General features: G+C 38.0%; 64 protein-coding genes and 1 riboswitch (2 of these 65 running past the window's edge). Of the genes, 62 read left to right on the forward strand and 2 right to left on the reverse strand.

The annotated features are described in order from the left end of the window. The 8 genes from BMZ31_RS08100 to BMZ31_RS08135 form a co-directional block, all read left to right on the forward strand. Positions 1 to 292, forward strand: partial view of a cytochrome c biogenesis protein ResB gene (locus BMZ31_RS08100; RefSeq protein ID WP_090831218.1) — the final stretch only. The gene continues 1,373 nt to the left of window position 1, outside the view; the window shows 292 of its 1,665 coding nt (coding positions 1,374–1,665); its start codon lies off the left edge, out of view; it ends in the stop codon at positions 290 to 292. Continuing rightward, positions 273 to 1,460: a c-type cytochrome biogenesis protein CcsB gene (gene ccsB / locus BMZ31_RS08105; RefSeq protein ID WP_090831219.1), complete on the forward strand. Its 1,188-nt coding sequence runs from the start codon at positions 273 to 275 to the stop codon at positions 1,458 to 1,460. The genes BMZ31_RS08100 and ccsB overlap by 20 nt, the downstream gene beginning before the upstream one ends. 64 nt (positions 1,461 to 1,524) lie before the next feature. Next, positions 1,525 to 2,274 (forward strand): response regulator transcription factor, encoded by a 750-nt coding sequence (locus BMZ31_RS08110; RefSeq protein WP_175478031.1) that lies wholly within the window; start codon positions 1,525 to 1,527, stop codon positions 2,272 to 2,274. Then, positions 2,271 to 4,043 (forward strand): ATP-binding protein, encoded by a 1,773-nt coding sequence (locus BMZ31_RS08115; protein ID WP_090831221.1) that lies wholly within the window; start codon positions 2,271 to 2,273, stop codon positions 4,041 to 4,043. Before BMZ31_RS08110 ends, BMZ31_RS08115 begins: the two co-directional genes overlap by 4 nt. A 591-nt stretch (positions 4,044 to 4,634) precedes the next feature. Then, the gene (gene sigX / locus BMZ31_RS08120; protein WP_090831222.1) at positions 4,635 to 5,186 is read left to right on the forward strand and encodes an RNA polymerase sigma factor SigX; all 552 of its coding nucleotides are present in this window, start codon (positions 4,635 to 4,637) and stop codon (positions 5,184 to 5,186) included. Continuing rightward, complete coding sequence (locus tag BMZ31_RS08125; RefSeq protein ID WP_090831223.1) at positions 5,161 to 6,330, forward strand: GerMN domain-containing protein; 1,170 nt, start codon at positions 5,161 to 5,163, stop codon at positions 6,328 to 6,330. The genes sigX and BMZ31_RS08125 overlap by 26 nt, the downstream gene beginning before the upstream one ends. Before the next feature lie 196 nt (positions 6,331 to 6,526). After that, positions 6,527 to 7,480 carry a M23 family metallopeptidase gene (locus BMZ31_RS08130; RefSeq protein WP_090831224.1) on the forward strand — a complete coding sequence of 318 codons (954 nt, stop codon included), beginning with the start codon at positions 6,527 to 6,529 and terminating at the stop codon, positions 7,478 to 7,480. A gap of 145 nt (positions 7,481 to 7,625) precedes the next feature. After that, positions 7,626 to 7,760: riboswitch (FMN riboswitch) on the forward strand. Positions 7,761 to 7,918: 158 nt separating this feature from the next. Continuing rightward, complete coding sequence (locus tag BMZ31_RS08135) at positions 7,919 to 8,497, forward strand: ECF transporter S component (RefSeq protein WP_090831225.1); 579 nt, start codon at positions 7,919 to 7,921, stop codon at positions 8,495 to 8,497. A 41-nt stretch (positions 8,498 to 8,538) separates the two neighbouring features. Here the strand turns inward: BMZ31_RS08135 and BMZ31_RS08140 are convergent, their stop codons facing one another. Continuing rightward, positions 8,539 to 8,787 (reverse strand): ferredoxin, encoded by a 249-nt coding sequence (locus tag BMZ31_RS08140; RefSeq protein ID WP_090831226.1) that lies wholly within the window; start codon positions 8,785 to 8,787, stop codon positions 8,539 to 8,541. 269 nt (positions 8,788 to 9,056) lie between these two features. Between BMZ31_RS08140 and BMZ31_RS08145 the strand changes: the two genes are divergently transcribed. From BMZ31_RS08145 to fni, 23 genes are all read left to right on the forward strand, one after another. Next, a complete protein-coding gene (locus tag BMZ31_RS08145) occupies positions 9,057 to 10,121 on the forward strand; it encodes a YpbB family protein (RefSeq protein ID WP_254778666.1) in 1,065 nt (354 codons plus the stop codon). Further along, entirely contained in the window at positions 10,112 to 11,614 is a 1,503-nt protein-coding gene (locus tag BMZ31_RS08150; RefSeq protein WP_090831227.1) for a RecQ family ATP-dependent DNA helicase, read from the forward strand. The genes BMZ31_RS08145 and BMZ31_RS08150 overlap by 10 nt, the downstream gene beginning before the upstream one ends. A 6-nt stretch (positions 11,615 to 11,620) precedes the next feature. Then, complete coding sequence (locus BMZ31_RS08155) at positions 11,621 to 12,226, forward strand: CPBP family intramembrane glutamic endopeptidase (protein WP_368086632.1); 606 nt, start codon at positions 11,621 to 11,623, stop codon at positions 12,224 to 12,226. Continuing rightward, positions 12,223 to 12,906 (forward strand): LysM peptidoglycan-binding domain-containing protein, encoded by a 684-nt coding sequence (locus tag BMZ31_RS08160; RefSeq protein ID WP_090831228.1) that lies wholly within the window; start codon positions 12,223 to 12,225, stop codon positions 12,904 to 12,906. The genes BMZ31_RS08155 and BMZ31_RS08160 overlap by 4 nt, the downstream gene beginning before the upstream one ends. A 77-nt stretch (positions 12,907 to 12,983) precedes the next feature. Beyond that, a complete protein-coding gene (locus tag BMZ31_RS08165; RefSeq protein WP_368086633.1) occupies positions 12,984 to 13,445 on the forward strand; it encodes a DUF2663 family protein in 462 nt (153 codons plus the stop codon). 157 nt (positions 13,446 to 13,602) lie between these two features. After that, positions 13,603 to 14,238 (forward strand): CBS domain-containing protein, encoded by a 636-nt coding sequence (locus tag BMZ31_RS08170; protein ID WP_090831230.1) that lies wholly within the window; start codon positions 13,603 to 13,605, stop codon positions 14,236 to 14,238. Between the two features lie 62 nt (positions 14,239 to 14,300). Next, on the forward strand, positions 14,301 to 14,666 hold the full coding sequence (locus BMZ31_RS08175; protein ID WP_090831231.1) for a hypothetical protein: 366 nt from the start codon (positions 14,301 to 14,303) through the stop codon (positions 14,664 to 14,666). Between the two features lie 21 nt (positions 14,667 to 14,687). Beyond that, positions 14,688 to 15,461, forward strand: a complete 774-nt coding sequence (locus BMZ31_RS08180) for a metallophosphoesterase (RefSeq protein ID WP_090831232.1) — start codon at positions 14,688 to 14,690, stop codon at positions 15,459 to 15,461. Between the two features lie 80 nt (positions 15,462 to 15,541). Then, complete coding sequence (locus tag BMZ31_RS08185; RefSeq protein WP_090831233.1) at positions 15,542 to 16,441, forward strand: MerR family transcriptional regulator; 900 nt, start codon at positions 15,542 to 15,544, stop codon at positions 16,439 to 16,441. Positions 16,442 to 16,518: 77 nt separating this feature from the next. Next, on the forward strand, positions 16,519 to 17,100 hold the full coding sequence (locus BMZ31_RS08190) for an adaptor protein MecA (RefSeq protein ID WP_090831234.1): 582 nt from the start codon (positions 16,519 to 16,521) through the stop codon (positions 17,098 to 17,100). Between the two features lie 226 nt (positions 17,101 to 17,326). Next, positions 17,327 to 18,604, forward strand: a complete 1,278-nt coding sequence (locus BMZ31_RS08195) for a Glu/Leu/Phe/Val family dehydrogenase (protein ID WP_090831235.1) — start codon at positions 17,327 to 17,329, stop codon at positions 18,602 to 18,604. 377 nt (positions 18,605 to 18,981) lie between these two features. Next, on the forward strand, positions 18,982 to 19,941 hold the full coding sequence (locus tag BMZ31_RS08200) for a YpdA family putative bacillithiol disulfide reductase (protein WP_090831236.1): 960 nt from the start codon (positions 18,982 to 18,984) through the stop codon (positions 19,939 to 19,941). A 44-nt stretch (positions 19,942 to 19,985) separates the two neighbouring features. Further along, a complete protein-coding gene (locus BMZ31_RS08205) occupies positions 19,986 to 20,942 on the forward strand; it encodes an asparaginase (RefSeq protein ID WP_090831237.1) in 957 nt (318 codons plus the stop codon). 90 nt (positions 20,943 to 21,032) lie between these two features. Then, positions 21,033 to 21,713, forward strand: a complete 681-nt coding sequence (gene prsW, locus BMZ31_RS08210) for a glutamic-type intramembrane protease PrsW (protein ID WP_090831238.1) — start codon at positions 21,033 to 21,035, stop codon at positions 21,711 to 21,713. Positions 21,714 to 22,000: 287 nt separating this feature from the next. Continuing rightward, positions 22,001 to 22,972: a spore cortex-lytic enzyme gene (gene sleB / locus BMZ31_RS08215; RefSeq protein ID WP_090831239.1), complete on the forward strand. Its 972-nt coding sequence runs from the start codon at positions 22,001 to 22,003 to the stop codon at positions 22,970 to 22,972. Positions 22,973 to 22,986: 14 nt separating this feature from the next. Next, a complete protein-coding gene (ypeB, locus tag BMZ31_RS08220; protein WP_090831240.1) occupies positions 22,987 to 24,339 on the forward strand; it encodes a germination protein YpeB in 1,353 nt (450 codons plus the stop codon). A gap of 106 nt (positions 24,340 to 24,445) precedes the next feature. Then, a complete protein-coding gene (locus BMZ31_RS08225) occupies positions 24,446 to 25,099 on the forward strand; it encodes a flagellar brake protein (protein WP_090831241.1) in 654 nt (217 codons plus the stop codon). A gap of 77 nt (positions 25,100 to 25,176) precedes the next feature. Then, on the forward strand, positions 25,177 to 25,350 hold the full coding sequence (locus BMZ31_RS08230) for a YpfB family protein (RefSeq protein WP_254778703.1): 174 nt from the start codon (positions 25,177 to 25,179) through the stop codon (positions 25,348 to 25,350). Then, positions 25,337 to 25,525: a hypothetical protein gene (locus tag BMZ31_RS08235; protein ID WP_090831243.1), complete on the forward strand. Its 189-nt coding sequence runs from the start codon at positions 25,337 to 25,339 to the stop codon at positions 25,523 to 25,525. The genes BMZ31_RS08230 and BMZ31_RS08235 overlap by 14 nt, the downstream gene beginning before the upstream one ends. After that, a complete protein-coding gene (cmk, locus tag BMZ31_RS08240; protein ID WP_090831244.1) occupies positions 25,522 to 26,196 on the forward strand; it encodes a (d)CMP kinase in 675 nt (224 codons plus the stop codon). Before BMZ31_RS08235 ends, cmk begins: the two co-directional genes overlap by 4 nt. A 2-nt stretch (positions 26,197 to 26,198) precedes the next feature. Then, the gene (locus BMZ31_RS08245; protein ID WP_090831245.1) at positions 26,199 to 26,780 is read left to right on the forward strand and encodes a lysophospholipid acyltransferase family protein; all 582 of its coding nucleotides are present in this window, start codon (positions 26,199 to 26,201) and stop codon (positions 26,778 to 26,780) included. A 161-nt stretch (positions 26,781 to 26,941) separates the two neighbouring features. Further along, entirely contained in the window at positions 26,942 to 28,078 is a 1,137-nt protein-coding gene (gene rpsA, locus BMZ31_RS08250) for a 30S ribosomal protein S1 (RefSeq protein ID WP_090831246.1), read from the forward strand. A 12-nt stretch (positions 28,079 to 28,090) separates the two neighbouring features. Further along, positions 28,091 to 29,140, forward strand: a complete 1,050-nt coding sequence (gene fni, locus BMZ31_RS08255) for a type 2 isopentenyl-diphosphate Delta-isomerase (RefSeq protein ID WP_090831247.1) — start codon at positions 28,091 to 28,093, stop codon at positions 29,138 to 29,140. A gap of 37 nt (positions 29,141 to 29,177) precedes the next feature. Here fni and BMZ31_RS08260 read toward each other — a convergent pair whose 3' ends face one another. Further along, positions 29,178 to 29,324: a YpzI family protein gene (locus BMZ31_RS08260; protein ID WP_090831248.1), complete on the reverse strand. Its 147-nt coding sequence runs from the start codon at positions 29,322 to 29,324 to the stop codon at positions 29,178 to 29,180. 710 nt (positions 29,325 to 30,034) lie between these two features. Here BMZ31_RS08260 and BMZ31_RS08270 point away from each other — a divergent pair. The 31 genes from BMZ31_RS08270 to BMZ31_RS08420 all read left to right on the forward strand — a co-directional run. Further along, positions 30,035 to 30,931: a YIEGIA family protein gene (locus tag BMZ31_RS08270; RefSeq protein WP_090831250.1), complete on the forward strand. Its 897-nt coding sequence runs from the start codon at positions 30,035 to 30,037 to the stop codon at positions 30,929 to 30,931. Continuing rightward, positions 30,928 to 31,113 (forward strand): capping complex subunit for YIEGIA, encoded by a 186-nt coding sequence (locus BMZ31_RS08275; RefSeq protein WP_090831251.1) that lies wholly within the window; start codon positions 30,928 to 30,930, stop codon positions 31,111 to 31,113. Before BMZ31_RS08270 ends, BMZ31_RS08275 begins: the two co-directional genes overlap by 4 nt. A gap of 381 nt (positions 31,114 to 31,494) precedes the next feature. Continuing rightward, a complete protein-coding gene (gene der, locus BMZ31_RS08280; RefSeq protein WP_090831252.1) occupies positions 31,495 to 32,805 on the forward strand; it encodes a ribosome biogenesis GTPase Der in 1,311 nt (436 codons plus the stop codon). Between the two features lie 18 nt (positions 32,806 to 32,823). Continuing rightward, on the forward strand, positions 32,824 to 33,876 hold the full coding sequence (locus tag BMZ31_RS08285) for an NAD(P)H-dependent glycerol-3-phosphate dehydrogenase (RefSeq protein ID WP_090831253.1): 1,053 nt from the start codon (positions 32,824 to 32,826) through the stop codon (positions 33,874 to 33,876). 398 nt (positions 33,877 to 34,274) lie between these two features. Next, positions 34,275 to 34,472, forward strand: a complete 198-nt coding sequence (locus tag BMZ31_RS08290) for a DUF2768 domain-containing protein (RefSeq protein WP_090831254.1) — start codon at positions 34,275 to 34,277, stop codon at positions 34,470 to 34,472. A 56-nt stretch (positions 34,473 to 34,528) separates the two neighbouring features. Then, positions 34,529 to 35,215 (forward strand): hypothetical protein, encoded by a 687-nt coding sequence (locus BMZ31_RS08295; protein ID WP_254778667.1) that lies wholly within the window; start codon positions 34,529 to 34,531, stop codon positions 35,213 to 35,215. 233 nt (positions 35,216 to 35,448) lie between these two features. Further along, the gene (spoIVA, locus tag BMZ31_RS08300; protein ID WP_090831256.1) at positions 35,449 to 36,927 is read left to right on the forward strand and encodes a stage IV sporulation protein A; all 1,479 of its coding nucleotides are present in this window, start codon (positions 35,449 to 35,451) and stop codon (positions 36,925 to 36,927) included. A 405-nt stretch (positions 36,928 to 37,332) separates the two neighbouring features. Beyond that, complete coding sequence (locus BMZ31_RS08305) at positions 37,333 to 37,605, forward strand: HU family DNA-binding protein (RefSeq protein ID WP_007084878.1); 273 nt, start codon at positions 37,333 to 37,335, stop codon at positions 37,603 to 37,605. 185 nt (positions 37,606 to 37,790) lie between these two features. Beyond that, positions 37,791 to 38,357, forward strand: a complete 567-nt coding sequence (gene folE / locus BMZ31_RS08310) for a GTP cyclohydrolase I FolE (RefSeq protein ID WP_090831258.1) — start codon at positions 37,791 to 37,793, stop codon at positions 38,355 to 38,357. A gap of 41 nt (positions 38,358 to 38,398) precedes the next feature. Further along, positions 38,399 to 38,635: a trp RNA-binding attenuation protein MtrB gene (gene mtrB / locus BMZ31_RS08315; protein ID WP_090831259.1), complete on the forward strand. Its 237-nt coding sequence runs from the start codon at positions 38,399 to 38,401 to the stop codon at positions 38,633 to 38,635. Between the two features lie 218 nt (positions 38,636 to 38,853). Then, a complete protein-coding gene (locus BMZ31_RS08320; RefSeq protein ID WP_254778705.1) occupies positions 38,854 to 39,696 on the forward strand; it encodes a heptaprenyl diphosphate synthase component 1 in 843 nt (280 codons plus the stop codon). Positions 39,697 to 39,701: 5 nt separating this feature from the next. After that, positions 39,702 to 40,403, forward strand: coding sequence for a demethylmenaquinone methyltransferase (locus BMZ31_RS08325; protein ID WP_090831261.1), 702 nt, complete (start codon positions 39,702 to 39,704; stop codon positions 40,401 to 40,403). Between the two features lie 41 nt (positions 40,404 to 40,444). After that, entirely contained in the window at positions 40,445 to 41,407 is a 963-nt protein-coding gene (gene hepT / locus BMZ31_RS08330; RefSeq protein ID WP_090831262.1) for a heptaprenyl diphosphate synthase component II, read from the forward strand. Positions 41,408 to 41,537: 130 nt separating this feature from the next. Continuing rightward, complete coding sequence (ndk, locus tag BMZ31_RS08335; protein WP_090831263.1) at positions 41,538 to 41,984, forward strand: nucleoside-diphosphate kinase; 447 nt, start codon at positions 41,538 to 41,540, stop codon at positions 41,982 to 41,984. Positions 41,985 to 42,151: 167 nt separating this feature from the next. Next, complete coding sequence (locus BMZ31_RS08340; RefSeq protein WP_090831264.1) at positions 42,152 to 42,925, forward strand: CheR family methyltransferase; 774 nt, start codon at positions 42,152 to 42,154, stop codon at positions 42,923 to 42,925. Positions 42,926 to 43,342: 417 nt separating this feature from the next. After that, a complete protein-coding gene (gene aroC / locus BMZ31_RS08345) occupies positions 43,343 to 44,515 on the forward strand; it encodes a chorismate synthase (RefSeq protein WP_090831265.1) in 1,173 nt (390 codons plus the stop codon). Further along, positions 44,515 to 45,597 carry a 3-dehydroquinate synthase gene (gene aroB / locus BMZ31_RS08350; protein ID WP_090831266.1) on the forward strand — a complete coding sequence of 361 codons (1,083 nt, stop codon included), beginning with the start codon at positions 44,515 to 44,517 and terminating at the stop codon, positions 45,595 to 45,597. Before aroC ends, aroB begins: the two co-directional genes overlap by 1 nt. Then, on the forward strand, positions 45,594 to 45,959 hold the full coding sequence (gene aroH, locus BMZ31_RS08355; RefSeq protein WP_090831267.1) for a chorismate mutase: 366 nt from the start codon (positions 45,594 to 45,596) through the stop codon (positions 45,957 to 45,959). Before aroB ends, aroH begins: the two co-directional genes overlap by 4 nt. A gap of 84 nt (positions 45,960 to 46,043) precedes the next feature. Continuing rightward, on the forward strand, positions 46,044 to 47,156 hold the full coding sequence (gene hisC, locus BMZ31_RS08360) for a histidinol-phosphate transaminase (RefSeq protein ID WP_090831268.1): 1,113 nt from the start codon (positions 46,044 to 46,046) through the stop codon (positions 47,154 to 47,156). Between the two features lie 86 nt (positions 47,157 to 47,242). Further along, positions 47,243 to 48,349: a prephenate dehydrogenase gene (locus BMZ31_RS08365; protein ID WP_090831269.1), complete on the forward strand. Its 1,107-nt coding sequence runs from the start codon at positions 47,243 to 47,245 to the stop codon at positions 48,347 to 48,349. A 31-nt stretch (positions 48,350 to 48,380) separates the two neighbouring features. Continuing rightward, the gene (gene aroA, locus BMZ31_RS08370) at positions 48,381 to 49,670 is read left to right on the forward strand and encodes a 3-phosphoshikimate 1-carboxyvinyltransferase (protein WP_090831399.1); all 1,290 of its coding nucleotides are present in this window, start codon (positions 48,381 to 48,383) and stop codon (positions 49,668 to 49,670) included. Positions 49,671 to 49,886: 216 nt separating this feature from the next. Then, entirely contained in the window at positions 49,887 to 50,729 is an 843-nt protein-coding gene (locus BMZ31_RS08375; protein WP_139205922.1) for a hypothetical protein, read from the forward strand. Between the two features lie 33 nt (positions 50,730 to 50,762). Further along, positions 50,763 to 52,022 carry a tetratricopeptide repeat protein gene (locus tag BMZ31_RS08380; RefSeq protein WP_090831271.1) on the forward strand — a complete coding sequence of 420 codons (1,260 nt, stop codon included), beginning with the start codon at positions 50,763 to 50,765 and terminating at the stop codon, positions 52,020 to 52,022. Between the two features lie 50 nt (positions 52,023 to 52,072). Next, on the forward strand, positions 52,073 to 52,639 hold the full coding sequence (locus tag BMZ31_RS08385) for a ReoY family proteolytic degradation factor (protein ID WP_090831272.1): 567 nt from the start codon (positions 52,073 to 52,075) through the stop codon (positions 52,637 to 52,639). A 70-nt stretch (positions 52,640 to 52,709) separates the two neighbouring features. Further along, positions 52,710 to 53,174 carry a YpiF family protein gene (locus tag BMZ31_RS08390; RefSeq protein ID WP_090831273.1) on the forward strand — a complete coding sequence of 155 codons (465 nt, stop codon included), beginning with the start codon at positions 52,710 to 52,712 and terminating at the stop codon, positions 53,172 to 53,174. Positions 53,175 to 53,323: 149 nt separating this feature from the next. Next, on the forward strand, positions 53,324 to 53,830 hold the full coding sequence (locus tag BMZ31_RS08395) for a QcrA and Rieske domain-containing protein (RefSeq protein ID WP_090831274.1): 507 nt from the start codon (positions 53,324 to 53,326) through the stop codon (positions 53,828 to 53,830). 3 nt (positions 53,831 to 53,833) lie between these two features. Continuing rightward, entirely contained in the window at positions 53,834 to 54,508 is a 675-nt protein-coding gene (qcrB, locus tag BMZ31_RS08400; RefSeq protein ID WP_090831275.1) for a menaquinol-cytochrome c reductase cytochrome b subunit, read from the forward strand. A 61-nt stretch (positions 54,509 to 54,569) separates the two neighbouring features. Further along, positions 54,570 to 55,337: a menaquinol-cytochrome c reductase cytochrome b/c subunit gene (locus BMZ31_RS08405; protein ID WP_090831276.1), complete on the forward strand. Its 768-nt coding sequence runs from the start codon at positions 54,570 to 54,572 to the stop codon at positions 55,335 to 55,337. Between the two features lie 134 nt (positions 55,338 to 55,471). After that, on the forward strand, positions 55,472 to 56,068 hold the full coding sequence (locus BMZ31_RS08410; protein WP_090831277.1) for a lipoprotein heptaprenylglyceryl N-acetyltransferase LhaT: 597 nt from the start codon (positions 55,472 to 55,474) through the stop codon (positions 56,066 to 56,068). Positions 56,069 to 56,143: 75 nt separating this feature from the next. After that, positions 56,144 to 56,932: a sporulation protein YpjB gene (gene ypjB / locus BMZ31_RS08415; RefSeq protein ID WP_254778668.1), complete on the forward strand. Its 789-nt coding sequence runs from the start codon at positions 56,144 to 56,146 to the stop codon at positions 56,930 to 56,932. Between the two features lie 87 nt (positions 56,933 to 57,019). Next, a protein-coding gene (locus BMZ31_RS08420) for a zinc metallopeptidase (protein WP_090831278.1) crosses the window boundary here: on the forward strand, positions 57,020 to 57,671 show its 5' portion. It continues 26 nt past the right edge of the window; the window shows 652 of its 678 coding nt (coding positions 1–652); it begins with the start codon at positions 57,020 to 57,022; its stop codon lies off the right edge, out of view.

Genomic DNA, 57,671 nt, shown 5'->3' on the forward strand with positions numbered 1-57,671 from the left:
TGTCGCAGCTCTAACGGTGAGAGTTGACAAGACTTTATGGATCATCGGTTTAGGTGGCCTAGTCTTTATGATTGGAGTCATCCAGGGTATGTATTGGAATCACCGAAGAATCTGGGTTCAGAGAAAAGGTGATCAAATCATGATCGCTGCTCATACGAACAAGAACTGGTATGGGCTTAAGCGAGATATTGAGTTTGTATTGGCAGGCACGAATATGATTATGCCTAACGATCAGGTTCAAAATGCAAAGATGGACAAGGGGGATACCGAAGATGGTAGCCATAAGCAGTAATTTATTATTTACGGCATTTATCTTATATTTAGTTGCTATTCTGTTATTTGGGGGAGCGATTAGGTCAAAAAAAGATCTAGATGCAAAAAAAGGATCGAATAAATGGGGGAAGTTGGCGATCGTCGTCACGGTCATTGGTTTTATTGCGCAAGTAGGGTATTTTATTACCCGTTGGATTGCAGCAGGCCACGCTCCTGTTAGTAATTTATTCGAGTTTACAACATTCTTTGGAATGGCAATGGTAGGAGCATTTATTGTCATTTACGCAATTTATAGAACACCATTACTTGGGCTATTCACCTTGCCAGTAGCTGTTTTAGTCATCGCTTATGCAAGCATGTTTCCAAGGGACATTTCTCCTTTGATTCCTGCATTACAGAGTTATTGGCTTCATATTCATGTAACAACCGCAGCACTTGGAGAAGCTATTCTGTCAATCAGTTTTGCGGCTGGATTGATCTATTTGGTGAAAATGGTTGATCAAACAAAAGCGAGCAAACGTACATTTTGGCTTGAAGTTGTAATGTTCGGACTTATTACTACTTTAGGTTTTGTTGTTATTTCCAGTATTTTTTCAGGTATTGACTATAATGCAAAATTTGAATGGGTTGAAAAGAACGGTAATAAGGCAGATATGGAATTCAAGATGCCAGCACTTACTGGACCTAATGAAGGGGTTCTGTTAACAGATGGAAGCTTTGAACCACTTTTTGAAGTTCCCGCTTTCATCAATGCTAAGAAATTAAATACAGTTATATGGTCTCTCATGACAGGACTTGTCCTATATGGTTTACTCAGAGTGATTTTAAGGAAGAGAATAGCAGCAACTTTGAAACCTCTGGTGAAAAATATAAACCTTGATTTAGTAGATGAAATAAGTTATCGATCTGTATTGATTGGTTTCCCAGTATTCACACTTGGGGCACTCATTTTTGCAATGATTTGGGCACAAGTTGCCTGGACGCGATTCTGGGGCTGGGATCCTAAAGAGGTATGGGCTTTAATCACATGGTTATTCTATGCAGCATTCTTACATCTTCGCCTCTCTAAAGGTTGGCATGGAGAAAAGTCAGCATGGTTAGCAGTACTCGGCTTTGTCATTATCATGTTTAACCTAGTAGCAGTTAACTTAGTTATTGCAGGGTTACACTCATACGCAGGATCTTAAGATTAATAAGCTATAATTTAATAGCCTTCACTTTTTAAAGTGAAGGCTATTTTAAAAAATAAAAATGAAAACTGATAAATTGCTTGGAGGGAATTGTGTGGAGAAGGAAGTAAGGATATTAGTTGTTGATGATGAGGAAAGAATCCGACGTTTATTGAAAATGTACTTGGAGAGAGAAGAGTTCATGATTGATGAAGCTGAAGACGGAAACGAAGCTCTTGCGAAAGCGCTCTCGAATGATTATGATGTCATCCTTCTTGATTTAATGATGCCCGGTAAAGATGGCATTGAAGTATGCCGTGAGTTAAGAGAGAAAAAAGCAACTCCTGTTATCATGTTAACAGCAAAAGGCGAAGAGGTTAACCGAGTACAGGGATTTGAAGTTGGAACAGATGATTATATCATTAAACCTTTTAGTCCAAGAGAAGTTGTCTTGCGTGTAAAAGCCTTGTTAAGAAGATCTTCGCAGACAAGTTATTTACAAACAGAAACCACTTCTAAAGATGTTATTGTTTTCCCTCATCTAACAATTGATAATGATGCCCATCGAGTAACGGCAGATGGGAAAGAAGTCGGTCTAACTCCGAAAGAATATGAATTGTTATATTTTCTTGCGAAATCTCCAGATAAAGTTTTCGACCGTGAACAACTTTTGAAAGAAGTTTGGCACTATGAATTCTTTGGTGATTTAAGAACAGTTGATACCCATGTAAAACGTCTTCGTGAAAAATTAAATAAGGTTTCTGAACAGGCTGCAAGAATGATTGTAACAGTCTGGGGAGTTGGTTATAAGTTTGAGGTCATAAATGAATGATTTTTCTAAGGAGTGTAGTTGGTAAGCTCTGGATAACGATTCTTTTGCTCGTTTCCTTTATCCTTTTTATCTTAACTGTATTGTTGTTACAGTTCTTTGAAAACAATAACAATGATGAAACGAATAAACAGCTTACTGAAACAGCAATGAAAATCGCACATGTCCTTGAAAAGCATGAAGGAGCAGAATTACCGGTAGGATTAGAAATATCATGGGAAATCATAGATAATGTAACTAAAGTTGTCATTATTCATGATCAGGATGTTTACTATTCGCCGAACACGAATGCTTCAAATCAATTATCGGTTAAACAAATTAAAGAAGATCGTGAACTATCAAAGGTTTTAAATGAAGAGAAACAAGTGAAGAAAATCTCTAACCTTTCTGAAAAGGAAACAGCAAGACATTGGATCATTGGCGTTCCGTTCGGAAGGGGGAATGATCACACAGGTGCAGTATTTGTTTATCAATCTTTGGAAGTCATGAAAGTAACGACTAGGTCGACCACTAAATTTATATTGCTTGTAGCTGGTGTTGCGATCATACTCACGACCATCTTTGCATTTTTCTTATCGACTCGCATCACAGCTCCATTAAGAAAAATGCGCGAAGCTGCTTTTGAAGTCGCAAGAGGAAAATTTGATACTAAGGTACCAATCCTCACCAATGATGAAATTGGTGAACTAGCAACTGCTTTTAATCAAATGGGAAAACAGCTTCAATTTAATATGAATGCGCTTAGTCAAGAAAAGGAACAATTGGCAAGTATCCTAAGCAGTATGGCAGATGGTGTTATTACTTTCAATCGCGATGGGACAATATTGATTTCCAATCCGCCTGCTGAACGTTTTCTTCAGTATTGGTATTATGCAAATGGAGAAATGAGTGATAATCCTGAAGCTGTTCCTTCAAAGGTAATGGACTTATTTCAACTGGCTGTCAGTACCGAAAAAGAACAGGTGGGAGAGGTTTCCCTTCATGGTCGATATTGGGTTGTCATAGTAAGCCCGCTTTACAGCAGCAGGTTTATCCGTGGCGCAGTAGCGGTTGTAAGGGATATGACAGAAGAACGGCAACTTGATGCGCTGAGAAAAGACTTTATAGCAAACGTATCCCACGAGTTGCGAACGCCAATTTCGATGATGCAAGGGTACAGCGAAGCAATTGTAGATGGTATCGCTGAAACCGATGAAGAAAAAAGAGAAATGGCTCAAGTAATATATGATGAATCATTGAGAATGGGAAGACTTGTAAATGAGTTGCTTGACTTGGCACGGATGGAAGCTGGACATATCGCATTAACCAAAGAGGAAATGGATGTTCCAAATTATATTCATAGAATCATTAGGAAATTTCAAGGTCTTGCTAGAGACAATGAAATCACGATTAGTGCAGGTGTAAATAAAGAGGAATTTCAATTAAGTTTTGATCCTGATCGAATCGAACAAGTTCTCACAAATCTAATTGACAATGCGATAAGACATACTCCAAAAGACGGTCACGTAAACGTGATTGTTAAAGACTTGGATAAAGGAACGCTTTTCGAGGTTCAGGATTCTGGTTCTGGAATACCAGAGGAAGATGTACCATTCGTATTTGAACGCTTCTATAAAGCGGATAAAGCAAGAACGCGAGGACGTGCCGGAACAGGACTTGGACTTGCAATTGCTAAAAATATCGTGGATGCTCATCATGGGCATATTACGGTGCAAAGTAAGCTTGGTCAAGGTACGACATTTTCCTTCTTCTTACCTCGAAAATCGGAATAATTTCAATAAAAATGACGACTGTTCTTGATTCACAAGGAACATTCATTAAATTTTCTCCTCCGATTCTTCTTGAAGAAAGTTTTAACCATGCTATTCTGAAGGCTAACCGATTGAAAGACTCACTCAAAAATAGTGGGTCTTTTTTTATATTCTAGGCACTGTTTTGCTTACCTGTTGATTTCCGCTCCAGGATGCTCGCTTTCCGCGTTACGAATTATGAAAAGCCCTAATTCCGGCTTTTTCATGGACAAATTCGTCTTGGGTGTGGCGGTGAGCCTCCTCGGCTCATATGCGCCTGTGGGGTCTCACCTGTCCCGCAAATCCCGCAGGACATTGAATGGCTTCCTCGAAAGGACCCACGCACGAAATTATGCGATAGCATAATTGAGGAATTTCGAGGAGTTTCTCACCTTCCGCTCCAATCAACAAATTGCAGAATCAACATTGTACTTTAACAGAGCAAAATTCTATAAACTAGTACTGGGGGATTTCTATAAAATATCTTCCATTTACAGGCAAAAAAGACTATATTTATAAGTGAAACTTTTTTGAAAAATTTGCGCCTATATATATGAACGGGGAGGGAATGTGATGGACTCCGTTTTCGATGAACTCTATCATAAATATCATCATGACGTTTTCCAGTTTCTTTTTTACATGGTAAAGAACAAGGAACAAGCGGAAGATCTTGTTCAGGAAGTTTATATAAGAGTGATGAAGTCGTACGATCGATTTGAAGGAAAAAGTAGTGAAAAAACATGGCTTTTTTCCATTGCAAGAAATGTAGCCATAGATTTTTTTCGAAAGCAAAAAGGTTGGAAACAGAGACTGATAGAAAAATTTGATTTGACCGCTCAGCATGTAAAAGACGTTTCCCTTATTCCTGAGGAAGTTGCCATTCAAAGAGATGAAATAAAACATATTTATGAGTGCCTCGACAAATGCTCACTGGATCAAAAATCAGTTATTTTGTTGCGTTATGTTCACGATATGTCAATTTCCGAAACTGCTGAATCATTGGGCTGGACTGAAAGTAAGGTGAAAACCACCCAACATAGGGCTTTGAAAGTTCTGAAGAAACACATGGAGAACAGGATAGGGAAGGAGGAAATCGATAGTGAAAAAGTCAGAGTGGAGCGATAAACAACTCGAGAACCTTCTTAGACAGATGCCTAATATCAAAGATCATCGCGATCCTCGTGACATCTATCAAAATATTTCTTCAAAACTAAATAATGAGAAGAGAAGATCCTGGTTGATGCCGGGGGTAGCAACTGTTGCAGCCGCGCTAGTGTTTCTTATGATTATACCAGGGATCTGGTCACAGCAAGATTCCATGCAAGAAATGTCTCTCGATAAAGCGGCTCCGGAGCATCTGGAACAATCTCCGCAACAAGACTCTCAGGGTGGGGCGGTAGAGAAAAAAGCCGCTGATCAGTTACAAGACACCCACTCACTTAACAAAATGGATATGATAGACCTAAGAACCGCTCTTTACTCAAATGAAGTTGGAAACAATCAAGTTCTAACATACTGGGTACCTGATACACAGGCGACTTTTTTGGTACCTATATCGATTTTGTCTGAACAAGACGAAAATGCCAATTGGATAGACTCGTTCAACAAGCATATGGAAAACCTTAACGAAGAAGCATGGGGATTGTCAGATTACTACCCCTTAAAAGGTGACTTATCCTTAGATTCTCCCACTACCGCGATATTTAATGTAGCTGCTGATCATCCGTATGCACAAGGATCAAATAATGAATTAGGTATGGTTGAAATCTTAATTCGAAATTTGGCTTCCAATAGTCAAGTAGAAAAAATTCAATTCAAGACTAATGGAACACTTGGGATATCTACAGGGAATGACCAATTTAAAGAGAAGCAAGTGGTTTTCACAGGAAAGAAAGCTTATTTCCTTTATAGGCCAGACGCAGACAAAATGCCATTACTGGTTCCTTCCGAAGATTCCTTTAGTGACATCAAGCAAGCATTCGAGGCAATGAAACAGAATTTAGCAGATAAGCAACGAGTGAAATCGATTCCTGAGACTGTTCAATATGAACTTACTCAAGAGGGGGATCAATTGACTGTTAATTTTCTTGATGGATCAGTGTTTGCAGACTCCGATGAATCTCTGTCTCTGATGGTAGAAGCAATGATGTTAACTGCGAAAGATTTTGGGATTAAAGCTGTAAAATTTAATAATATGCCTGTATTCGAGCTTTCTGGTATGGACTTTTCACAAGTATTAGAAGTTCCTGTTGCCCCAAATAAAAGATAGCAATAGTTGTTAATCAAGGAGTCAATCCAAATGGGATTGGCTCTTTGTCTTATTTTAAATCAATTTTTTTGCATAAAAACTGAAAAATTATCACATTAATAACAAGGTGCTTACGGTCCCATTTTTTCTCAGTGTTCTATTATCCCGAGGAAAGACATACAGTGAAAAAGTGAGGACAAGTTTAAGGAGGAAAATGATGCGAGATTACATAAAAAGAGTGCTGATTGCCATCATTATGGCACTTTGTGTGAGTTTGTTGTTTTTGGGAGGTAAGCATCCTCAGGCCGCTGAAATGAATCTAAATGAACTGACTGCCCATTGGATTTGGCCTTCGGACGGGGTCATTACTGATACTTTTGGGACAAGGCATGGTCAACATAAAGGGATGGATATTGCTGGGGAAGTAAACACACCTATACATACAGTTGATAGTGGAATTGTTATGAAGTCTTATTTCAGTCAAACATACGGGAATGTCGTATTTGTAAAGCATCCCAATAATCTAGAAACTGTATATGCCCACTTGAGCGAAAGATTGGTAAAGGAAGGGCAAAAAGTAAAGCAGGGCGACCTAATTGGCAAGATGGGGAATACGGGACAGTCATCTGGTGTTCATTTGCATTTGGAAGTACATGTATCAGAATGGACCTATGAAAAGGAAAATGCACTTGATCCGATAATGGTTTTAGGTGAAGTAGATTTAGGCACACCTGTACAAGCGTTTGCCAAGAAAAATAGTGATCCTGCCGTTGTCACCATTAGTCCTGCAAAGTCTGGTGAGGAAAATATAATCACTTCTTCAGTTAAAAAAGAACAAAAACTAGAGAGTAAGAATGATGAAAGACACAACGGAACAACTCAACATACTGTTCAAAGTGGTGAAACTTTATGGTCAATTGCAAACAAGTACGGAGTATCTCTGGACACGCTTAAGAAAATAAACAACCTTTCAAGCGATGTCATTAAGAATAATCAAAAATTGACGATAGCCTCTACATTTGTACAAAAGCATGTTGTTAAGAATGGTGAAAGTCTTACCTCTATTTCGCGGAAGTACAGGGTTAGTATAAATGAAATTAGAATTACGAATAGCTTAAATTCGGACATCATTTTTCCTGATCAAATCTTAACTATTAAGAAGAAGGAATAGGGAATTTGATTACTAATACACAAATGTCAAGAGCTGAAGCAAATTTTTGCTTTGGCTTTCTCCATATCCTGTTAAAAGGCAATAAAGTTATTTTTCTTCACAAGGGGATATTTTTTATATATAATGGATAGGTAACTAAATATTGATCTATCTTCGGGGCAGGGTGAAATTCCCGATCGGCGGTAATGAGATTAGTCTCTAAGCCCGCGAGCCTGTGTTTTGGGCAGGATTTGGTGCGATTCCAAAGCCGACAGTATAGTCTGGATGGGAGAAGGTGGAGGTTCTGCAGACGTTCAAAAATGCTAGGTTTGAACGTTTATTGCGCATGCCTTTGTTTAATTCTCCTCAAGTCTTTGATTTGAGGATTTTATTTTGCATGGGTTTGTGTTTGCTGAACCTTTCTTCTTAACGTGGTGGATCACAAAAGGAGAGAGGAACATGAAGAAAATGAATGTAAGAACGATGGTATCAATTGGAATGCTGAGTAGCATAGCGTATGTATTAATGCTATTGAATTTTCCGCTTCCGCCATTTCCAAACTTTTTGATGATTGATTTTAGCGATCTTCCAGCTTTGGTCGCAACATTAGTTTTTGGTCCGTTAGCAGGCATTTTGGTCGAGTTATTTAAGAATGTGCTTGATTATATGATGACGGGCAGTGCCACAGGTGTACCAGTTGGGAATATTGCTAATTTTGTTGCAGGGATACTTTTTATCCTACCAACCTATTATATCTATCAAAAGTTGAAAACTAAAAAAGGGATGTCACTTGCACTAGCAGCAGGAACGATCTTCATGGGTGTTCTTATGAGCGTCCTAAACTACTATGTATTCTTGCCAGCCTACACATTTTTCCTGAATGCGCCTGCAATGTCTGGTCCAGAAACACGCCAATTCGTTGTGAATGCAATCTTACCATTTAATGTTGTAAAAGGCTTAATTATTTCAGTGATTTTCATGGCCATATTTGCTAAGATGCAAACATGGATTAATAAACAAACCGTAATAAAAGCATAAAAAATAAACCCCCTTCGATAAGAAGGGGGTTTTGTTAATGACTATTCAAACTTTAATGCATCTCCATCGAATGGATTGTCTGCTACTTTAATTGAATCAGTTGGGCAGCCTTCGAAAGCGTCCATCATATCATCTACTAATACGTCAGGAATTTCTACGATACCTGCGTTATCGTCAAGTGTTACGAATGCAATGCCTTCATCATCGTAATCGTAAATGTCTGGAGCAGCAGCACCACAAGCGCCACATGCGATACAAGTTTCTTTGTCAACAATTGTGTATTTAGCCATGAAAAAACCTCCCATATAAATAGACAAAACATTTATCGTTTCCACGTATAAGGAATGGAAACGTATTCCTCAACCTCTATTGTAAAACTCAAACTTCAACTTTTCAATAGTAAATGTATTGAGAATGCTTATCACAGTAAGCTCCTCTATGAGTGGTATTACAAAAATCAACAGATTTCAACAAAGGATAAGTAGTTTCATGGTAAAATAATAGAAGAATAAGTAAAGATGTTTAAGATTAAAATGTTCAATAAAAAGTGGGTAGGCAGGTGACAATTGAATTGGACTTTTTAGATATGCTAATCATAAATTGCTTAAGAAACCTTAAAGGTGAGAGGTCGATTAACGCCATCTTTCATCTCTTAAAAGGAAAAAAATCATCACAGACAATTCAAGATGCTCATCTGTTTGGACTTACAAGCTTATTTCAAACTTCAGAAGTTATTACGAAAGCGGAAATTCAGGATGTGATTGGAAGGCTTGAAAAGAAAGGTTGGGTTACCTCCATTTCTAAGGAACATTATGTGATAACTCCTGTGGGGGAAATAGAACTTCAGAAGATTCTTAGTATTAGGCCATTACCTATTCACTTGAATGGTTGGAAATACCACCATATTACGAATGTATTTTGGGAGCGTTTATCACTTTTGGTTCAAGTTGTTTCAAATCTTATTTACCATGAACAGCATTATTTTCCAGTACAAAGAAAAAGGGATATCCACCTTTGGTTAAAGGATTTATTAAAGTCCAATAAGGATGATCGGGATTTAATTGGTGAGACCTTGTATAATGAACTTTCTACAAGTTTAAATAAAGATGAAAGAATCATCCCTCAAGCTCTTGTCATACGATTAACAGGGTATAAATCAATCGGATTAACTCTCGGGCAAGCTGCTGAAAAGCTTGGCATGGATATTACCCATTATCATCTTGAATTTCTGAATGTTATCCATTATTTGATTCAAGAGGTAGAAAATCATAGAATAAAATATCCGTTATTATCGTCCCTTATTGATACGAAAAAGGTAACATTGACCTTATCAACTCAAAAAACATATGACATGCTTAATGCAGGATATTCAATAACTCAGATTGCAAAATTCAGACGTTTGAAGTTAAGTACAATAGAGGACCATGTCGTTGAAATAGCTCTAAACGTAAAGGACTTTTCAATCGATTCTTTTGTTGATGAAGAATTACAAATTTCGATTCAAAAAGTGGCTGAAAGTATATCAAGCAAGCAGTTAAGATACATACGTGAAAAATTAGCCCATGCCAGTTATTTTGAAATACGGTTGGCGTTGGCAAAGTCTGGTGAGCGACAATGGAATTAGAAATTTCCCTTAAAAAATACTTTGGATATTCCTCTTTCAGAAACGGACAAAAAGAAGTAATTGAATCGATCTTAAAAGGAAAACACACGTCGGCCATGTTGCCGACTGGAACAGGGAAATCCCTGTGCTATCAACTGCCAGGCTACATAATGGATGGGAGTGTTCTCATTGTTTCTCCCCTGCTTTCTTTGATGCAAGATCAAGTGGATCAAATGAAGTTGTTTGGAGAGAAACGAGTAATTGCTTTAAATTCATTTTTAACTTATTCAGAGAGAAGATATGCCTTTGAACATCTTAAAGAGTTTAAATTCATTTTTATTTCCCCTGAAATGTTAGCTTTAGATTATGTTACTGAAAAGCTTAAACAATTAAAATTGGCTTTGTTTGTAGTAGATGAAGCTCATTGCATTTCACAGTGGGGTTATGATTTTCGTCCAGACTATTCCAAATTAGGTGATATTCGTAGCAACCTCGGAAACCCATTAACACTGGCATTAACAGCAACTGCAACAAAGGAAGTGCGTCAAGACATTCTTCGTTCCTTAAGAATAGATGATGCACATCAAATAGTATCAACTGTAGACCGGCGGAACATTGCGCTCTATGTCGAGAAGCTAGACAACCATCGAGAAAAATTGGAGAGATTGTTTGAATGTGTATCGACATTAAAGAGGCCAGGTATTGTTTATTTTTCAAGTAAAAAGATGGCCATGCAGGCAGCGGAAATGTTCAAAGACAGAGGGATTACAAAGGCAGATTACTATCATGGAGGTATGGATCAAGAGCAAAGAATCCTTGTGCAACAACAGTTCTTACATGGTCAGCTAGATGTTGTATGTGCAACAAGTGCTTTCGGAATGGGTATTAATAAGGACAATGTCCGTTTTATCATTCACTTCCATATGCCCTTACAACTCGAATCCTATTTGCAGGAAATCGGGAGGGCAGGTCGAGATGGCGCTGAAAGTATTGCGATTTTACTACATGCTGTTGGAGACGAACAATTGCCTCTTCAACTTGCTGAAGGTGAATTGCCTTCTGAATCGCAATTGGACTGGCTTGGAGTTTGGTTTAAGGATAAAAATGTCCCAGTAATTAAACTACATGACTTTGAAGATGAAGTAAGAGCAACCTGTGGATTAACAGAAATTCAATGGCGTTTTATTTGTGATTTCCTCTTGAACAGAAGCAAGGTCTATATGCCTATTCCGATAATGATTGAGGAACTCAAAAAAGTGGTTGAATCACGATTAACACTAAAAAAACAAAATATTTTTACTGTCAAAGAATGGCTGGAGAATCATGCTTGCAGACGTCAATTTATCTTAGAATATTTTGAAGAAACCATGGACACTCATCCGGAAAAATGTTGTGATCTCTGTGGTATTAACCTTAATGACTATTATGGACAATGTGTAATTGAAGAAGACGACCAAGAGAACGAAGTGGTTGATTGGGACTCATATTTAAAAAAAATACTATTAAATAAGTGAGCATACATGATGAAGAATAAGTATAGCGAGTTGATTAATGAATTATCCGATAAGGAACTAATAACCCATCTTTATTCTACTCAAATATTACTATTAATTATTTCGTTCGTATCAGGTATGATAGTGTTTGACGAATTTCCTTTCTTAAACCAAATCAGATGGAACGATCCAAATATTATTTATTTTGGTATTTCGATTGGATTAGGGATAGTACTTTTGGATGTCATCTTAATGAAAGTCTTGCCTAAATCGTACTATGATGATGGAGGACTCAACGTTAAAATTTTTAGCAATAGAAGTATTCCCCACATTGCAGTGATTGCACTCATGGTAGCGGTCAGCGAAGAATTACTATTCCGCGGAGTCATACAAACTACCTTAGGAATGATAGTTGCAAGTGTCATTTTTGCGATCATACACTATCGTTATCTCTTTAGTCCGTTTCTATTAATAAATATTATTTTGTTGAGTTTTCTTATTGGCTTCGTTTTTGAATGGACAGGAAATTTGGCAGTTACCATTGTCATGCATTTTATTATTGATTTCTTATTGGGAATTCACATTAAATATAAAAATGTTCCTAAACTTGATTGTAAGGAGGAAATTCAGTGAGTAAGGAAGATCCTTATCGTGATCAGGCTGAACGACTACGACAAAGAATAGAAAAAATCCAAGAAGCTTCTGAAAAGAAAGATGAGTTACCTCCGAGAGGCAATCTTCATCGCCATAAATCTAAAAAGACGAATTTGAAAGTTAAATTCCCGGTTATTCGATTGCTTGTATTGTTTTTTATCCTGTTACCAATCACAATATTTAGCGTTTATTCATATTTAGAAGGGGATAATGAACCTTCGAACGAGGCTGTCAAAGAAAATGATTCGGGATATGAAACTATAAACTTTGAAAAACGCAATGATGAGCAAAAGTCCGAAACTAAAAAAGAAGATTCAATAAATGAAGATCAGCAGTCAGATGTTGAAGAAAAGCCAGCAGACGCATCAACTCCTAGCCAAAAAGTAGAATCAAACAAAGTAATTCCAGATGCTGATAAGCAAGAAGCAACCGGAAATGTTGTGGAGGAGAAGGCGAAACAAGAACAGCCTGCTGTTGAAAACATTCCGCCTGGAAATTACATATATCATACAGTTCAAAGTCAGGAAACTTTGTTTGCAATCGCAATGAAGTATTATCAATCTAAGTCTGGAATAGAAATCATCCAGAAAGATAATGGAATTAAAAACAATGATATTAAGGCAGGTCAAGTCTTAAAGATCAGATCCAGCTCTAAATAATATTTTAGATTTAGTACTTTAAATCCATATCATAAAATAGGGGACAACCTCATACATTCTTAGAGAATGGAGGTGTCATGATGGAGTCCCCAATTTCCACACTCGATAACCGTACAGATATGGCAACAAAAAAAATGTTGGAAAATCTGGTGAAAAGAAAACGAAAGTTTGATGATTTTAAATTCAAACATGAAATGTCTATTTTTGGTACTATCACACTTTCTATCATTATGTTTGTATATTTATATTTTACAATAATAAAGAATTATTCTTTCTCGTTTGCTTCCATGTTTTCCGCTTACGCAAATAATTCTAATCATTTGTGGCTCTTAATGGGATCAGTAGGAATGTTCGGGTTGATGAATCTCCTCAAAGAAAAGAGAGAGAAAGCTGAAAAGGAATTTCACAATCTTAGATGTGAGATTATTGATAAGAGCAAGGATCTTTGGAAAAAAGAAGAAGAATGGAAAAATCGTCATCTGGTTTATGAAATGATGAAAGATCATTATGATATTAATCTATATCACGAAAACAAGTAGGATCAGTCCAAAAACTGATTCTTTTTGTATTGTTTGGAAAGCCTTCCCTATCACATTTTCGAAAATTTGACATTTTTCATGCCTATGAAAAGAGGGTTTTCAAAAGGTGATGTTGAATTAATAAAATATAGCTTGATTCTTATTAGAGGTGAGGAAAATGTTCGTTAAAAGCATTATGATTCCTAAGTTTAAGAGTTATACTGTTCAGCAAGATGAAACTCTCAAAGATGTTTTAGAGAAATTGGAACAACATCAGATTGACGCTCTTCCAGTATTAAACGGGGAACTTTATCTTGGTGTAATCAATAGGTATCGAATTTACGAACTTTTTTTTAATTCACAATTGTCAAGAGACGAGTTCCTACAAGCAACTCTTGTAAAGAACGTGGTTTCCCACCAAGATAAATTCCTTCAAGGGCATGAACTTTTTGAAAACACTCTAGTTGATTTAAAGGATTTCCCATTGCTGGCGGTAGTTGATGAACAACGTAAATTTCTTGGTGTTGTGACAAGGTTCGATGTAATGGAACAATTCCAAAGTGCATTTGGTGTAAATCGTCCTGGAGTTAGGATTGCTTTCACCTCGGTGGAAACAGAAGGAAGAATTGCACGTTTAGCAGAAATCGCCCACCACTTCCATGAACATATTATTTCACTGGTTACATTCGATGAAACAGATAAATTGGTTAGAAGAATCGTAATGAAAGTGGAAAAGAAGGACAACATGGATAAGTTCATTAAGAAATTAGAAGAGCACGGATTCAGAATTCTCGATATAGCAGAAGATCTGTAAGTTTTGAATTTGCGGAAAGAAACGAAATCCTTCTCATACTTATGTATGGGAGGGGTTTTTTTATGTGGAAAAAGTGGGTTCAAACCATAATGGCTGTTTTTTGTGGTTATCTATTCGTGAAATGGGTTCCCGTTACACACCCGTTTCATATTACTGATTTTTTATTAGAGTTTATTTTTGATCCACTTGAGTTTTTGGCTGCATCCATATCGTTCGTAGCAGGATTACTGTTGATTGGTCCAATGGTTCAAGAAACCATCTTGTACATTATCCAATTGGTAAAAGGAAAACAAAAATTGAGATTACAGTCACTCTATGGACTTTGTATACCCTCCGGTATGTTTGTTATAGCTGGTTCGGGTATCGTGCAAACCGCAGTTTTTTTTAGCATCTCATTGATTTATGGTATGATTTTAGTAAGATACTAATTTATTTATGACCTGAGGTGCATGATGTTAATTTTTCTAATTACGATACTACTTTTTGGAATGGCTCTTTTTTTCTTCATGTTAAAAGAGGCTTTTGAAAACCGTGTAGTCGAACATAATATCAATTTGGAGGATTTTCCTGAATCCTTTGGTGAGGTTTCCATATTCTTCATTTCTGATGTTCATCGACGCAAAATAGATGAAAAAATCTTGAATAAGGTAAAAGGAAAAGTAGATATCGTCATTATAGGCGGAGATCTAACTGAAAAGAAGGTTCCACTTTCAAGGGTCAAGGAAAATATTGCAAAGCTAAAAACTTTAGGACCTGTTTATTTTGTTTGGGGTAATAATGATTACGAAATAGATTATCATGAACTTGATGCGACTTTACTTGAAAATGGTGTCAAAATTCTTGATAACACTGCCGTTACTTTTGAGTCGGAAAAAGAGGATAAGTTTGTTCTGCTTGGGGTTGATGAAATCAGTGAAGGAAGAGACCGACTTGACCTGGCTCTTTCAGATGCAGGGGCAGGTGGTTTTAGGGTTTTGGTTTGCCATAACCCAAAGATTATGGAGCAAGTAAAGCCTGAATATCGGATTTCTTTGGTACTTAGCGGCCACACGCATGGCGGTCAAATTCGTATATTGGGCTTCGGTCCTTATCAAAAAGGTGGAATAAGTAGAGTACATAATACTACTGTTTTAGTTAGTAATGGATACGGTACGACGGCACTACCTCTAAGACTTGGTGCACCTTCTGAAACCCATCTTATTAAATTGAAGCAACAAATATAAAGCAGATACAAAATTTACTCAGCATAGTAGAGTTTTGTATAATCATAACAAAGCAGGGTTGAAGTGACGGAGGATACTTAATGGGGTACCAAGAAGGAAAGTATAATATAAAAGCAATTTCACAGATGTTGGGTATACAACCTGGAACCTTGAGAGCATGGGAAAGGCGCTATCAATTCATTGCACCAAACAGGAATGAATCAGGACATCGACTATACTCCGATGAACACTTGAAAATTCTCAAATGGCTTATTTCCAAAGTAAATAATGGTTTTACCATCAGCCAAGCAGTTTCATTACTTGAGAATCAAAAGATGGTTGCTGACGAGCAAGAAAACGATAGAGGTGCAACAGATAAGGATTTATCAAATCAAATCTTGGAAGCGCTTCTTCATTTTGATGAGACAAGAGCACAAGAATTAATCAACTACTCTTTTAGTTTATATACCATGGATAAGGTTGTAACCGAAGTGCTTGGTGGAATAATGCAGAAAATTGGAGACCTATGGGAATCTGGAGAAATTACTAGTGCTCATGAGCATTTTGCTACTTCCATACTACGATCGAGAATTGGTATGATTCTCCATACCATTCCACACAATGCTCTCTTACCAAAAGCTTTAGCTGTTTGTGGTCCTGGTGAATGGCATGAAATTGGTTTGTTAATCTTTACATTATTTTTACGTCGTAAAGGCTTTGATGTTGTCTATTTAGGGGCTAGCATTGACGATGACGATATGAGAGAGGCAGTAGACATTATTAAGCCCAAATTCCTCTTCCTCTCTTGTACGATGAAGGACAATGTAGAAGGCACAATAAAGCTTGCCAAGCAGTTTGCCTCTACAAATAAAGAACTGGAAATTGGTCTTGGCGGACATGCCATAGACAATTTGGACGATCGCGTGAAAAAGGAAGTAGATCATATGATTGTAGGGCGATTACAAAAAGATTGGGAAAAATGGTTAAAGGAACACATTTGATGAGGTAGACAAAGCACGTTCCCGTCACAATGACATAGACTGAAATTACGAGTGATGTCACGGCAGGGGGCAAAATTATGCGTTTAGAACGCTTGACGATGAATAAGATTAAGATCTTCCTATCCTCTGATGACTTGTTAGAACGAGGGTTATCCAAAGAGGATATTTGGAAAGATTCGATTAAATGGCATCAGCTTTTTCACGACATGGTTGAAGAAGCCTGCGAGGAATTCGATGTTGATATACAAGGATCAGTGGCAGTTGAAATTTTTTCGCAACAAGCTCAAGGAATGATATTAATACTGACGATGGAAGAAGTCGCCGATGGTGAAGAAGTGCTATTTGACGGTTTTATTGAAATGCAAGTGAGTGTTGAAGAATACGATTCTACCATATATGTATTTGAAACTTTTGAAGACTGTATCCAGCTTTCTAAACGCCTGCATACTATGGGCATTAATGGAGGCAGTTTAATTTCAAGAGATAACAAATATTATCTAATATTTAGTTTAGTGGAATTGTTGGATCTTGAATTAACGACATCCATTCTATCTGAATATGGGAACCCGTGCCTTACAAGCGAACACGTACTTAGTGAATATGGAAATACAATAATAGATAAAAAAGCGGTGGAAACCATTCTTCAGTTTTTTAAGTAAAGTTTTATTTTGAAAACTTTACAGGAGATGGTTCCACCTTCTCTTTTGTAAATAACCATTTCATTCTGAATCTGATCAGTTTAAAAAACAAAATGATAGCGTTTACATATTTTTGTTTGTAATTGTGGAAAACTATATTTTTATTCTTGCATAAATCAATCAAAAGTGTATACTAGGCATGAAAGCGACAACATTCGTATATGCAATTTCTTTAGGAGGTTTACAAATGGTAGCCGAAAAGAGCAATGAAAACGTACAAAATGAAGACAAACATGATGTGTTGAAGTCAACACAAACTGTTATTCATAAAGCTTTAGAAAAGCTTGGGTATCCAGAAGAAGTTTATGAATTATTGAAGGAACCTATTAGAATGATGACAGTGAAGATTCCTGTTCGAATGGACGACGGATCTGTTAAAGTCTTTACTGGCTACCGGGCACAACATAATGATGCTGTTGGTCCAACCAAAGGTGGAATTCGATTCCATCCACAGGTTACTGAAAAGGAAGTTAAAGCACTTTCAATATGGATGAGTTTAAAATGTGGAATTGTAGATCTTCCGTACGGAGGAGGAAAAGGTGGAATAATTTGCGACCCGCGTGATATGTCATTCCGAGAACTAGAAAGACTGAGTCGTGGATATGTACGAGCTATTAGTCAAATTGTTGGACCTACGAAAGATATTCCAGCTCCAGATGTTTTCACGAATTCTCAAATTATGGCTTGGATGATGGATGAATACAGCAGAATAGATGAATTTAATTCACCTGGTTTCATTACTGGTAAGCCACTTGTATTGGGTGGGTCACATGGTCGTGAATCAGCAACAGCAAAAGGTGTTACGATTTGCATTTATGAAGCAGCCAAGAAAAAAGGAATTCAGTTGGAAGGTGCTAGGGTAGTTGTACAAGGGTTCGGTAATGCTGGCAGCTACTTATCTAAGTTCATGCACGATGCTGGCGCAAAAGTCGTTGGGATCTCGGATGCCTACGGTGCACTTTATGACCCAAATGGTTTAGATATCGATTACTTGCTGGACAGACGTGATAGCTTTGGAACAGTTACTAAGCTGTTTAACAATACGATTTCGAATAAAGAGTTGTTGGAACTTGAATGTGATATTTTAGTGCCAGCAGCAATTGAAAACCAAATAACAGAGGAAAATGCCCATAATATTCGAGCCAGCATCGTAGTCGAAGCGGCTAACGGTCCTACAACCCTTGAGGCAACTCAAATCCTTACGGAAAGAGGCATCTTGCTTGTTCCGGACGTGTTGGCTTCAGCTGGTGGAGTAACGGTTTCATACTTCGAATGGGTTCAAAACAATCAAGGTTATTATTGGACTGAAGAAGAAGTAGAAGAGAAGCTTGAAAAAGTCATGGTGAAGTCGTTCAATAATATTTATGAAACGGCACAAACTCGCCGAATTGACATGCGTTTGGCAGCTTACATGGTTGGGGTAAGAAAAATGGCTGAAGCGAGCCGCTTCAGAGGTTGGATTTAGTCAAATTCTTCGACGGCCTAAGTAATTTAATTTCTTAGAAGTTCGGAAATTCCAAAGGTTCAACGTTGAAACATATTAAAAAATCTCCTATCATGAGTGATGGGAGATTTTTTACGTGAAAAAGTATAATATTAGAATGAAGATAATTGTCTCCTAATCGATTCAGCCAAGACTTGGTCGTATGGAGCGTCCGAGATAAATCAAATTACTAATAAGAAAGCTTGTTAATTCATAATTAAAATTGGGCTGTGTAAGGCTAAATGTTGTTTTTGTACGATGTTGATTTGGAAAGGGAACTGAGTCCCTGAAACGGAAGACAGCAGGCAAGTTAGACATAGCATTGAATTAATACGGTTTAGATACAGGAGTGATAGATCATGCAACAAGAGGACGTGATAGTTGTCGGTGGGGGACCTTGTGGCTTGGCGGCTGCCATTTCATTAAAGGAAATAGGCTTAAATCCATTGATTATTGAGAAGGGCAATATTGTAAATGCGATTTATAATTACCCAACTCATCAGACTTTTTTCAGTACGAGTGAAAAATTAGAAATCGGTGATGTGCCTTTTATTACAGAGGATTATAAACCGCGAAGAAATCAGGCACTTTCTTATTATCGAGAGGTAGTTAAACGGAAAAATTTGCGAATCAACTCGTTTGAAAAAGTTCTCGCTATTACAAAAGGTGAACATTTTCGCGTTGAAACAGATAAAGGCTTATATGAAGCCCGCTACATTGTTATTGCAACAGGATATTACGATAATCCGAATTACTTGAATATACCTGGAGAGAATCTTTCTAAAGTATCACACTATTTCAAAGAAGCTCATCCATATTTCGATAAAGATGTCTGTGTGATCGGAGGCAAAAATTCAAGTGTAGATGCAGCTATTGAACTTGTGAAGGCCGGTGCGCGTGTAACTGTTCTTTATCGTGGGAAAGAGTATTCGCCTAGCGTAAAGCCCTGGATTTTACCGGAATTTGACTCGCTTGTACGTAACGAAGTCATAAAGATGGAATTTGCAGCAAATATCGAGTTAATAACTGAAGAGTCAGTAATCTATAATAAGGGTTCACAAAAATACACCATTCAAAATGATTTTGTATTTGCGATGACTGGTTATCATCCCGATCACTCTTTCCTGGAAAAAATGGGCATTGAAATAGAAGTTGATACTGGTAGACCAAAATTTGATAAAGATACGATGGAAACAAATGTGCAAGGTATATTCATTGCCGGTGTCATCGCTGCTGGGAACAATGCTAATGAAATCTTTATTGAAAATGGCAGGTTTCACGGTCATTTAATAACTAATGAAATTTCAAAAAGAAAGTAATGCTTGATTTACGAACGATAATATGGATTGACAGGAGAAAAACTATGAAAAAAGTCGTTTTGTTAACAACAGGAGGAACAATTGCCAGCAAGCCTAACAAGGAGTCTGGAAAGCTAGCTTCTGGTGCTCTTACTGGTGAAGAGCTTGCTTCTATGTGTCAATTACCAGAAGATATTGAAGTTGTGGTTGACTCAGTCTTTCAAAAAGCTAGTATTCACATTACCTTTGATGATTTGGTTTATTTGAAAAACAAGATAAATAGCTACTACGAAGATAAAAGTGTGTCAGGTGTTGTCGTGACTCATGGTACAGATACAATGGAGGAAACGGCATATTTCCTGGATTTAGCTATCAATGATGAACGTCCTGTCATTGTTACTGGTTCTCAAAGATCAATTGAAGATTTAGGGAGCGATGTATATATTAACTTGCGACATGCAATATACTCTGCGTGTTCAGAAGACCTCCGAGGTGTAGGTGCTGTCGTTGTATTTAATGAACGGATATTTGCAGCAAGATATGTAAAGAAAGAACATGCTTCCAATATTCAAGGTTTTAATGCTTTTGGCTTTGGATACCTAGGGATAATCGATAATGATAAAGTCCAAATTTATCAAAAACCTTTAACGAGAGAGTACTATGAAATTGTTAAAGAAATACCTCAAGTTGACATCATTAAATGTTACATTGGCGCAAATGGAAAATTCATAAAGGCTGCCAGAGAGAGTGGTGTAAAAGGAATCATTCTTGAAGGTGTCGGTAGAGGTCAAGTTGCACCAGATATGATGAAGGAAATAGAACAGGCAATTTCGGAAGGCATTACTTTGGCTGTGACGACTAGTGCAGAAGAGGGCGCTGTTTATCCTACTTATGATTATGAAGGTAGTGCCTATGATCTTAAGAACAAGGGCGTCATCTTAGGTCATGATTATGATTCAAAGAAAGCAAGAATTAAACTAGCCCTTATGCTTGCGAGTGGAAAAAAAGGTAATGCGTTTTAAATGTTAATTTTACCAAATTTATAGAAACTTCCATTTTCTTTCTTTTGTTTACATGTTACGATTAAGTAAATGTGGAAGGGAGGTGCCTCCATGATCGGGATATTATCAGCAGGGATTGCTCCTGGATTGGCTTTACTAAGTTATTTATATTTGAAAGACGAATACGGTGTTGAACCCGTTTCAGTCGTATCGAGATCTTTCTTTTTTGGTGCAATTCTGGTTTTTCCTATCATGTTCATTCAGCATGTTCTCTCTGTTGAAACTGTTATCCCTTTCGATTGGATGGACGCCTTCTTATCGTCCGGATTGCTGGAAGAATTCTTTAAGTGGTTTATTTTATTTTATACTGTTTATCAACATGTTGCCTTTGATGAACCATACGATGGGATCGTTTATGGAGCAGCTGTTTCGCTTGGATTTGCGACATCAGAAAACATATTTTATCTAATTGGTAACGGTGTGGAACACGCCATCGGCAGAGCGTTATTACCTGTTTCTAGTCATGCCGTTTTTGGATTAGTGATGGGATACTATATGGGTAAAGGGAAATTTACCCAATCAAAAAAACATGTTTGGATTTTGATGTCCCTTATCTTACCGATCCTCTTACACGGGTGCTATGATTTTATCTTGATTTCACAAGAAAATTGGCTTTTTAAAATCTTGCCTTTTATGATTTTCTTATGGTGGTTTGGGTTGAGGAAAGTTAAATTGGCACGTGCATTAAGCGCTAGTCATTTTGAGAATCAAGTTCATATCCAAAAGTTTTAGAAGATTCCTCTTCAAAAAGAGGGTCTTCTTTTTTTATGCAGTTGATATTTGACAAGAATTGGATACCTTTCCTTGACTATCTACTAAGTCGCTTCGCTTTCTTCCTCACATGGGTAATTTTCACCCTGTTTTTTTAGGAGTATCTATAAATTCTCTGCCTTATTAGGTGTAAAATGCAACATTCAAAAATGACAAAGCCTTTTTTTATAACAAATTTGAATAAAAATTCCTTTTCAACGAAAAATATGGTTATTGCAATAGAGATTGACATATGGGGGTAATCATCCATGAAAAAGCAAAAAATTCACATGTCAAAATATTTCATTCTAATTTTTTGTTCGATTTTGTTCTCCTGTGGCTTATTTGCGGAGAAAACAGATGCGTTTTCTAATCAAGTAATTCAGAAAGGGGCAGTCGGTGACGACGTTATTGAACTCCAGTCTCGACTACAGTATATCGGGTATTACAACGGAAAAATTGATGGCGTCTTTGGATGGAGTACATATTGGGCATTAAGAAATTTCCAATATGAATATGGACTTCCGATTGACGGATTAGCGGGTTGGCCGACCAAACTGAAACTAGCCAAAGCTTCTAAATACAACGAACAATTTGTAAAAAAACAAATAGAAAAGGGCGGAAAGTTTTCTCATTATGGCGGTGTAGGACTTGAAAAGCAAAAACAACCTGATCGAAAAACGCCAACACCTGCCGTTCCACAGAACGGGAAAACCCCTGCTTCGCCGTCAAAAAAACCGGCACAACCTAATGCACCGGCACCTGCACAGCCCAAGACACAAATACCTGCTCAGCCAACGCCAACAGCGCAGAAAAAGCAACCTGCCAATGCGCAACCAAAAGCAGAAACAAGAAAGCCGACAGCAACGAATACTCCCAACGGATTTTCGCAAAATGACATTCAGCTTATGGCAAACGCGGTTTACGGTGAATCAAGGGGTGAACCTTATACAGGCCAAGTTGCTGTGGCTGCAGTTATACTTAATCGAGTAGAAAGTGCAAACTTCCCTGACACCGTTTCTGGAGTTATTTTTGAGCCTGGTGCCTTTACAGCAGTTGCTGATGGTCAAATCTGGCTGACTCCAAATGATGGAGCAAAGAAAGCTGTTATTGATGCTATTAATGGACTTGATCCAACTGGAAATGCAATTTATTACTTTAATCCAGAAACAGCAACGAGTAAATGGATTTGGTCTAGGCCACAAATTAAACGGATTGGGAAACATATTTTTTGTAAATAGAGAGGTGAATGAAGATGCTGCGAATTATCGTTATTTCCATCCTCACTCTAGGGGTTGCAGGAACAGCTTTCTGGGGTTATCAAGAGCATCGAGAAAAAAATGCGATCTTATTAAATGCTGAAAATAACTACCAGCGTGCTTTTCATGATCTCACGTTTCAGGTAGATTTACTAAATGATAAAATTGGTTCAACTTTGGCCATGAATTCCCGTAGTTCCTTATCTCCTGCTCTTGCAGAGGTATGGAAGATTACATCTGAAGCTCATAGTGACGTTGGACAACTTCCTCTCGCGCTCTTACCGTTCAATAAAACGGAAGAATTTTTAGCGAATATTGGGGATTTCAGTTATCGCGCTGCAATAAGAGATCTGGACAAAGAACCATTAAGCGAAAAAGAATATGAAAAATTAAAAGTACTTTATAAACAATCTGCAGATATTCAATCGGAATTAAGAAAAGTTCAACACATGGTCCTTAAGAATAACTTGAGATGGATGGATGTAGAATTAGCTCTCGCTACAGGAAAAGAGGCTGCAGATAATACCATCATTGATGGTTTCAAGACAGTGGAGAAAACCGTGGCTGGGTATGATGAAACTGACTTTGGACCAGCGTTCGTCAATTTGCAGAAGCGGGACGAAAACTTTAAGAAGCTGTCAGGAAAGAAAATCAGCAAACAAGAAGCTGTTGCTACTGCAAGAAAATACACGGGCCTTAAAGAAAATGATGATATTAAGGTTACTGAAAGTGGAAAAGGTTCGGATTATGGATTCTATAGTGTTTCCATTATGAACAAAAAATCTGGAATTGAAGCCAACATGGATATAACAAAAAAGGGTGGTTATCCTGTCTGGTTCTTAGTTTCACGTGATGTAAAGAAACAAAGCATTAGTCTTAATGATGCCTCTAATAACGCAATTAGATTTTTGAAAGAGAACGGGTTTAAGGATCTTGTATTATTTGAAAGTGCACAGTTTGACAATGTAGGAGCTTTTACATTTGTCTCAAATCAAAATAATATTAGGATATATCCGGAGTCAATTAAAGTGAAAATTGCACTTGATAACGGTAATATGATTGGGTTTTCAGCTGAGGATTATCTAAAATCCCATAAAGAAAAACGGGATATCCCTGCGCCTGCCTTGTCAAAAGAGGAAGCACGGAAGAAAATCAATCCGAGCTTGAAAGTGATGGAAGATAGTCTTGCAATTATTAACAATGACTTAAATGATGATGTGTTGTGTTATGAATTCGTGGGTACTCTCGGAGAGGATACTTACCGAATCTTCATCAATGCTGAAAGTGGAACGGAAGAGAAAGTTGAAAAATTAAAAAATGCTGAGCAAATTTATGAAGAGGTTGTATAGGAAGAGCAAAATATTTGCTTTTCCTTTTTTTTATTACATGTATAATTATAGTTATGATTATTAATTTATCCTTTTGTTTCACAGAGAATAAGGAAGTGTAGCGGCAATGATTAATATTGGGGATGTTCTTACCCTCGAACCTAAAAATAGCGATCAGTTCGAGAAATATAAAACAAAAATGGTGGAACGCAAAGGAAACGATCTATACATAGATTATCCAATTAACCTTAAAACAAATAAGACCGTGTTTCTTTTGGATGGAACACAATTGAAGGTAAGTTTCGTTGGCAAAGACGGTTCCATTTATTTGTTTGAAGCAGAAATAAAAGGAAGAGTAAAGCAAAATATTCCAATGCTAGTTCTTTCTTTTCCGGGAATAGAGCATCTGATAAAAATTCAAAGACGTCAATATGTCAGGGTTGAGACAGCAATCGATATCGCCATTCACCCTTTAAATTTGGAATTCGAGCCGTTTACGGCTATTACAGATGATATAAGTGCTGGAGGAGCAGCGATTATTTTTCCTAAGGAAACCCCACTGAAAGCGGGGATGACGGTCAACTCCTGGTATGTATTGCCGATGCAAAACGGAGAATATCATTATATTAAGGTTCAGTGTAAAGTTGTGAGGATTATTCCTTTTAGTGACATTAAGAGTAAGGCTTCGTTAGAGTTTATTGATATCTCAGGGTACGAAAGGCAGCTCGTCTTAAGATTGAGTTTCGAACGTCAATTAGCTAACAGAAATAAAGGTCTTTAATTCCAATTTGTATAAAAAAACTTATTGTCTCCGATACTATAACTATGTTTGATAGCGGAGTGGTTATAGTGAAAACAATGGAAAGAATCTTGATCAAGGTCATTGTTGTCCAATTCATTTTTTTGTTATTTTCGCAGTTTTTTCTGCATGTGTTCGATTTAATGCCTGAGTTAAAACAAATTACACAGTACGAAGGTGTCAGTAAAAATAGTTACACGAAAATAATAGAGACATTTAATGGGCAAAAATAATGGATGGCAGGGGATTTCCTGCTTTCTTTTTGCTTTAAAGACGGATAAATCAATGAATGGAATTTTCGAAGTGTTGCTTTTTTCGCAAAAGCAACAATCGATGCGAAAACATCCTTTTAATATGATAAAATATGCTAAAGAACAACTAGATATAGAAGGGAATCAACTTAAATGAATAACAGAATATCAATAGCAATTGATGGACCAGCGGCAGCAGGAAAGAGTACAGTTGCTAAAATTATCGCAGAAAAATTATCTTATATCTACATTGATACAGGAGCGATGTACAGAGCCCTTACTTATATGGCATTAAAACAAAATATCGACCTCGAGAATGAAAGTATGTTATTAGATGCATTGAACGATGCGGAAATTAAATTAGAGCCTGGAGATGAAGGACAACTTGTTTTCTTGAATGAGCAAAATGTTACGGAAGCGATCCGTTCTTCTGAAGTAACTAATCGTGTTTCCATTGTCGCTATGCATGAAGGTGTAAGAGCTGAGATGGTAAGAAGACAACAAGCTTTTGCAGTAAATGGCGGCGTAGTAATGGATGGTCGAGATATCGGAACACATGTGTTACCGCACGCTGAAGTAAAAGTGTTCCTGTTGGCTAGTGTGGAGGAAAGAGCGATCCGTAGACATACTGAAAATATCAACAAAGGCTACGATTCTGACTTGGAAAAATTGAAAGAAGAAATCGCAACTAGAGATAAACTCGATTCAGAACGAGAATTTGCTCCACTTAAAAAAGCCCATGATGCAATTGAATTAGATACAACTTCTTTGTCCATACCTCAAGTAGTTGATAAAATTATGGCTTTGGTGCTAGAAAGGGTAGGATGAGAGTGACCTTTTATTCATTTGTTAAGGCAATTGTTTATTCAGTATTAAAGCCTATTTATCGAATCGAGACAATCGGCATCGAGAATTTCCCAAAAGAAGGAGGGGTCCTTCTTTGTTCTAATCATATTGACAATTTGGACCCTCCAGTTGTTGCAATCATGGCATCTCGTCCTGTCCATTTTATGGCGAAAGAAGAGTTATTTTCGGTTCCGGTATTAGGGAAGATTGTCTCTCGACTAAATGCTTTCCCAGTTAAACGTGGAATGAGTGATCGCGAGGCAATCCGTAAGGGACTTGCTGTCTTGAAAGAGCAGAAGGTTTTAGGTTTGTTCCCTGAGGGTACTCGCAGTAAGAACGGTGAACTTGGTAAAGGTCTTGCAGGAGCAGGCTTCTTTGCGTTGAGGTCGGATGCAACTGTATTACCTTGCGCCATTATCGGACCGTATAAACCATTTAAGAAATTAAAAATGGTTTACGGCGAACCGATAGATATGCAGAAATTAAGGACAGAAAAAGCTTCTGCCGACGAGGCAACAGATGTGATTATGTCAGAGATACGTAAATTAATAGAACAATATAGATAGCATCTTGCTTGACAAATTAAGCTATTTATAAGAAGTTTATAAAAAGAGTTTTATTAGAATATTCTTTCGTTTTCTAGTGGTTAGTTACATATGTGCCATATGTGTTTCATATGACACATTATATATAAAAAGTAGCAGTCATGGACAAAGGAGGAGTACATATGACAGAAGATATGAACAATGTCGAAGTGCGAAATTTTGAAGTGGGTGACAAGGTTACGGGTCAAGTAACTAAAGTAGAAGAGAAACAAGTTCTTGTTAATATTTCAGGTAGTAAGATTGATGGTATCATCCCAATTAGTGAGCTTTCAAGCCTTCATGTTGAAAAAGCGACAGATGCAGTTGCTGAAGGTGATGAGTTAGAGTTGGAAGTATTAAAAGTGGAAGAAGATGCGTTGATCTTATCGAAAAGAAAAATCGATGCTGAAAAAGCATGGGAAGATTTGGAAAAGAAATTTAACAGTGGGGAAATCTTTGAAACAGAGGTAAAAGATGTTGTCAAAGGTGGCCTTGTTGTGGATCTTGGCGTTCGAGGATTCATTCCTGCTTCTCTCGTCGAATCTCACTTCGTTGAAGATTTTTCTGATTATAAAGGGAAGAATCTGAGTTTTAAAATCGTAGAACTTGATAAAGAGAAAAATAGATTAATTCTTTCTCATCGTGCAGTTGTAGAAGAAGAAAAGGGAAAGAAAAAACAAAATATCTTGGAATCTTTATCTGTCGGCCAAGTACTTGAGGGCACGGTTCAGCGCTTAACTGATTTTGGAGCCTTCGTAGATATAGGCGGTATCGATGGACTTGTTCATATTTCTCAGCTGTCATATGAACACGTAGGAAAGCCTTCTGATGTAGTTACAGAAGGCCAAAAGGTGAATGTAAAAGTATTGAATGTAGATAGAGACAATGAAAGAATCTCGCTTTCCATTAAAGAAACTTTGCCTGGACCATGGGCAAACATTTCTGATAAGACACCAAAGGGAAGTGTCCTTGATGGGACTGTCAAGCGATTAGTGTCATATGGAGCTTTTGTGGAAGTCGCTCCAGGTGTTGAGGGACTCGTGCACATTTCTCAAATTGCCCATAAGCATATTGCAACACCACATGAAGTGTTAAAAGAGAATCAAACAGTTAAGGTCAAGGTTCTGGATGTGAATGAACAAGAACAGAGACTTTCTTTAAGTATCAAGGACTTGCTTGAGAAAGAAGACGAAGTTCTTGATTATGAACTTCCTGAGGAGTCTACTGGATTCCAGCTTGGTGAGATGATCGGTGATAAGTTAAAGAATCTACGGAATTAATGGTGATACAGAGTGTCGAGATCTAAACGAAAAATGGAACATATACGGTTTGCCGTAGAGACTGGTCAATTAAGAAATACCGGTTTTGATGATATAAAATTCATTCATAAAAGCATACCGAATTTAGATGTGACCGACGTTAGTTTGGATTGCGAAGTGGGCGGACTTTCCTTAAGTTCGCCCATTTTTATCAATGCCATGACCGGCGGCGGGGGCGAAAGTACAATCGAAGCCAACCGTTCCCTTGCAATTGCTGCAAGGGAGACGGGTATTGCGATGGCTGTAGGATCACAAATGGCTGCACTTAAGGACCCTTCAGAAAGAAAATCGTATGAAATCGTGCGCAAAGTAAATCCCAATGGCGTGCTTATTGCTAACCTCGGTGCAGAAGCAACGGTTGAACAAGCAAAGGCTGCTATCGAAATGATTGGAGCCAATGCCATTCAGATTCATCTAAATGTTGTTCAGGAACTTGCAATGCCCGAAGGTGATCGTAATTTCAGTGGTGTCTTAGAAAGAATCGCGAATGTGGTAAAGTTCGTCGATGTACCTGTAATTGTAAAAGAAGTTGGATTTGGAATGAGTCGTGAAACAGTGACTGCGCTTGCGGGGATCGGCGTGAAAGTCGTGGATGTTGGAGGCTTTGGAGGAACTAATTTTGCTAAGATAGAAAATCTCCGTAACACCCGAGCCAAACCTTACTTCGAAGACTGGGGCATTCCAACGTCCATTTCGATTTTGGAAGCAACCAATACCGAGTGTGAAATTGATGTAATAGCATCAGGGGGAATCCAAACCTCTCTTGACGTCGCGAAAAGTTTGGCGTTAGGAGCCAAAATGGTAGGTATGGCTGGATTCTTGCTAAAAATCCTGATTGAGAATAATCTAGAAACCCTGATTGAAAGCATTGAAGATTTGCATGAGGATCTTTCATTTATTATGACTGCCTTAGGTACCTTGAATGTGGAAATGCTAAAAAGAAAGCCATTAATGATCTCTGGGCATACTCATCATTGGCTTAATGAAAGAAAGATTTGCACAAAAACATATAGTAATCGCTAAATGAAAAAAGCTCTCAAAATTGAGAGCTTTTTTTTCGTCATTCACTATACTTGGAGTCATTTAGGGCTCTTGCTTCTTCAGGGCTTTGCAATTTTGTTGCTCCATCATAATGTAGTGCTTGGTCTCTGTCCGATTCAACCCTACGACTTGCTTTAAGCTTCTTCTCTTGTCTATCTTTACCCATTTATAAACACCTCCTCATTTTAAGATGATTCCAAACAGCAGGAATATGCGTGACGTATGAAAATACATGTTTTTTACCAATAATGGAAATGTTAGGAGGGGGAAAATGGAAGGTATATTATTTTATTGGATTTCATGGTCTATATGGATTAGCGCTACCTTTATATTGAGTAAAAAAAATTCGATTAGAACACGGTTGGCTGTCCATATTTTAATTTTGATTATCTTATCCAATTACCATGTTCAGTTGGGTAATTTTCAATTCTACGCTAGTGGACTCTATATCTTGTTGGTTGCGTACGCATCTCTTCGAAAAGAAAGAAAAAGAGTGATTCTGTATTTAAGTGTTTGCTCGATTATCGTTGCCGCAAGTTATTCTTCATTCCACCTTTATGAACTGTTTGACCCAGTCTGGCTCTTCATGAAAAGGGAATGGATGCTGGGTATTTTACTATGCTACCTATCGATTTTAATGCAAAAAAAATTAAAATTTAGAATGATTATTGTCATGACTGGAGCAATGCAAGGGGACATACTTAACGCGCTTCTATTAAGCCGGCATTCACTCCCGTATCCTATAGGGGGGCTATCATTTTTAGATGTATGCGCGACTGCGTGTTCACTCATTTTCTTGTGGTCAGCACTTGAGCACTCAAGTAAGTTTTTTGAACAATATCTTCCATTCCAAGAAAAGGGGAACCAGAAATCATCATGAATGAGTATACATATCCGATTTTATTTGGTCTTATCGTAGGAACCCTCTCAAGAATTTATATGTTAAGAACAGACTATCGACAATATCCTACATATTTGCATGGGAAAATCATTCATATTGCGCTTGGATTTATCGCAGCTGGCCTCGGTACTGTTGCGATACCATCAATTATGGAAGAGGATTTTATGGCCATTACCTTCTTGACTCTTGCAGCTTCACAATTTCGTGAAGTGAGAAATATGGAAAGAAATACTTTGTCAGAACTCGATAAGTATGAATTGGTTCCAAGGGGGACGACCTATATTGAAGGAATTGCCGTAGCATTTGAAAGCAGGAACTATTTGGTGATATTCACATCTTTAATGACGACCCTGACTTATTTGGTATTTAATGTTTGGGTTGCGGTCATATCAGCCATCATTGCGATTCTGATTGCCAAACGTCTCATGTCAGGCGGTCAACTTAAGAAAATTGTCGACATTCAATACATTGAACCTCGTTTTGATGGTGCAGGCCTTTACGTTGATAATATCTACATTATGAATATCGGCTTGCCTGACAGGCAAAAAGAAGTATTGGAGTACGGGATGGGGTTTATTTTAACGCCTAAAAACTTTAATGCTCGAACAACTATCGCGAATTTAGGGCAAAGACAGGCGATCTTGCACGATGTTTCAAATGCACTTGGGGTCTATCGCGATTCTGGAACTCCTGCGCTTGTTCCATTAGCAAAAAGAGATCTAAACGATGGAAGAGTGGGTGTCTTTGTTCTTCCTCAAGAAAAGAATATAGACTGGGCCATAAAAATTATTGGAGCCGTACCCACCCTTGAAAATGCAATCAGGATGCCTACTGAACGGAAAAAGGAGCATGAAGGAAGGAGCGGTTTATGAATTTAGAAAAATTTATTTTGGCGGCAATTACCACAAATCCGCAAAAAATACTCGGTGGAACGGCAGTATTCCATTGTGAAACAAAGAAAGAAATGGAATCAATTGCAGCAAATCTTGAGGCGATTCTTGATGGAATTGCCCATTCCTTAGCGGAAGACTTATATATCATTGTGAAACATTAATATGTTTTCATTGCAGGAAAGTAATAACTTTTGATAATATAATATAGTTAAGCCCTTCTAATTGACAGAAGGGTTTATTTTATCATATTTCTTCTTTTTACCTAAGGCTCTTTTCGTAAACTTTGTTGTTATTGGCACAAGAAAAAGCCGGCTCTAAGGCTCTTTCTATCCTTATGCCACTAGAATATTAGCGTTTAGAATTTAATATTGAGGAAAAGAGCACGAAATAAGAATCTAAATGTGCCGTTGCATTTTCCGTAAAAGCAACAATCAATGCGAAAACAGTCTTGCCTAAAAATAAATGAGAGCTTTTTATGATAAACTTAAATATGATGCGATAAATGTGAATGTTTTTCGGTTTACAGAGAAAGGGTGAAACAAATGGTAAAACCAGTAATTGCGATTGTTGGTAGACCTAACGTAGGTAAGTCAACGATTTTCAATAGGATTGTAGGAGAAAGAATATCAATTGTAGAAGATATCCCTGGTGTGACAAGGGACCGTATTTATAGCTCAGCAGAGTGGCTTACACATGACTTTAATATTATCGATACAGGTGGAATAGATATTGGCGATGAGCCCTTCCTAGAGCAAATTCGCCAGCAGGCAGAAATTGCAATCGATGAAGCGGACGTTATTGTCTTTTTGACAAATGGACGCGAGGGAGTAACCGCTGCAGATGAAGAGGTAGCAAGAATCCTTTATAAATCGAAAAAGCCAGTGGTTTTAGCAGTGAACAAAATCGATAATCCTGAAATGCGTGATCAAATATACGACTTTTATGCTTTAGGATTTGGAGAACCATTCCCTATTTCAGGTTCACATGGACTTGGACTTGGAGATTTATTGGACGAGGCTGCAAAGTATTTTCCGAAAGACAAGGGTGGAGATTACGACGAGGATGTAATCAAGTTCAGTCTTATCGGTCGTCCGAATGTAGGGAAATCATCGCTAGTGAATGCGATCCTTGGTGAAGAAAGAGTAATTGTTAGTAATATTGCAGGTACGACAAGGGATGCAGTTGACTCTCCATATGTTTTTGACGGGAAAGAATATGTCATCATCGATACAGCCGGTATGCGTAAAAAAGGTAAAGTATACGAAAGTACAGAAAGATACAGTGTTTTGCGAGCATTGCGTGCAATAGAGCGATCAGATGTTGTTCTCGTTGTTATCGACGGCGAAGAAGGCATTATTGAGCAGGACAAAAAAATTGCAGGCTATGCACATGAAGCGGGTAGAGCAATTGTTATTGTCGTCAACAAATGGGATGCTGTTGAAAAAGACGAAAAAACAATGAAATTGTTTGAACAAAAAATTAGGGAGCATTTCCTATTCCTTGATTATGCTCCGATTGTGTTCCTATCGGCAAAAACAAAGAAGCGTGTCCATACTTTATTACCAATGATTGATTTAGCAAGTGAAAATCACTCTTTGAGAGTTCAGACAAATGTGCTTAACGATGTTATCATGGATGCGGTTGCCATGAATCCAACACCAACAGATAACGGCAAGCGCTTAAAAATTTACTATATGGCACAAGTTTCGGTTAAGCCACCAACATTCGTGGTGTTCGTTAACGAGCCAGAACTATTGCATTTCTCTTATGAACGATTCCTCGAGAACCGTATACGTGATACATTTGGGTTTGAAGGAACACCTATCAAAATCTATGCAAGAGAAAGAAAATAAGTAAAGGTTGTGATCGTGATGCAGAAATCGCAAAAAGTTGTTTCTGTTATAGGTGCAGGGAGCTGGGGTACAGCTTTAGCGATGGTCCTTGCTGATAATCATCATGAAGTAAGGTTGTGGAGTCATAATGCTTTGCAAGCTGAAGAAATCAATCTCCACCATACAAATAAGAAATATTTGCCTGAAATTAAATTGCCTGAAACCATTATTGGTTACTCATCACTTGAAGAAGCACTTTTTGGTGTTGAAATCATCATTTTAGCTGTACCTACTAAAGCTATTCGAGAAGTGCTAGGAAAAATCCGTCTAATACAAGAGAAGCCGCTTACTATTGTCCATGTGAGCAAAGGGATTGAACCAGATTCTCTGATGCGTATTTCGGAAATGATTGAAGAAGAAATGCCTGGAGATTTATTGAAAGATGTTGTGGTCCTTTCAGGTCCAAGTCATGCTGAAGAGGTAAGCCTCCGTCATCCCACAACGGTAACAGTTTCTTCAAAAAACATGAGAGCAGCAGAAGAAGTTCAGGATTTATTTATTAATCAAAGCTTCCGAGTATACACAAACCCTGATATTATTGGTGTTGAAATTGGCGGTGCATTAAAGAATATTATTGCCTTAGCTGCTGGCATCACTGATGGGTTAGGTTACGGGGATAATGCAAAGGCGGCTCTTATTACAAGAGGTCTTGCGGAAATCGCACGACTAGGCACAAAAATGGGGGCTAATCCTCTTACCTTTTCAGGATTGACAGGGATTGGTGACTTAATCGTTACATGTACGAGTGTTCATTCACGAAATTGGCGTGCTGGTCACCTTTTGGGCAAAGGTCATACTTTGCAGGAAGTCCTTGATAACATGGGAATGGTTGTAGAAGGGGTTCGGACAACCAAGGCAGCCCATCAGTTAGCTGAAAAGTATGAAGTGAATATGCCTATTACTTCTGCCCTTTATGATGTACTGTTTAATGGAGTTGATCCTAAGTCAGGAGTGGACATTCTGATGGCTCGTGGAAAAACTCATGAAATGGAAGATTTAGCGAATATCGTGGGAGAAAAGACAACTGAATAAGAGCCTTTCAAAAAATAGGCTATGTTAAAGGACATTGGTGATTTTAAGAAGAGACCCCACAGGAGCGCTAGCGACGAGGAGGCTCGGCGAATGTCCCCAAGACGAATTTGCTAATTCGTTACGGAAATCAGCGTCTGTAGCGGAAATCAACAGGCATTTTTAACAGCGCCAAAAAATAATGGCTAAAACCCCTTTGTACTAGGCATTTGAGGATACCTTTTGGGTTTGAAATGCATACAATGCAACGAAGCATACTGGTAAATTGAATTTGTGTTTGGGTTTTTAGTCGCAAAGGACTGAAGTAAGGATCTCGCCCCTCTTTACTTCGGTCTTTTTTTTGCTTGTACCTATAGATAATCACTATGTTATAATAACACTCGAAATAAGGAGGGGTTAATTTGTCACCGGCACTATTCAAGATGTGGATATCTCTTGCGGCTATGGGCATGATGTTCTTAGCTATTATTACTATTTATTTTAGCAGATATAAGCTTAAGGGTTTCTTTCGCTTAATTACTGCTTTCATTGCTTATGCGTTCATGATCGTTTCAGGAATTATTATAGTCATTGTTGTCTTCAGCGGACCGACAGGATGATGGAAATTACATATTATTGAAGGAATGATAGAATGAATCTCAAAAAAATATTTGTTATGATTCTGCTTATAGCATCTTTTCTCTCAGGGTGTATGTATCCTGATGCAGAATTAGAAAAGAATCAGGTTCCATACCAAGATCAAATTGATTCTGTGCAAAGAGCAGTAAATCAATTTCAACAAGATAATGGCGGGATTTTGCCAATTAAGACAAAAGATGCAACTACTCCGATCTATCAAAAATATCCGATAGATTTTCAAAGAGTTGTCCCGAAATATCTTGCAGAACCACCAGGGAATTCATTTGAAAATGGTGGGATTTTTCAATATGTGATTCTCGATGCAGAAACAAAACCAACGGTAAAATTGATTGATTTAAGGATAGCTGAAAAAATTCGTGATATAAAAATCCGATTGCAAACTCAGCAATATCCTCCTTTTGATAAAGAAATTGCAAAAAACGTTTACACACTAAATTTTAAAAAACTAGGATATAAAGAAACTCCCTTTGTAGTGAGTCCTTATACAAATCAAAATCTTTCCTTTGTCATTGATGGCCAAGGTGAGGTTTATGTTGATTATCGAAGCGATTTATTTGCAGAAATTTCTAAGTCTAAGCGGGATTTGAAACCAGGAGAAGACATCCGCTTTATTCTAGCTGAGAAATCTATGATTGTTCCAGCTTTCTCTTTGCCGTATACGATTGATTTGGAGACAAATGAGCCAGTCTTTTTATCTAAATAGTCATAACCCTTTTCCTACGAAATATATTGTAGGAGAAGGGTTTTTTTTATGGAAGAAATGAAAAGGTACAAACCCGGAAAATAGCAGACATGCAATGATTTTTATATAAGGGGGTAAAAAAATATTAAAAAGTTGTCATAACAATATAGGACAACATCATAAATATATACTGTCCAAAAATACCTAGAAGGATATTATTATCCCACTTTACTCTATGATCGGGAGGGGATCATTTGGAAAAGGTTGATATTTTCAATGATATTGCCGAAAGAACAGGCGGCGATATTTATTTAGGAGTAGTAGGTGCAGTGCGAACTGGGAAATCCACTTTCATTAAAAAGTTTATGGAGCTAGTTGTATTGCCTAACATGAGCAATGAGGCAGATAGAGCCAGAACGCTTGATGAGCTTCCGCAAAGTGCAGCAGGAAAGACAATCATGACGACTGAACCGAAATTCGTACCGAATCAAGCTGCCTCCATCTATGTGGGAGAAGGACTTGAAGTCAACATTAGATTAGTAGACTGTGTTGGATATACGGTACCAGGTGCAAAAGGTTATGAAGATGAGAATGGCCCAAGAATGATCACTACGCCATGGTATGAAGAGCCTATTCCATTCCATGAAGCTGCAGAGATTGGAACAAGAAAAGTAATCCAGGAACACTCTACAATCGGCGTTGTGATTACAACAGACGGCTCAATTGGGGAAATTCCTCGTAACAGCTATCTCGAAGCAGAAGAAAGAGTTATTGCTGAATTGAAAGAAGTTGGGAAACCTTTCATTATGGTTGTGAATAGTGCCCAGCCGCACCATCCAAATACAGAGTCTTTACGTCAGAACTTATCCGATAAATACGACATTCCTGTGCTTGCGATGAGTGTTGAGAGCATGAGAGAGTCTGATGTGCTCAATGTTTTAAGAGAGGCATTATATGAGTTCCCAGTACTTGAAGTAAATGTTAATCTTCCAAGCTGGGTAATGGTCTTAAGAGAAAATCATTGGTTAAGAGAAAATTATCAAGAAGCTGTAAGGGAAACGGTAAAAGACATTAAGAGACTAAGAGACGTGGATCGTGTCGTACAACAATTCAGTGATTTCGAATTCATTGATCGAGCTGGATTAGCTGGAATTGAGATGGGTCAAGGGGTAGCGGAAATCGATTTATTTGCTCCAGATGACCTTTACGATGATATTCTAAAAGAAGTTGTAGGCGTCGAAATTCGTGGCAAAGATCATCTGTTAGAACTAATGCAAGACTTTGCTCATGCCAAGGCAGAGTATGATCATATTTCAGATGCATTGAAAATGGTTAAGCAAACGGGCTACGGAATCGCTTCCCCATCGCTTGCTGATATGAGCCTGGAAGAACCGGAAATCATTAGGCAGGGCGCGAGATTTGGTGTCCGTTTGAAAGCAGTGGCACCATCTATTCACATGATTAAAGTGGATGTGGAATCTGAATTTGCTCCAATCATTGGTACCGAAAAACAAAGCGAAGAGCTGGTTAGGTACTTAATGCAAGATTTTGAGGATGATCCACTATCGATTTGGAATTCTGATATCTTTGGGCGTAGCCTAAGTTCAATCGTAAGAGAGGGTATCCAAGCGAAATTATCGCTTATGCCAGAGAATGCTCGTTATAAGTTGAAAGAAACGCTAGAAAGAATCATTAATGAAGGTTCTGGCGGACTGATCGCGATTATCCTTTAATTAGAGGCTCCGTTTAGGAGTCTTTTTTTTGGGTAAAAAAGATAAGCGCAAAACCATTGTTAAAGGCATTGTCAAGTACTGCGCCAAGAGGATTCAACAATAAATGACAGGAAATTACATAATTCTAGTGAAAATGAAAAGATTGGCATCTTTTCTATAAATTTTCTTGATATGCAGATTTTAATGTGATAATCTTTTAACAGAATTATTGTTGCAACGATAAAACCCTTGATTTTATTGGGTTTTTATAAAAAAATAGATTGAAATCTGTTGTAAGATGTTTTAAGATAGCACTGTCAACAAAATACGTTGCAACGTATAGAATTGATGAAATTTGTTTAGAAATGTAGATAAGTAATCTTATTTACTAAGTTTTTGAAAAATTTTTGGGAGGAGGTGAATGGCATGAACAAAACAGAACTTATTAACGCAGTTGCTGAGGCTAGTGAACTTTCTAAGAAAGACGCTACTAAAGCAGTTGATGCTGTATTCGATGCTATTTTAGACGCATTGAAAAATGGCGATAAAGTACAATTAATCGGTTTCGGAAACTTCGAAGTACGTGAGCGTGCTGCACGTAAAGGTCGTAACCCACAAACTGGGGATGAGATCGAAATCGCTGCAAGCAAGGTTCCTGCTTTCAAACCAGGTAAAGCGCTTAAAGACGCAGTGAAATAATTACATACCATTTTCTGCTTTTAGCGTATGCTTGAGCAAAGGCCGCGGAGAAATCTGCGGCCTTTTACATTTCTTCTTTTTGATTCGCATTCCTTTTGACAAACAAGGACTTTGCCTGACATGAAAAGGGTATGCTAATATGGAGAATGCATACATATAAGTGGTGGTTCATAGGAGGAAACAACATGTCAAATATAAATCGCGCCCAAATTGAAGAGGCGGTTCGTTTAATTTTAGAAGCAATCGGTGAAGATCCAAATCGTGAAGGGTTATTGGATACGCCAAAGCGAGTAGCAAAAATGTACGAAGAAGTTTTCAGTGGTCTAAATCAAGATCCAAAGGAATATTTTGAAACGGTATTTGGAGAAGAACACGAGGAACTCGTTTTAGTAAAAGATATTCCATTTTACTCTACTTGCGAACATCACCTAGTTCCCTTTTTCGGCAAAGCACACGTAGCTTATATCCCTCGTGGTGGAAGGGTTACTGGATTAAGTAAGCTTGCAAGGGCTGTAGAGGCTGTTGCTAAGAGACCCCAGTTACAGGAAAGAATTACTTCAACGATTGCGGATAGTATAAAAGAAAAGCTTGATCCACATGGTGTAATGGTAGTCGTGGAAGCTGAACACATGTGCATGACAATGCGAGGCGTTAAAAAACCAGGTTCTAAAACGGTTACTTCAGCCGTTCGAGGAGTTTTCGCTAAAGATGCACGTGCACGGTCAGAGGTACTTACATTCATCAAGGGATAATAATCGGAGAAGATGGTAGCACTATTTAAAGGGGTGAAACAATGGAAAAACAGCGTGTTTCCTTAAACGGTGAATATGTAGTCATTAAAGCTGTTGAAGATGGAGTGAATGTAATCGGCCTTACAAGAGGTACAGATACAAAGTTTCATCATTCAGAGAAGTTGGATAAGGGTGAAGTGATGATCGCGCAATTTACAGAACATACTTCGGCAATTAAGATTAGAGGGAATGCTACCATTTTAACTTGCTTCGGTGAAGTCACGAGCGAAACTAAGTAATGACAAGGTGGCTGCTAGTCAGTACTCTCAATAATCATACTAACTTGTTCGGGTTTTTATTTTGTGCAAGAATGACCAATTAATTTTCATTTATGTTATAATGGGGACTGTTTGATATTAATATTACACATACTTGTAAGCGCATAATTGACAGCCAAATAAATAAAAATGATCCGAAATAAATACATAATCGTTAATACTTCGTGGAAACAAGGGTGATGAGAGTGCAGGACATTCGAAATAAAATAGCTGAAATGAAGGAACAGGTAGAACAGAAGGTTCTTCATCCTTATTTGCTTAAGTATATACAAGCACCGGTCATCGATGAGGATAAACTTCTTTTACTCATTTCCGTATTGGACAAACTCGAATTGTCTTATCCAAAGCTCAAGAATTATGTGATAACAACAATGTTAATACAGATTGCTCTTGATACACACGAATATGTTTCAAATGGCCCTTTGACGGCGAGCAATGGTGCTGAAGATGGTCTAAAAGCCCGTCAATTGAATGTATTGGCTGGTGATTATTACAGCGGCTTATATTATAAACTTCTTGCGGATATGGATGAAATAATGGTAATCCGAGCATTGGCAGAAGGAATTAAAGATGTAAATGAACAAAAAATTTCTGTCTATCAGAAGGATATGGAAGACATTGAAAAGCTAATCGCAGGCATGAAGATAATTGAAGGTGCATTATTAATCAGGCTGACAGATTTGCTGAAGGTTTCAAATTGGAATGATATCATTCTTAATTTCTTACTGGTGAAACGCTTGCTCTCTGAAAAAGGACTATTTATTTCAGGTAGACATTCGATGTTTTTTAATGCACTTAAGAAAATTCTATTTCCTAAAAATGAAGCAACACAAAAAGAACTTTCTAAAGAACAGCAAAACTATCTTTTGCTTATCTGTGACCGTTATATTGATTTTTCAATCGGACTTGTAACAGAAAGATTGAATCATTTTGAAGATGGAAATGAAATATTGGAAAATCAAATCTTATCTGTTTTTAACGGACACCATTCAATTGCAAAAACACTTGTGGAAGAAGGTTAACATACATGAGTCAGTCAAAAGAGGAAAGGGTTCATGGCGTCTTTGAAAAAATCTATGAAAACTACGATAAGATGAATTCTGTCATCAGTTTTCAGCAACACTTAAAGTGGCGCAATGAAACGATGAAGAAGATGAACGTTCAAGAAGGGGCCAAGGCGCTGGATGTGTGCTGTGGAACTGCAGATTGGACAATCGCTTTAGCTCAGGCAGTCGGAGAAAAAGGGCATGTTACAGGGCTAGATTTTAGTAAGAATATGCTTAAAATCGGCCAAGAAAAAATCGATAGCATGAAACTCGGGCAAGTTAAATTGATTCATGGGAACGCTATGGAACTTCCATTCGATGACAATTCCTTTGACTATGTGACAATCGGATTTGGATTAAGAAACGTGCCTGACTATTTGCAAGTCTTAAAGGAAATGCATCGTGTTCTGAAACCAGGTGGCATTGCAGTCTGTTTGGAAACGTCTCAACCAACAGTGTTTGGCTTCAAACAAATTTTCAATATTTATTTCCGCTTTATTATGCCGATCTTCGGCAAGCTTTTTGCAAAAAGCTATAAAGAATATTCTTGGTTACAAGAATCGGCCCGTGATTTTCCGGGAATAAAAGAACTAGCGAAGTTATTTGAAAATGCTGGATTCAAAGATGTATGGTATAAACCATTTAACGGTGGAGTTGCAGCCGTCCATATAGGCAAAAAGTGACGATTATAAGAAGATGCGATAATAAAGCTGGGTGAATTGAAATGAAATTAAAGATGATGTACTCATTTTTAAATTCGGATATTAATTTAATTGAGAAGAAACTTGAAGAGACCATACAAGCTGAGTCTCTACTTTTGCGTCAAGCATCACTGCATACACTCCAGGCAGGGGGGAAAAGAATTCGCCCTGTCTTTGTTTTGCTCGCAGCCAAGTTTGGAAAATACGATATAAATGTGATTAGCAATGTTGCTGTAGCATTGGAACTCATTCACATGGCTTCTCTTGTGCATGACGATGTCATTGATGATGCGGATCTTCGTCGCGGACAACCAACCATTAAGTCAAAGTGGGATAATCGAATTGCTATGTATACTGGTGATTATATTTTTGCATTATCACTTGAGTTGATGACAAGCATAGACAAAGCTGAGGCCCACAAAATACTTTCTAATACGATTGTTGAAGTGTGCATAGGTGAAATAGACCAAATTCAAGATAAGTTTCGTTATGATCAAAATTTACGCACTTATCTCAGGAGAATAAAGCGTAAGACAGCCCTCTTAATCGCCGCAAGCTGTCAGCTTGGAGCTGTCTCTGCAAATGCTGACGCTTTTGTTCATACTCGATTATATCGCTTTGGCTATTATGTGGGCATGGCGTTTCAAATAACTGATGATGTTTTGGATTTCACTGCAACTGAAAAGGAACTTGGTAAACCAGCTGGCAGTGACCTTTTGAGTGGGAATATCACACTACCTGTTTTATATGCTATGGAAAATCCTGAAATACGAAATGAAATCCACCGTGTCAATGAAAATACAAAACCGGAAGATATGCTAAAAGTAATTGAACTCATCAAAAATTCGGGAGCAATCGAGAAATCTATGCGTGTGAGTGCCCTATATTTAGATAAGGCACTACGCATTCTTGAAGAACTTCCTCAAAACAAGGCGAGAAAAGCCCTGCGTGACATAGCTCGATTCATTGGTAAGCGTAAGTATTAAAAAAATACCAATATCATTTTTAAAAAGTGAACTCCATTTCTAACTTGCGAAATTTTCTTAACAATGGTACGATTCTCGTGGATTGTCCAAAAAGACAATTTTCATACATACAAACTTAGGAGTGGAGTTCATGGAAAAAACATTTTTAATGGTTAAACCTGATGGTGTACAAAGAAATTTAATCGGTGAAATCGTCGGCCGTTTTGAAAGAAAAGGCTTCCATCTTGCAGGAGCAAAACTTATGAGCATTCCAAGAGAACTTGCTGAAGAGCATTATGGTGAGCACAAAGAGCGTCCTTTCTTTGGTGAATTAGTTGACTTCATTACTTCTGGGCCTGTATTTGCAATGGTATGGCAAGGTGAGAATGCAATTGCGACAGCACGTCAAATGATGGGTGCAACAAACCCTAAAGATGCAGCTCCTGGTACACTTCGTGGAGATTTCGGACTAACAGTTGGAAAGAACGTTATTCACGGATCTGACTCTGCTACAAGTGCAGAACGCGAAATCGGACTTTTCTTCAAAGAAGAAGAGCTAGTTGAATATTCTAAGTTAATTAACGAGTGGGTATACTAGTCTTATAACCTGCTTTACTGAGGCATTTGTATGTTACAATACAAATGCCTTTTTTTGCACACGCTTTCAGAAATTTGAATTGTTAAAAAGTGATGGTTTTTTATTTATTATTACAGTCCTTAAAGGTATACTAATGGATAAGAATTGCACCTACGAGGAGAAACTACATGTCTCAGGATTATCATATTTTCGTAAGTAATATTAAAAGAAAAACGGGTGTGGATTTAGCTCTTTATAAAGAAGCTCAGATGAAAAGACGCCTAACGTCTTTATATGAGAAAAAAGGGTTTAAATCATTCGAGCAATTTTTTAATGAATTAAATAGAAACGACAAACTGTTGAATGAGTTTTTAGATCGCATGACCATCAATGTATCAGAGTTTTACAGAAACTATAAAAGATGGGAAGTGCTCGAGCAAAACATCCTGCCTAACATTCTAAAAACTAATAAACGCCCTAAAATTTGGAGTGCAGCTTGTTCTACAGGTGAAGAACCATATACACTCGCTATGATCATTTCAAAATTCCTTCCGCTTTCTCAAGTTCAAATATTAGCGACAGACATCGATGAAAATGTCCTTGCGAGAGCTAAGAATGCAGTATATCCAGAAAGGTCCCTTAATGAGGTTCCTTCAGATATAAAGAGTAAGTTTTTTGTAAGGGACGGAGATCTATATTCGGTTACAGATGACATTAAAAAGACCGTCACTTTCAAAAAACAAAACCTGCTTTCAGACCCTTTTGGGGGAGGTTTCGATCTGATTGTTTGTCGGAACGTGCTGATTTATTTTACGGAGGAAGCTAAGGACGAATTGTATAAAAAATTCAGTTCGGCACTCAGAAAAGACGGTATATTTTTTGTTGGTAGTACCGAGCAGATTTTCAATCCAGGAAATTACGGATTTGAAACAGAGGAAACATTCTTTTATCGTAAAAAATAAATTTCAAAAACAAGAGCTCGTATTTATAGGGCTCTTTTTTCATAAATTGGCTTTGATGTTTCCACTACATGTTCTTTTTTTATGTAAGGGTAGTATCGTCATCATCAACATCGGATTCTGAGGCTTTCCATGTTCCTCTTTAACATCTCTTTAGTGCTTTGCTCATTCAAGGATGCAGATTCAATGTATAGCGGGTAACCGGGCTGCACAGTCCTTACATAGTGGAATGAGAAAGAAGACAGTCGAAAGGGAGAGACCTCTAGTTGGAATCTAAACAATGTAGTTTACTTAGGTTATGAAAAAAAGAAAAATGATTTTCTGATTTTAACCAAAAAATTTTGTGAGATTAACTATTCATATACATGGCTGTATGTTATATTGGAAAAAATCCTTTAGCGAGTTGAAGGGGGAAAGAGTATGAGATACTTAACGGCGGGTGAATCACACGGCCCACAATTAACGACCATCATAGAAGGATTGCCATCAGGTATGCCTCTAGTGGCACAAACCATTAACGACCAATTAGCAAGACGGCAAAAGGGCCATGGTCGTGGAAGACGCATGCAAATCGAAAAAGATACGGTGGAAATTCACTCAGGTGTCCGCCATGGATATACGATTGGTTCACCGATAACCCTTGTAGTCGAAAATAACGATTGGAAACATTGGACACATATTATGGGTGCTGAACCAATAGAGGATAGTTCCGATGATGAAGTGAAGAGAAAGATCTCTCGACCGCGTCCAGGGCATGCAGACTTAAACGGAGCAATGAAATATGGGCATCGTGATATGAGGAATGTTCTTGAAAGGTCTTCGGCAAGAGAAACAACCGTTAGAGTAGCAGCAGGAGCGACAGCCAAGCATTTGTTGGAACTCCTCGGAATTAAAGTAGTTTCTCACGTCCTTGAGATAGGTGGCGTTAGAGCGGATACTCCAGAAGGTTTGACATTGGAGCAAATTGATGAGATTTCTGAGGCTTCTCCAGTAAGATGTTTGGATCAGGTGGCCGCACAAAAAATGATGGACGCAATTGATGATGCCAAGAAAAATGGAGATTCCATCGGAGGCATTGTGGAGGTAATCGTTGAAGGTATGCCACCTGGGATCGGGAGTTATGTTCATTTTGATCGTAAGTTAGATGCAAAAATTGCTGCATCAATTGTGAGTATAAATGCTTTTAAGGGTGTAGAGTTTGGTATTGGCTTTGAAGCAGCAAGGAATCCTGGCAGTAAAGTACATGATGAAATTGCCTGGAATCCCGAAGAAGGCTACTACCGAAAAACGAATAGGTTAGGTGGCTTCGAAGGTGGTATGACAACAGGTATGCCTATTGTAGTCCGCGGAGTGATGAAACCTATTCCAACTTTATATAAGCCTTTGATGAGTGTAGATATAGAATCAAAAGAACCGTTTGCGGCGAGCATTGAACGTTCGGATAGTTGTGCTGTTCCAGCTGCTGCAGTGGTTGCTGAAAATGTTGTTGCTTGGGAAGTTGCTTCTGCCATCGTCAGTCAGTTTTCGAGTGATCGATTCGATGCACTGAAAGAAGAATTAGCAAGGCATCGACAATATGTGAGGGAATTTTAATGGAGAGCTTGATCATTCATACCGAATCCAAAGACTATCCAGTTGTGATTGGGTATGATGTGATACATAAATTAAGAGATTTTCTTATTGAATCCCAATTCAGTAAAGTTCTGATCATAACAGATACTACACTTGAAAAATTGCACTTATCTACCCTACAAAAAGAACTGATAGGAATCGGAATTGAAGTATTTGTCGTCCCGAGTGGTGAGAGTGCAAAAACTTTTGAGGTTTTTTATCAAGTTCAAACATATGCTCTTCAATCTCATCTTGACCGAAACTCGGTCATTGTTGCGTTTGGCGGAGGTGCAGTTGGGGATATGGCAGGCTTTGTGGCTGCAACCTATATGCGGGGAATACCATTTATTCAAGTCCCTACCACCATTTTGGCACATGATAGTGCTGTTGGCGGAAAGGTAGCCATTAATCATGAACTTGGAAAAAATATGATTGGATCATTTTACCAGCCGGAAGCTGTATTTTATGATATGCGCTTTTTAGAAACACTTCCGAAGCAGGAAGTTCGATCGGGTTTTGCAGAAATTATTAAGCACGCACTTATTTCGGATAAAAACTTCTATCATTGGCTTATGAATAAAACTCCAGCCTTTTCAAAGTTATCAAATAAGCACCTCGAGAATGCAATAACCATGGGAGTCAAAATAAAAGGTAACATTGTATCAAAGGATGAAAAAGAAACTGGGATTAGGGCTTTTCTAAATTTTGGCCATACTCTCGGTCATGCAATAGAGGCGGAAATGGGTTACGGCAAGATTAGTCATGGTGAAGCAGTTGTCATTGGCATGGTATTTGCTCTCCAAATCAGCCAAGATATTTATGAGTTGGAATTCGAACTAGATACTTTCACTACTTGGTTAGAAGGCCTTGGATACACGACCAAAATTCCGATTGGACTCTCTCCGAGTAAATTGTTGGTAAGAATGAAAGGCGATAAAAAAGCCTTTTCTGAAAGTGTAAGATTTGTATTGTTAAAGGAAATTGGAAATCCAGGATTAAAGAGTCTCACAGATGAATATTTGTTAGAGAAACTAAATTTATTTATGGAGGGGGAAAGGATATGATTCGCGGCGTTAGGGGAGCCATTACGATGAAAGAAAATCTTGAAGAAGATATTTTGGCAGGAACCGAACGGCTACTGAGAACAATGATTGAAAGAAATGGCATTGTAGCTGACAACGTTGCATCTGTCCTCATCTCTGCCACTGATGATCTAAATGCGACCTTTCCAGCAAAGGCTCTAAGAAGGTTAGAAGATTGGACATATGTTCCGGTAATGTGTATGAAAGAGCTTGAGATTCCCAATGGAATTCGTAAATGTGTGAGGATTATGATTCACTTGAATACAGATGTTCCGCAGTCGGAGGTCAAGCATGTCTATCTAGATGGTGCTGTTATTTTAAGACCCGACCTGCTAAATAAATGATTGCTGATAGCCTTAAGTAAATTGGGAATATTTATGATAAAATACAAAAAAGATAAAATAACTTAATAATTTGGGGTGAGATGAATGAGGTGGAAGAAACAATTGTTAACTTTGACTCCTTATCAACCAGGGAAATCAATTGAAGCGGTAAAAGAAGAGCTAGGATTGGATGAAATTGTGAAACTGGCCTCCAATGAGAATCCGTTTGGGTGCTCACCTGAGGCGATAAAAGCAATACAAAAATTTTCAGCAACTGCAGCAGTATATCCAGATGGATATGCTACTAACTTACGAAGCGTACTTGCGGAAAAATTAGGCGTAAATGGCGATCAATTAATCTTTGGAAACGGTTCGGATGAAATCATTCAGATTATTTCAAGAGCCTTACTTCATCCAGAAGCCCGGACTGTTATGGCTTCTCCAACTTTTCCTCAATATAAACACAACGCTGTTATCGAAGGTGCATCCTATGTGGAAGTGCCCTTATTAAACGGAGAGCATGATCTTGAAAACATGCTTAAAAATTTGGACGATGTGACAAACATTGTTTGGCTTTGCAGTCCTAATAACCCTACAGGCACCTACATATCTTTAACAAATTTATTATCCTTCCTAGACCGTGCGCCTGACCACGTCTTAGTGGTACTTGACGAGGCTTATTATGAATATGTGGTAGCAGATGATTATTATGATTCCATCAAATTACTCGATAAATATAAGAATTTAATTATTTTAAGAACGTTCTCAAAAATTTATGGACTAGCGAGTCTGCGTATTGGTTACGGGGTAAGTAGTAAAGAAATAATTAGAGCTTTAGAGCCTGCAAGAGAACCTTTTAACACAAATTCACTCGCTCAGCTTGCAGCAACTGCTTCCGTTTTAGACGAGAAGTTTGTAGAGACTTGCCGTGACAAGAATAAGCAAGGTCTTCAGCAGTTTTACGATTTTTGCAAAGGTAGAAATCTAAATTACTTCCCTTCACAAGGTAATTTCATTTTGATTAATTTTGGGAGAGATGGGGATGAAGTTTTTCAATTTCTTCTGAAGAAGGGTTATATAGTTAGATCTGGCAAGGCATTAGGTTTTCCAGAGAGTGTTAGAATCACTGTCGGATCAACTGAACAAAATGAAGGTGTTATTAAAGCGATGGACCAATTCCTTAATGAGAATGAAATTGCTACTGCGCACAGAAATTAAACTGTTCAGATAGAATGGTATTCTCCTTGATTCATCTGCATACACCCTCAACAAAAGCGTAGGTAGAAAGGGGTGTGTTCACTAAGATGAAACGTCAAGTTTTCATCATTGGTTTAGGCTTAATAGGTGGTTCACTTGCTTTGAGTATTAAGAAGGCAAATTACGGTGCTTCCATTGTCGGTTTTGACCTAAATGATGAACAATTGAAACTCGCAAAACTATTAGGTGTAATTGATGAAAAAGTTGAAACACTTTCACAAGGAGCAAAGGATGCTGATTTGATCATCATTTGTGCTCCCGTCAACGCAACTTTAAGCATAATAGAAGAACTTTCCCTGACTCCCTTGAAAAAAGGAGTCATCATAACTGACGTAGGAAGTACAAAAGAAGAAATCGTAAGGAAGAGTAGCTGTTTAAGAGAAAAGGGTATTTGTTTTATTGGAGGGCATCCAATGGCGGGTTCTCATAAAAGCGGAGTTACAGCTGCAAAAGATATTCTTTTTGAAAATGCTTTTTACCTCATCACTCCAGAAGAAGACGAAAAAGAAGAAAATATTGAAGTTCTCAAGAATTGGCTTAAAGGGACAAAAGCAAAATTCTTAACAATGTCACCATCCCAACATGACCATGTGACAGGTATCATTAGTCACTTTCCACATCTGTTAGCCGCCTCATTAGTCAACCATACTCAAAAGTTCGAAGGTGAGTATTCATTGCTTTCTAGGTTAGCTGCCGGTGGATTTAGGGACATTACCAGAATTGCGTCTAGTAGTCCTGAAATGTGGAAAGATATACTTCAACACAATAACAGTGTTTTGCTAGAGTTATTAGAACACTGGATGAGCGAAATGAATATTGTAAAAGAATTAGTGATTCAAAATGATCCAGTTTCCATTCATCATTACTTTCTGAATGCGAAAAACTACCGTGATAGTCTTCCTGTGAGACAAAAAGGAGCGATACCGGCTTTTTACGATCTATTTGTGGATGTTCCAGACTATCCTGGGGTAATTTCTGAAATAACGGGTTACTTAGCTCAGGAACATATAAGTATTACAAATATCCGTATTCTGGAAACACGAGAAGGCATTTATGGTGTGCTTGTGATTAGTTTTCAGTCCGAGGAAGATAGAATGAGAGCTGAACATTGCATTAGTCACTATACCAGCTATGCTACTTCAGCGGGTCTATGATGAAATAAACGATGAAAATGAAGGTGATAAGATGACGATGAGGAAGCTTCAATCTGTAAAATCCCCTTTAAAAGGAATTATTAAAGTGCCTGGAGATAAATCTATTTCCCACCGCTCTGTTATGTTTGGGGCTATTGCAGAGGGAGAAACGACGGTTTCTAATTTCCTCCTTGGAGACGACTGTTTAAGTACTATTTCCTGTTTTCGGAAATTAGGGGTGAAAATAGAACAGCAACACGATTATATACATATTCAAGGTAAGGGTTTTGAAGGACTTGAGGAATCAAAGGAAGTATTGGATGTTGGGAACTCAGGTACCACCATTCGCTTGCTGATGGGAATCTTATCTGGCAGTCATTTTCATACGAGTTTAATAGGCGACGATTCGATTGCAAAACGCCCGATGACGAGGGTAACAACCCCACTAAAAGTGATGGGAGCACTAATCGATGGAAGGAAAAGTGGCGAGTATATTCCAATTTCCATACGAGGTGGACATTTAAAAGGAATTCGTTATGAACTGCCAGTAGCTAGTGCTCAAGTCAAATCGTCTATCTTGTTTGCTGGGCTTCAGGCAGATGGGGAAACAACCGTCATTGAGCCAAGCGCTACGAGAGACCATACAGAGCGGATGATTAAAAAGTTCGGAGGCACGATAGAAAAAGAAGGAAATCAGATAAAAATTCTTGGCGGACAAAAGCTTAAAGGAACCCATGTAGATGTACCAGGAGATATCTCATCGGCTGCCTTTTTCTTGGTTGCTTCAGCGATCACTCCCGGTAGCGAAGTACTACTTAAAGATGTTGGGTTAAATCCTACAAGAACAGGTATTTTGGATGTACTTGCTGATATGGGGGCAGATTTCGAAATCTCAGTCACAAGTGGAGAGGGATTTGAACCAATCGGAGATATCCTCATCAAATCTTCTAATCTGAAGGGAACCGTCATTGAAGGTGATATCATCCCAAGACTTATAGATGAAATTCCTATTATCGCATTACTGGCTACTCAAGCAACTGGTACGACAGTTATTAAGAATGCAGAAGAACTTAAGGTCAAAGAAACGAACCGGATTGATACTGTTGTAGATGAATTGAAGAAACTAGGGGCACAAATTGAAGCCACAGATGATGGGATGGTTATTTACGGGCGAAGTTCATTGAAGGGTGGTATTGTTTCAAGTCATGGTGACCATCGAATTGGAATGATGCTTTCCGTTGCCTCACTTATTTGTAATGGAGATGTTGACTTGGAAAATCAAGAAGCCATTTCTGTATCATACCCTGAATTCTTCTCTCATCTTGATAGTCTAACTTGTTAAAAGCTGTTCTCTTACAGCTTTTTTCTTTTGCTCTTTAATTTATGGACATATAACCCATTTTCTTTCATAGCTTGTCTTAAGACTCTTATTGGTTTCACATCCTGAAAGAGGTTGCATCCATGGGATTCTCATGAATAGTGAAAGAGGGTGGTTTTTATGACATATATAATTGAAAATGCGAATGTATTAATTGGGCGAGAGTTGAGAACAAGAACGATGATTGTGAAAGATACCCGCATTGAACAAACAGGAAATGGATACGGAAATTATGCATTTATGAAAATGGACTTATGTAACTATCTGATGACTCCATCATTTGTCTTTTTAAATAGCCAAATAACAGCTATCGGATCCTCTTTTGAGATGAAGGATTACCTAGTAAATGAAATTATCAAAAAAGGCTGTACAACCATTGTGACTGTAGTGGAAATCGATTATGAGTACGAAATAGTGCAAAAAGTTAAGAAGGCTACTATCAGCCTAATAAATTCCCCACTCGATTTTGTTATATGTATAAAAATCCCTGTAAAACTATTGACCGTAAATCTATTAAGGATATGCAAAAAAGAAAAGATTCCGGCTATCTTTGTGAAATTAGAAGAAAGGGATTCCTTTGAAAATCTCCCATGGGGATGGCTTCGAGAGGCTATATTTCCCTACAATGCCCCTTTAATTCCAGTTGTAAATGGAAAGAGTGAACGTTTAAACAAACAAATTCTCACAAGGTGGTGTAAGGTAGTCCATACGGAGAAGATGCCTGCTCTATCAGTTGAAATAAAGGAAAACGAGCCTCTCTCAATCCCTATCTTAAATAAAATTGGTTTATACCCAAGTAAGGCAAGTTTGATTCAAGGTTCTGAGTTGAGTTATAATTTATTTTTAAAAAATCGTGAAACAATACAACAACACTTGGAACATAATGATTTAATATTACAGGAATCACTTTTAGTCACCGTTCATAAAGGAAAAGTGATAAGATATGGCGAAGAAGTAATATATAACCCTGGCTGTGGAGAACATGTTAAAATTACTACCCCGTCATTTTTTGCGATTCCATAAAAAAGTTTAGATTTTGATTGTGAGGATTATAGAATGGATAAAATTCAAAAAATTATCGAACAAATTGAGAGTGGTCAACATAAGGAGGCTCTCATTGAATATAATGAACTATTAATCAATGGAACAGACGAACAGAAATTTGTTCTCGGAGAAGAAATGTTCCGATATGGGTTCCTTGATGAAGCTGCTGCGCTCTTCGAAAACCTGCTACAAACGTACCCCGATGAAGGCGAATTACTGGTTCTTTTAGCTGAAGTTTCTATTGAATTAGGAAATGAAGAGAAGGCAATCCTGGATCTTGATAGGGTTCGTACTGATGATCCGAGTTTTCCTCAGGCACTATTGCTACTTGCAGATCTTTATCAGATGCAAGGTTTGTATGAAGTTAGTGAAGCTAAACTGTTGGAGGCAAAAAAAATTCTTCCAGACGAAGTAGTAATAGATTTTGCTCTTGCTGAACTATTTGCTGAACAGGGAGAAATCACTAAAGCCATTATATCTTATGAAAGAGTCTTAGAAGAAAAGGATGAAATCGCTGGAGTAAATGTGCATCAACGCTTAGCAGAAACCCTAAGTGCATCTGGTGCCTTCGAAGAAGCTCTCCCTCATTATGAAAAAGCATTAGACGATAAGCTTGAGATTAATACTCTATTCGGCTTTGCCTTTACCGCTCTCCAGGCAGGTATGAACCGCAGAGCGATTGAAAAGTTCACTGAACTAAAGGAACTGGACCCTGAGTATCATTCTCTATACTTGCATCTCGCTAAAGCTTACGAACGTGAGGAAGAAATTGAGAAAAGTTTTGAAACCATCCAGCAAGGGATTAAACAAGATGAGTTTAACAAGGATCTGTTTTTCTACGGCGGAAAGTTGGCCCTAAAACTTGGACAAGAAAAAGAAGCTGAACAGATGTTTAGAGAGGCACTTGCGTTAGATCCAGGCTTTACAGAAGCTGCACTAACACTTAATAAATTATTCTTACATCAAGAAAAGTATTCAGACGTCATTGACCTTGTAAAAGAAATAGATCTTCTTGGGGAAGAGGAACCACAGCTTTTATGGGATGAAGCAGTAGCACTTCATCAGCTTGAGGAATATTCATTAGCATTAGACAAATATGAAGAAGCATATAATTTCTTCAAGACAAATACAGAATTTTTAACAAGTTTCGGATATTTTCTAATTGAAGAAGGAAAAAGTGACCGCGCCGCCGAAATTTTTAAGCAACTGTTAAAAGAAGATCCTTCTAATGAAGAGTACTTGGAAATGATTGAGCGCCTTACAAATTTCTGATTTTGATTGAATGCAAAAAGAAAGATAAGCCTGCGGAGGAGGGATTTACAGTGGCTACCCCTGTTTCTGTCCACGAGAAGAAGGATTTTATCCGATGGTTTCTGAATCACTATCAATTGAAAAGAAGAGAGTGTGTTTGGATTCTAAATTATCTCATGAGCCATGATCAGCTCATGGAACGGGTTCACTTTGTAGAGCAAGCGCAATATTGTCCGCGAGGTTTAGTCATGTCTACTCACTGTGTTGATAAAGTGCCTTTCCGTTTTTACAAAGAGAATGTAATGACCACTGATGCAGAAAAATCTTTCCATGATATTAGGCTTAATAGAGACGAAGAAATCTATATTCAGCTTAACTTCCATGCGGCAAACCAAGCGCATCAATATGCAGCAGTGCTAGAAGAAAATCCATTTATGCCAACTCACTTGCAGATTAGCGAAAAAGACCGTATCATTGCTGAACAATTTTTAAATGACAGCATAGAGAGATTTCACCGTGAAAAATTAAGAAGTATGATCGATGCAGCACTTGATAATCAAGATAAAGTTGCATTCAAACAGCTGACAGAGCAGCTAAACAATATTAGTGGTTTAAAGACAAATGAGAGCTTGCGTTAGCAGGCTCTTTTTTTTTGACACGATGATTTTTATGGTAAAATAAAGTATAAATCGATTTGGAGTGAATGAAATGAAATGGGTTCCTCAAGATATAGAAATGTACTTGAAATCTAAGGAATATGTTGATACTGCAGTTATACCACTATCACCAATTGCTTTCGGAGAAGATATGAAACAAGCAGCTGCTATGACAGAGTTTATCAGTCTTTTGTCCATCCAGCTTGAACGGCAATTTACTGGAAGGCTTTTGCTTTTTCCCGCTCATTCGTATTTGAAGAATGCCGCAGAAGAAAAGTTAATTAGTTCATTGGGAGAGTTGGAAACTGAAATAAAGAACGCCGAATTCAAACATATCTTCTACATAACTTCAGATAGCAATTGGATAAAGAGAGAAACAGAACTATCAGGTTCAGTAATTTGGCTGCCATCTTTGCCGTTGGACAAGATGGATCAGACACAGAAAACAGAGATTTTGGACGATCAAGTTAAGCAAATGCTTCAGTTATTCATCCAAAAGTGGCGTGAGAACGATTAAGATAGTCATAACTTCTTATTCTAGGTAGTTTTTAAGCCAGTATATTATTGACCTTCGACAAAGATTGATATATCATTGTTATGTCCTAGTTTTAATATGTGTGAAATAATGTCCGTTGGACTTAACTTCTGGATAGAGGGGGGATAAGCATGAGTAAGCATCGAGTTTCAAGACGCCAATTTTTGAACTATACTTTGACAGGTGTAGGCGGTTTCATGGCAGCAGGTATGTTAATGCCAATGGTCCGTTTTGCAGTTGATCCAGTATTGAAGGCGGATGCAGGTGGAGATTTTATTCCAACTAAACAAAAAGTAGCTGAATTAACAAGTGAACCTGTTCGTGTCGACTTCTCACATGATCAAAAAGACGCGTGGTATGAATCGGAAGTCACTAACACAGCATGGGTGTACAAAGATGATAATGGTAAGATAGTTGCCCTTTCACCGGTATGTAAACATTTAGGTTGTGTTGTCGACTGGAACACGGATAAAGCCAATCCGAATCAGTTCTTCTGCCCTTGCCATTTTGGGCGCTATACGAAAGACGGTACAAATGTTCCTGGCACACCGCCAATGAAACCGCTTGATGTATATCCGTTTAAGGAAAAAGATGGTTTCCTATACTTAGGAAAAGCTAAGCCAAGAGAGGAGGCGTAATAAATGTTAAACAAAATTTACGATTGGGTAGATGAGCGTTTAGATATTACGCCTTTGTGGCGCGATATTGCTGACCATGAAGTTCCTGAGCACGTTAACCCTGCTCATCACTTCTCAGCATTTGTTTACTGCTTCGGCGGTCTAACGTTCTTTATCACAGTAATTCAAATTCTTTCAGGTATGTTCTTAACAATGTACTACGTGCCTGATATTGAAAACGCTTGGAAATCTGTTTTTTATCTTCAAAATGAAGTTGCTTTTGGCCAAATTGTACGCGGCATGCACCATTGGGGAGCAAGTCTCGTTATTGTAATGATGTTCTTACATACATTGCGTGTATTTTTCCAAGGCGCATACAAGAAGCCTCGTGAGTTGAACTGGGTAGTTGGAGTTCTTATTTTCTTCATCATGCTTGGATTAGGCTTAACAGGTTATCTTCTTCCTTGGGATATGAAGGCACTTTTTGCAACAAAGGTTACACTTCAAATTGTTGAAGCGGTTCCACTAATTGGAACCCAATTGAAAGCCTTAATGGCTGGACATGCTGAAATTGTTGGAGCTCAAACAATTTCACGTTTCTTTGCTATCCATGTATTCTTCTTGCCAGGTGCTCTCCTTGGTTTAATGGGAGCCCACTTCTTGATGATTAGAAAACAGGGTATCTCGGGTCCATTGTAAGACTTTGTTTATCTAGATTGGTAGCTAGTTAAACTTTTTGAAAAAGGAGGGGAATTACTCAATGCATCGCGGAAAAGGTATGAAGTTTGTAGGTGACTCACGTGTACCTGCAGAGCGTAAACCAAATATTCCTAAAGACTACTCAGAGTACCCTGGTAAAACTGAGGCATTTTGGCCAAACTTCCTTCTTAAAGAATGGATGGTTGGAGCGGTTTTCCTAGTTGGTTATCTGTGCTTAACAATTGCGCATCCGTCACCGCTTGAAAGAATAGCGGATCCGACTGATACAGGCTATATTCCATTGCCTGACTGGTATTTCTTGTTTCTATATCAATTATTGAAGTATTCCTATGCTTCGGGCCCATATACGGTTATTGGTGCAATGGTCATTCCGGGACTTGCTTTCGGTGGCTTATTGTTAGCACCATTTATTGACCGCGGACCACATAGACGTCCATCAAAGCGTCCGCTTGCTACTGGTTTCATGTTACTTGCTTTAGCTGGAATTACATTCCTTACATGGGAATCTGTTGCCCATCACGATTGGGAAAAAGCTAAAACTCAAGGTGCGATCGTAGCTGAAGCTGAGATTGATAAAGAGGCTGAAGGATACAAAATCTTTGAAAAAAATGGTTGTATCAGTTGTCACGGTGCCGATCTGACAGGTGGCGCGGCTGGTAAAAACCTTGTTGACAATGGACTTTCACCAGAGGAAATCTCTAAGGTTGCTAAAAACGGTCAAGGCGCAATGCCTCCAGGAATGTTCAAAGGAACAGACGAAGAATTAAAAGTACTTGCTGAATTCATCTCAGGTGTTAAGAGTAAATAATGAAAAGGCTGACGAAATCTCGTCAGCTTTTTTGTATTTATCTATGATATTAGGTGGGAAGTCTTAGATTAGTCTTTTATTCTCTTGGTCAAATTTGCTAAAATGAAATCATCACTTTGAAAAGAGGTATTCCTTTGACCTGGATTTATACGCTATTATCGAATCGCTCTATCCTAAAATTGTTGTTGATCGTAAATATTCTCGGAACGATTTACGGTTATTATTGGTACGGCTGGCAATTGAAAGATACACCAGCAATCTTCCTTCCTTTTGTGCCAGACAGCCCGACAGCTAGTCTATTCTTTGTGTTCGTTTTGATTGCCTTTTTATTGAAGAAGAATTGGCCGCTAATCGAAGCCCTCGCCATCGTTACACTATTCAAGTATGGCATATGGGCAGTAGTGATGAATGTACTGGTCTTTATGGTAAAGGGAGAGATTGATGGGATTGGTCTAATGCTTGTGTTCTCTCACTTAGCAATGGCGATTCAAGGGGTTTTATATGCACCATTTTACCGCTTTAGATGGTGGCATCTTATCGTCACAGCGATATGGACGCTTCACAATGATGTGATAGACTATGTCTTCTTCATGCTTCCACGTTATCATATGTTAGATTTGTATATACCGGAAATCGGCTATTTCACTTTTTGGTTATCCATTTTTTCTGTAGCGATTGCCTATTACTTTGGAGTTCGACATAATCGTAAAACTTTGAAAATAAATCTTTAATGGCTAATTCGTAATTGGTCTAATCTTGTCCTTCTTTTCATACACATTTTATTAGTATTGAAAGGGGGGACATGCTTGAAAGTCAAATCAATCCTTATATCTATAGTTCTAATCTTTATGATACCGATTTTTGCAATAGCAGAAGAACCGTCGCCTTTAGAGAAACTCGATGATATATCAGATGAAGCCTTGCAAATGGTTAAGTACCAAAGATACGATGATGCCAAGAGGCTTCTTGATTATTTCTCAATGGAATTTGATTCATCCGGGAAGAAACGGCCGTTTTCCATGGATGAGTTGAGAATCATATCTATTTCCCATGACGAAGCTTTGGAAGCAGTAGCAAGTCCATCAATTGGCCATGCTGAAAAAATGAACAGATTAACGAAATTTAGACTTGTAATGGATGCCATTGCGACAAGTCATCAGCCATTATGGACTGAAATGGAAGATCCGATTATGACGTCTTTTGGAACCTTGAAAGATGCAGCTGCCAACGGGAATTATAATCTATTTAACGAAAGTTTTAATTCATTTTTGTCTATCTACGAAGTTATTTATCCAAGTATGAGGATAGATGTTCCAGCTGAAAAAATAGGTCAACTCGATACTCGAATTAAATACATTGAAGAATCTAGAGAAACGATAGCCCATGCAACAAGCCAACAACAAATAGCTGAGCTAGAGACAGATTTGCAGAAGATATTTGATGATATGAGAGAAGATGAAGCCGATCCATCCTTATGGTGGGTAATCATTTCAACAGGAAGCATTATCATCATGACCTTGTCATATGTAGGCTTTCGGAAATATAAAGGTGATAAGGAGTACGAAAAGAATCGTTCGAGAGACTTTAAGGAATGAACCAGAAGGTGGCTTCATTAAATCTAAGGTTTTAAAGCTTTATTAAACTGGGTAAATTATGTGCATCACTTACTTTGGAGGCGCACAATGGCTTATCTTGTATATTTCGCAATCATCATCCTGGTTCCACTTTGGGCTCAGTTAAGAGTCAAAGGAACCTTTAATAAATACTCACGCATTCCAAACGTATCTCATAAAACGGGAGCGGAGGTAGCTAGAGAGATACTATTTGAAAACGGATTAACCGATGTGAAAGTTGAAGAGGGTCGAGGGTTTCTTAGTGATCATTATGATCCTCGTACGAAAACCGTTCGACTTTCTCCGCAAATCCATAATGGAAATTCTATTGCAGCTGCTGCGGTGGCTGCTCATGAGGTAGGACATGCCATTCAGGATAAACAAAATTATAACTTTTTAAGATTTCGTCATGCCTTAGTCCCAGTTGCGAATTTTGGCTCTCAATCTGCATGGATAGTTATATTAATTGGCTTCTTTACGCAAATAAGCGGACTAGTATTAGTAGGGATAGTATTAATGGCTTTTGCCGTCATCTTTCAATTGATAACCCTACCCGTGGAATTTAATGCTTCTAACCGGGCTATGGATCAAGTGGTAGCCTTAGGGATCATATCCCGGGATGAACAGAGTGAGACGAAAAAAGTATTAAATGCTGCAGCACTTACATATGTTGCCGCCGCCGCTGTTGCTGTGCTTGAACTTCTAAGGCTTGTATTTATTT

Source organism: Bacillus sp. cl95 (assembly GCF_900115925.1).
GTDB lineage: Bacteria > Bacillota > Bacilli > Bacillales > Cytobacillaceae > Neobacillus_A.

Coding starts and splice junctions, on each gene's coding strand:
- ccsB (WP_090831219.1), top strand. CDS start 273: ATGGTAGCCATAAGCAGTAATTTATTATTTACGGCATTTATCTTATAT.
- BMZ31_RS08110 (WP_175478031.1), top strand. CDS start 1,525: ATGAAAACTGATAAATTGCTTGGAGGGAATTGTGTGGAGAAGGAAGTA.
- BMZ31_RS08115 (WP_090831221.1), top strand. CDS start 2,271: ATGATTTTTCTAAGGAGTGTAGTTGGTAAGCTCTGGATAACGATTCTT.
- sigX (WP_090831222.1), top strand. CDS start 4,635: ATGGACTCCGTTTTCGATGAACTCTATCATAAATATCATCATGACGTT.
- BMZ31_RS08130 (WP_090831224.1), top strand. CDS start 6,527: ATGCGAGATTACATAAAAAGAGTGCTGATTGCCATCATTATGGCACTT.
- BMZ31_RS08135 (WP_090831225.1), top strand. CDS start 7,919: ATGAAGAAAATGAATGTAAGAACGATGGTATCAATTGGAATGCTGAGT.
- BMZ31_RS08140 (WP_090831226.1), bottom strand. CDS start 8,787: ATGGCTAAATACACAATTGTTGACAAAGAAACTTGTATCGCATGTGGC.
- BMZ31_RS08150 (WP_090831227.1), top strand. CDS start 10,112: ATGGAATTAGAAATTTCCCTTAAAAAATACTTTGGATATTCCTCTTTC.
- BMZ31_RS08155 (WP_368086632.1), top strand. CDS start 11,621: ATGATGAAGAATAAGTATAGCGAGTTGATTAATGAATTATCCGATAAG.
- BMZ31_RS08165 (WP_368086633.1), top strand. CDS start 12,984: ATGATGGAGTCCCCAATTTCCACACTCGATAACCGTACAGATATGGCA.
- BMZ31_RS08170 (WP_090831230.1), top strand. CDS start 13,603: ATGTTCGTTAAAAGCATTATGATTCCTAAGTTTAAGAGTTATACTGTT.
- BMZ31_RS08175 (WP_090831231.1), top strand. CDS start 14,301: ATGTGGAAAAAGTGGGTTCAAACCATAATGGCTGTTTTTTGTGGTTAT.
- BMZ31_RS08180 (WP_090831232.1), top strand. CDS start 14,688: ATGATGTTAATTTTTCTAATTACGATACTACTTTTTGGAATGGCTCTT.
- BMZ31_RS08185 (WP_090831233.1), top strand. CDS start 15,542: ATGGGGTACCAAGAAGGAAAGTATAATATAAAAGCAATTTCACAGATG.
- BMZ31_RS08190 (WP_090831234.1), top strand. CDS start 16,519: ATGCGTTTAGAACGCTTGACGATGAATAAGATTAAGATCTTCCTATCC.
- BMZ31_RS08195 (WP_090831235.1), top strand. CDS start 17,327: ATGGTAGCCGAAAAGAGCAATGAAAACGTACAAAATGAAGACAAACAT.
- BMZ31_RS08200 (WP_090831236.1), top strand. CDS start 18,982: ATGCAACAAGAGGACGTGATAGTTGTCGGTGGGGGACCTTGTGGCTTG.
- BMZ31_RS08205 (WP_090831237.1), top strand. CDS start 19,986: ATGAAAAAAGTCGTTTTGTTAACAACAGGAGGAACAATTGCCAGCAAG.
- prsW (WP_090831238.1), top strand. CDS start 21,033: ATGATCGGGATATTATCAGCAGGGATTGCTCCTGGATTGGCTTTACTA.
- sleB (WP_090831239.1), top strand. CDS start 22,001: ATGAAAAAGCAAAAAATTCACATGTCAAAATATTTCATTCTAATTTTT.
- ypeB (WP_090831240.1), top strand. CDS start 22,987: ATGCTGCGAATTATCGTTATTTCCATCCTCACTCTAGGGGTTGCAGGA.
- BMZ31_RS08225 (WP_090831241.1), top strand. CDS start 24,446: ATGATTAATATTGGGGATGTTCTTACCCTCGAACCTAAAAATAGCGAT.
- BMZ31_RS08230 (WP_254778703.1), top strand. CDS start 25,177: ATGGAAAGAATCTTGATCAAGGTCATTGTTGTCCAATTCATTTTTTTG.
- BMZ31_RS08235 (WP_090831243.1), top strand. CDS start 25,337: ATGGGCAAAAATAATGGATGGCAGGGGATTTCCTGCTTTCTTTTTGCT.
- cmk (WP_090831244.1), top strand. CDS start 25,522: ATGAATAACAGAATATCAATAGCAATTGATGGACCAGCGGCAGCAGGA.
- rpsA (WP_090831246.1), top strand. CDS start 26,942: ATGACAGAAGATATGAACAATGTCGAAGTGCGAAATTTTGAAGTGGGT.
- BMZ31_RS08260 (WP_090831248.1), bottom strand. CDS start 29,324: ATGGGTAAAGATAGACAAGAGAAGAAGCTTAAAGCAAGTCGTAGGGTT.
- BMZ31_RS08270 (WP_090831250.1), top strand. CDS start 30,035: ATGAATGAGTATACATATCCGATTTTATTTGGTCTTATCGTAGGAACC.
- BMZ31_RS08275 (WP_090831251.1), top strand. CDS start 30,928: ATGAATTTAGAAAAATTTATTTTGGCGGCAATTACCACAAATCCGCAA.
- der (WP_090831252.1), top strand. CDS start 31,495: ATGGTAAAACCAGTAATTGCGATTGTTGGTAGACCTAACGTAGGTAAG.
- BMZ31_RS08285 (WP_090831253.1), top strand. CDS start 32,824: ATGCAGAAATCGCAAAAAGTTGTTTCTGTTATAGGTGCAGGGAGCTGG.
- BMZ31_RS08295 (WP_254778667.1), top strand. CDS start 34,529: ATGATTCTGCTTATAGCATCTTTTCTCTCAGGGTGTATGTATCCTGAT.
- BMZ31_RS08305 (WP_007084878.1), top strand. CDS start 37,333: ATGAACAAAACAGAACTTATTAACGCAGTTGCTGAGGCTAGTGAACTT.
- folE (WP_090831258.1), top strand. CDS start 37,791: ATGTCAAATATAAATCGCGCCCAAATTGAAGAGGCGGTTCGTTTAATT.
- mtrB (WP_090831259.1), top strand. CDS start 38,399: ATGGAAAAACAGCGTGTTTCCTTAAACGGTGAATATGTAGTCATTAAA.
- BMZ31_RS08320 (WP_254778705.1), top strand. CDS start 38,854: ATGAGAGTGCAGGACATTCGAAATAAAATAGCTGAAATGAAGGAACAG.
- BMZ31_RS08325 (WP_090831261.1), top strand. CDS start 39,702: ATGAGTCAGTCAAAAGAGGAAAGGGTTCATGGCGTCTTTGAAAAAATC.
- hepT (WP_090831262.1), top strand. CDS start 40,445: ATGAAATTAAAGATGATGTACTCATTTTTAAATTCGGATATTAATTTA.
- ndk (WP_090831263.1), top strand. CDS start 41,538: ATGGAAAAAACATTTTTAATGGTTAAACCTGATGGTGTACAAAGAAAT.
- BMZ31_RS08340 (WP_090831264.1), top strand. CDS start 42,152: ATGTCTCAGGATTATCATATTTTCGTAAGTAATATTAAAAGAAAAACG.
- aroC (WP_090831265.1), top strand. CDS start 43,343: ATGAGATACTTAACGGCGGGTGAATCACACGGCCCACAATTAACGACC.
- aroB (WP_090831266.1), top strand. CDS start 44,515: ATGGAGAGCTTGATCATTCATACCGAATCCAAAGACTATCCAGTTGTG.
- aroH (WP_090831267.1), top strand. CDS start 45,594: ATGATTCGCGGCGTTAGGGGAGCCATTACGATGAAAGAAAATCTTGAA.
- hisC (WP_090831268.1), top strand. CDS start 46,044: ATGAGGTGGAAGAAACAATTGTTAACTTTGACTCCTTATCAACCAGGG.
- BMZ31_RS08365 (WP_090831269.1), top strand. CDS start 47,243: ATGAAACGTCAAGTTTTCATCATTGGTTTAGGCTTAATAGGTGGTTCA.
- aroA (WP_090831399.1), top strand. CDS start 48,381: ATGACGATGAGGAAGCTTCAATCTGTAAAATCCCCTTTAAAAGGAATT.
- BMZ31_RS08375 (WP_139205922.1), top strand. CDS start 49,887: ATGATTGTGAAAGATACCCGCATTGAACAAACAGGAAATGGATACGGA.
- BMZ31_RS08380 (WP_090831271.1), top strand. CDS start 50,763: ATGGATAAAATTCAAAAAATTATCGAACAAATTGAGAGTGGTCAACAT.
- BMZ31_RS08390 (WP_090831273.1), top strand. CDS start 52,710: ATGAAATGGGTTCCTCAAGATATAGAAATGTACTTGAAATCTAAGGAA.
- BMZ31_RS08395 (WP_090831274.1), top strand. CDS start 53,324: ATGAGTAAGCATCGAGTTTCAAGACGCCAATTTTTGAACTATACTTTG.
- qcrB (WP_090831275.1), top strand. CDS start 53,834: ATGTTAAACAAAATTTACGATTGGGTAGATGAGCGTTTAGATATTACG.
- BMZ31_RS08405 (WP_090831276.1), top strand. CDS start 54,570: ATGCATCGCGGAAAAGGTATGAAGTTTGTAGGTGACTCACGTGTACCT.